A 51200-nucleotide genomic window follows, 5' to 3' on the forward strand; every position below is an offset into this window, starting at 1 on the left:
GTCCCGAACCCCGTCCCGGCCCAGCCCTGCGAGACGCGGATCCAGCAACTCGACTTCTCGTCCCTTTTCCCTTCCCGATCCCAGAAGAATTGCACCTTCACCCGGCCGTAGGCGTCGGGGTGGATCTCCTCGCTGGCCGGGCCGACGACGATGGCGGTCTGGTCCCCGATGATGCGGTTTTTGGGATGATCCGACAAGGGCACGAAACGGGTCGTTTCGGGGATGGCCGTCAGCCATGCCGCGTACGTCATCCCCCGGTCCGGGGCCTCACGTCCCAGCGCCTGCGGTTGTACGCCCCGGCAGTCCGCATCGACGATCCACCATGCCGCGTTGACCTCTTCGCGGTCGTGCCCGTGGAGCAAGAACGTGTGGCCCGGCAAAAAGCGGGAGACGTCCGCCTCCGCCTGGAGGCTGGTCCGCATGGCAAGCTGCCGCAAAAGTTCCAGCCCGGCGTAGTGCGTGCCTTCCGCCTGGGTCTGGTGGAGGTGGGGGAAGCGGTAGACGTCATAGTCGATGCCCGGAGCGGCGGGTGCCGTGGCGGTGTCCGTCCCTTCGGGGATCAGGGAAGGGGTGAGGAAGTTCCAGTCCCGCAGGGTGGCCTTGCCGCTGACGCTTCGGGCACGCAAGGTCAGCCGGGAAACGACGGCGGTATCGGCGGGTTGGCCGGAGCCGGGGAAGTAGCGCAGATCGGACTCCCCGCTGATGCGGGGCCCGCCCGGCATATCCGAAAAGCAGAGACGGTGCCCGTCCTCCGCATGTTCAAAATAAAAATATATGCCTTCCTCCTCGCACAGGCGCGAGAGGAAATGCAGGTCGCTCTCCCCGTACTGGACGCAGTACTCGCGAGCGGGGTAGTCGCGGAAGCACTTGAAGGCGAAGGACTCCGCCGTGAAATTCTGTTCTTCCAGAAGGCATGTGATGATGTCGGGCACGCTCTTGTGCTGGAAGATGCGGTGATTGCGCCGCAGACCGAGGAACCAGAGCCGGGGAACGATGTTGCATTGATAGTGGGTAAGATGGTTGCCCCGGTGCAGACGCCGCATCTCCCGCACCAGTCCATGTACGGGACGATCCGCCCCGGACTTGTCCCGGATGCGGAGCAGGGCGGGCGTGCCGATAAAGGCGGTGACGTCCTCGGAGGGCGAGGGGTGCACCAGCTCTATGGCGAATTCGTAGGGGCGGCAAACGGCTTCGCTGCCCGTGAAGGAATAGACGGCGAAGTCGGTGCGGCCGTTGAGATCCAGGGTGAACCAGGCGGTATCGGCGCGTGTCGGCATAGGCATGGTCGCCTCCAGAAGAGTACGAAAGCTGGGTCATGGCGCGGTCCAAACGCGCTATCCCAACGGGATGTATGTTCATGACGCGCTGTAAAATAGTAAAGGCCGTTGCAGGGAACGTTTCTCCCGGCAGCGGCTTTGGGAGAAGAAAAGCGAGGGGAAGCGCCCCCTTTGGAGCAATTCCACATTGAAAATGTGGAATTGCTCTGGTAGTCGCGAGAGCGACTACCCGCAACCGAACACACGGAAAAATCACGCTTTTTCCGTAGTGTAAGGGCAGCGTCAGCATGGAAATTGGACACGATTTCAATGCGAATCCGCCCTGATCGTCGCGCACCGCCCTCTGAGTGCCCGTCGGGCGTGTTTTCAGGGCGGCGACAGCAGACCAAAGGGGGCTCTTCTCCCGAAAAAACGCAATGCCCCCGCCTCTAGCGGAGCAGCAACTGGCGGAACTGATGGTTTTGCAGCAGTTCTTCCTCAAATCTATGCGCCTTTTGGATATGCTCAGGACTATGAGCATCGAAGGATCCCTGGACAGGGGATATCTCTTCGATGTCGCCCGAGAGTTGACGTCTGAAGCCTTTTATCGTGTCAAGCTCCGCTGATCTTCCATACAGGGAACCTCCGATGACGATCTGCGGCATATCTGTGTATGAAGAGATGTACGCTCGATCAAAAAAGGTCGCATACTTGAAAGGTAATATGGAGGCTCCCAAGGCGATGATGCTTTCAGCGATACGCTTTTTCTCATTGTATTCTTCGATATCTCCCGCCATAAAGCAGAATTCGACGCTTGCTTTATGTGAGCGGGAGATCCCACCGAGATCAGCACTCGTCATGCGGATACTGAGGGAGAATGAATCGATTTTGCTTCCGCTTGACGCTGTCAAAAAATCCGTATTCCCATTCCATAATCCCAGTATATAGAATTCCTCATTGTCCGGGGCTTCGTCAACCGAAGCAAGCATGGACAAAAAATCAGTAAAATTTGATGGTACCTTGTATTGGGTCGCGGATTCGATATGCGCCTCGATGTCCATTTCTTCCATTTCTTCCGGATCGCCGGCTTGCAGATAATAGTGTGAAAAATTTTCTCCCAGTTTGGAAGTTTGCATGAGGAAAGCATGTATCTTTTCCAGGTACGCTGTAAAATCATTCGGGGAATGGACTCGATCCATGACGAGGGACAGTTCTAGTTCCATGATATCCTCTAGGGTTGGTGGATGGTGAGTATCGCCAGACCGGCGCGCCTGAATTCATCTGTCATGCGTAAATAAAAGTATTCTGTTTGGAAATACCAGGCAAGGCTCGTCGGAGGATTTCTCAGGATCGTTGAATATTGGCGTTGTGCCTGCTTCAGGGCTCTATCTACCCCACCAAAAGAAGGAAATCGAAAAATATATGGGTCGTTCAGGAAGAAAAAGCTGTAATTTGCTTTTGTTTCAACAAGTCGGCATATATCTGGAAAAAACCCATCGAAATCCTTTCCATCGAATATCCACTCCACATGGGGAGGGAAGCCCGTGATACGAGATTGATAGGCCGCTGATCTAGAGCTCATGTGGTGGTTGACGGGGCCTGCATATCCTTTCAGCGCGGGGCACTCTTTTCGCCTGGAGCAGTCTTCTTCCTGGGCAAGCTCCATAGCTTTGCTTAATGCATCGGCAAATGGCCCGACTGTGGCGAAATCTCCCGCAGCTTTTTTTCTGGCCGCATCTCTGGCTGCCCGTGCCGCATCTATCTCTTTTTTTGCTCGATAGACTTCGTTAGCTGCGACTCCCGTCAAAATAATAGTGGTAGTGGCAATTGCAGCTTCTTGCAGCGCGGCTACAGCAGCACCAATGCCCGCTACAACGATTGGAATGGCCATTATTATCCCTTTATATTTTTATTTATACATAAGAGTTATTTTTGACGTGTTCATTGACGCTCATGAACAGCAGACGTGTCTTTTCCCTACCTTCCAGAGAAAGATAGTCATGTATTTTAGGTGCTTCATAAAAATGCTCATTTCCAATGATGACGGAAAGGAATGTCCAATATGGAAGTTCAGCATCTTCGATAGGGAATTTTTTCATGTTTCCATAAGCGCGTTCCGTGTAGGAATACGCCTGTTCCCTTGATGTCATCCTCTCGGGAAAGCATTTCAGAAGTGTATCGGCGATCTTCTCCATACCGTCCCTGACGGCCAGATTCTGCATGTTCCGCATGGAGATCTCACTGATTTCCAGCATGATCACCTCCTTTTGCAGGATAGAACGTTATGGCATCAACTGCTGGAGAATCCTTGCCTGACGGCGAAAGCCAGGCCACCCAGCGCGCCGGTCCGCGCACAGTATCCAATAGCGACGTTTCCTCAGCGCGAACGAGGAACTCAAGGACAGCGGGGTCATAGAAGCGAAAAAACATTTCGTTATGGGATGGCGTGAGTACCGTCAGCATATCTGAAAGACGAGCCTTCAATGCCTGAAGGTTTTCAGAACTTATGAATACTATTCCAGAACGTGAAAAACGCGGATCCCCATGGAATGCTCTGAGCAGAGGAGATGCTTTTTCGACATGGACGAGATAGGGGCTTATATCAAGCAATGCTGAAAATTCCGTCTTGAGGTACAGCGGTACACATTCCACTTTTTTTTCAATGCTGTGAAGCGTGCTCCACAGCGTGGGGATGGCCACACCATCCAGCAATAAGAATATATTCTCTGAGATGTCGGCAAAGAAATCTTCCCATGATGCAGTCTCCATCATGCTTCTTCCTCCGCGCACACGGCACAAAATATCTTATGTTCCTTTGCGGCCTCCCGCATCGCATCGCGTTGTTTTGTCGAAAAGCGGAGCAGTTCTCTCTGTGGAGGCTCCGTTACCTCGACTCCTCCCGGCGCATTGGGCAGCAGCGGAGCGGCGGGCGTGCCGCTCCCCGCGCTCCCGCCGCCGGCGATGTCGATCTTGCCGCCCTGGAAGCGTACGCCCGACGCATCCACTTTCAGCCAGGACCCTCCGGCCTTGACCGTCAGTTCGGAACCGGCTTCCAGCAACATGCGCTGGCCCGTCTCCACGTGGACCTCCGTCCCGGTCTTCAGGAGCCAGCGCTGTTCCATACGTTCGTGGCTGTCCGCCTGTATGGTGAGGTGATCATTGGCGAACAGTTCCGTCTTGCGCTGATCCTTGAGGGTGATATGGGTCTCTCCACGCACCTCGCCGTGCGTGTTCCGGTCCACCGTCTGGTGGCGCTCATGCAGGATGTGCTCTTTCCAGTCGTTCTTCACATGGACGTTCACGTCCTTTTCGGCATGGACAAAGATCTCCTCCTCTCCGGCCTTGTCCTCGATGCGCAGTTCGTTGAAGCCGCGCGGGCCGTCGGCCCCCGGTGTGGACAGGCTCCTGAACACGGTGCGCGTCTTGTGTTCCGGCAGCTCGTAGGGCGGCATGTTCCCGCCGTGGTAGAGACGCCCCGTGATGACGGGCCTGTCCGGGTCGCCTTCCAGAAAGCTGATGATGACCTCATGGCCGATGCGGGGCAGGGCAAGCGTCCCGAACCCCGTCCCGGCCCAGCCCTGGGAGACGCGGATCCAGCAGCTCGTGTGCTCGTCCCGCTGCCCTTCGCGGTCCCAGAAGAACTGTACTTTCACGCGGCCGTGGGCATCGGGATGGATCTCCTCCCTGGCCGGGCCGGTGACGATGGCCGTTTGCGTGCCCAGGATCCGCCGCTTGGGATGCTCGAGCGCCGGGACATAGCGGACCTCTTCGGGGATGGCCGTCAGCGTGGCGGCGTACCGCATCCCCCGGTCCGGGGCCTCGTGTTCCAGCACCTGCGGCTGCTCGCCGTGATGCGTCACCTCGGTCACCCACCAGCCGGCATTGAGGCGCTCCATATCGTGCCCGAACAGCGTGAAGGTGAAGCCGGGCAAAAAGCGTGAGACGTCGGATTCGGCTTCCAGCCGGATCTGCGGCGCGAGTTGTCGCCGGAGCTGTATCTCGGCGTAGCGTTCGGCTTCGGACGCGGTCTGATGGATGTGGGGATACGCGTAGACTTCGGTCTCCATCCCCGGGGCCGCGGGCGCTTTGGTGGCGTCCGGCTCCGATGCGGGACCGTCAAGGATGGCGGAAGGGGTGAGGAAGCTCCAGTCCCGCAGGGTGGTCTTGCCGCTGACGCTCCGGGAGCGGAGCGCCGCACGGGCGACGACAGCGGTATCGGCGGGCTGGCCGGAGCCGGGGAAATAGCGCAGATCGGACTCTCCGCTGATGCGGGGACCGCCCGGCGTGTCCGAAAAGCAGAGACGGTGCCCGTCCTCCGCATGTTCAAAATAAAAATAGATGCCTTCCTCCTCGCACAGGCGCGAGAGGAAATGCAGGTCGCTCTCCCCGTACTGGACGCAGTACTCGCGAGCGGGGTAGTCGCGGAAGCACTTGAAGGCGAAGGACTCCGCCGTGAAATTCTGTTCTTCCAGAAGGCATGTGATGATGTCGGGCACGCTCTTGTGCTGGAAGATGCGGTGATTGCGCCGCAAACCGAGGAACCAAAGCCGCGGCGTCAGATGGCAGCGGTAGATCGTGCGCAGGTTGGCGGTATGGATCTGCTCCATCTCGCGGATGACGCCGTGCACGAGGCGCGAGGCCCCGGAACGGTCAGCGATGGACAGGCAGCCCTCCTGCCCGACGCATCCGGCAAGCTGCTCACTGGCGAAGAGGCTGACCAGATTTATGCTGAAACTGTACGGTCGGCTGATGCGTTCCGTGCCGGAAAAGGCGAGCACCGCGAAGTCCGGCCCGCCGGTGAGAGAAAAGTGGAACCATGTGCTGTTGGCGGAGGGGGACGGCATGGAGGACTCCTTCCGGCGACTGTGGATGGCGTGTCCGATGAAAAAGGGAGCCCCCGCGCGGGGAGCTCCCAGAGCGGCTAGGCCTGGGTGGACATGGCGCGCCAGTCGTCGCTTTCCGACGTGCTGGCGATCTCGTGCGTCTTGATGATCTTGCGGTAGGTGAAGGAAACGTCCTCCAGATGCGTGAAGTGCTCCTGCGAGGGATCCTGACAGTTGGGCATGTACGAGGTGATGTCCACGATGATGGCGTCCTCAAGCGCGATGGTGAAGTAGTGTTCCATCGTGCCGGCGGCGGACGTGCGGTAGAATTTCATCTCCACCTCGGGCAGCCGTTCCCCGGCGGTCAGCGCGCGGAACAGCAGCGGAGACGACTTGTCGATGACCTTGGTGATCTTCAGCGCCTTGTGCACGCGCTGGCCGGAAGGCTGGCCCGACTGAGGGTCGCGGGGCAGCATGATGGTATGGCTGAAAGCCTCGACGAGGCATTCGTCCTCATGGCCTTCCTGATAGATGTTGCCTACCGAGGATTCGGTGAAGTTGCCTGCGGTGATGAGCCCCTGATGTTCACCGGTGACGGAAAGGTATGCGGGTACGGGCATGACATATGCTCCTCTGGTAAAAGGTAAAAGAAAGGGTTCCTCTATCCCATAGGAAAAGCAATATGTATTCCAAGATTGAATTCAATTATTTCAGCATGTTAATGGCTTCTAGTTTTTCTGTTCCGGACAGCATTGTCAGGCATTCGAGGATCGCACGCCGAAAATGACCTGTATCAGCTTGAGATGATTGATGTATCCATGCGGACATCTTTGTCGTCCGCTTTCGGGCGGGATGTTGGTCTTTTTGTCTAACTCGTGGAAATGCAAGCATATTTCCCGCATGACAAAATTGTCGATAAAGAAAATCAACAGGTTACACGATCGGCGGACAAAGCTGTCCGGGGCACGGACACGCATGGCCGGCAGTCGTCCAGACGGGAGAGGTGTGGCGTTGGAAGGGCTCGGGTGTGCGGCGCGTTGTGCGTATGGGCCGCACCCGGAAGGTCCGGCGGCGGCAGCGTGGGAGGAGATCCGCGCATGTCGAGGCGGAGAACAAAAAAGGCACTTGCCGGATGTCAGCAAGTGCCTGAAATATGGTCGGAGCGACTGGATTCGAACCAGCGACCCCCTGCTCCCAAAGCAGGTGCGCTACCAAACTGCGCCACGCTCCGTTGCGGTAGCTATAGGCGAAAGCGGCAGGCTTGGCAAGCCGAACGTCAGTGGGCGCAAGGGGCAGCCGGGCCGTGGAAACAGAAAACCCCGCAAGGATGCGGGGTAAATTTCTGGGGCGAAAGAAGGGGCTTGAACCCTCGGCCACCTGGGCCACAACCAGGTGCTCTACCAACTGAGCTACTTCCGCCGTGCGAGAAAGAGGTATAGCTCAGTTGGCCAAACTTGGCAAGAAAAATTTTGCATCGCCCGACATCTGGATTTTTTCTAGAAAAAGCACTAGGGTGAAGAGGACGACGGTCGTGTCGGGATACCGCCCGTCGCCTCAGGGATCGAGGGCGCGCAAAGCGGCCGACGAACAGAAAGAACATGTCTTTTTCAGCGGGACGATATGGATAAACTCATCATCGAGGGCGGCGTCAGGCTGCAGGGTACCATTGCCGTCAACGGCTCCAAGAACGCCGCGCTTCCCATATTGTTTGCGGCCATCTTGCTGGACGGTCCCGCTCGTCTCGAGAACGTGCCGGACCTGCGCGACATCCACACTACGCTGCATCTGCTCGACGTGCTGGGCTGCGCCTGCGACTACGCCGATCACCGGGCGGAGATCCGTCCCGGCGATCTGCATCCCGAAGCCCCCTATGATCTGGTCAAGACCATGCGGGCCTCCGTGCTGTGTCTGGGGCCGCTGCTGGCGCGCATCGGCCAGGCGCGCGTGGCGCTGCCGGGCGGTTGCGCCATCGGGGCTCGCCCCGTGGATCAGCACCTCAAGGGGCTGGAGCTCATGGGCGCGCACTTCGAGTTGGCGGAGGGCTACATCATCGGGAGCTGCCGCCGCCTGAACGGCGCGCATGTCACCTTCGACATGCCTACGGTGGGCGGGACGGAGAACCTGCTCATGGCCGCCGTGCTGGCCGAAGGGGAGACCCTGCTGGAAAATGCCGCCCGCGAGCCGGAAGTGGTGGATTTGGCGCGCTTCCTGCGCGCCTGCGGCGCGCAGATCGAAGGGGAGGGCACCAGCAGCATCCGCATCCGGGGAGTGAGTTCCCTGCACGGAGCTGCCTACAGCATCATGCCCGACCGCATCGAGGCCGGTACCTTCCTTGCCGCCGCGGGGATCACGGGCGGGGATCTTCTGCTGCCCAACTGCCCCTACGAAGAGCTGGAGGCCGTCATCCTCAAGCTCAACAGCATGGGCATGGAGATCAGCCGGACGCCCGAAGGCGTGCGTGCGCGCTGTGCCCAGCCCCTGCGCGGCACCGATGTCAGGACCCAGCCCTATCCGGGCTTCCCCACCGACATGCAGGCGCAGATCATGGCGCTCATGTGTCTGGCGCAAGGGGCCAGCATGGTGGAAGAAAGCATTTTTGAGAATCGCTTCATGCATGTGCAGGAACTGGCCCGCATGGGTGCGGATATCAGGATCTCCGGGCACACGGCCATGGTGCGCGGTGTGGAGCGCCTCACCGGCGCGCCGGTCATGGCCTCCGATCTGCGGGCCAGCGCCTCGCTGGTGCTGGCCGGGCTGGCGGCGCAGGGCACGACGCAGGTCCAGCGCATCTACCATCTTGACCGGGGCTATGAGCGCATCGAGGACAAGCTCGGCGCTGTGGGGGCGCGCATCCGGCGCGCGCCGGAAAACGCCTGAGCGGCGTGAGGCGGCGGCACAGCGTCGTCCGGCCCAAACCAGGCGGGAAGACCGCGGTTTCCCGCGAAACGACAGGCCGTATGGCTTGGAGCGCGAAGCGTTCCAAACGAAAACATTCTTGAGATGAAGGTTCTTCTCTTTTGCACGATCGCAAGGGACTGAAGGAGTGGGACGTGCGTCCGATACTTTGCTTACTGTTGCTGCTGACCGCCGTTTTGCCGCTTTCCGGCTGCGGATACAGCGCCTATGGCCTGTATGACGACAAGCGCCTCATGGACACCATCACCGACGACAAGGGTATCGCCACGGCCATCAAGACCGATCTGCTGGACAATAGTTTCAGTCAGGGCTGGGGCACGGCGGTGTACTGCTACTACGGACATGTGTTCCTTGTGGGCGAAGTGCCCCAGAACATGCAGGACAAGGCCGTGACCATCGCCCGCCGCCATAAGGGCGTCCGCTCGGTCACCACGCACTGGTTCTCCCCGGCCACGAGCGAGACGAGCGATCTCGTGCTGGCGGCCAAGTTGCGCACGGCACTCATCCGCAAGGACAAGCTGAGTTCCACGCGTATCGATACCGAAGTCAACGCCGGTCGCGTCGTGCTGCTGGGTGTGGTGGAGAACGCCGCCGAACGCGGACTGGCGCTGGACGCCGCGCGCCGGGTGGAAGGCGTGACTTCCGTGAAGAGCTACCTCATGACGCCTCCCAGCGCCACGGATGAGGGCTTGAAGCCGGTAGCCGTCGACGGTGCGCCGAAGAAGGCAGCCCCGGCGGCAGGCGGCGCCAGTGCCGCCCCGAAGCAGTCAGGGCTTGAGGAGCGCAGTCTGTAGCGGAAAAAATTTTTCCTTCCTTGTCCGAGCGGCAGCCTTTCCCCGGGGCTGCCGCTGATTTTTTGCCGGGACGGCCAAGGTCTGTCAGTAATATTTTTACAAATAATCCGGCGGTTAAGGAAAGAAAACTGTACACGTTCCGCTTGTCTTTGGGGCGGGGGCGCCGCGCGTCCCTTCCCCCCAAACTGGCAACGAATAGTGTTAGAGCAATTCCACATTGAAAATGTGGATTGCTCTGGTAGTCGCGAGAGCGACTACCCGCAACCGAACACACGGAAAAACCACGCTTTTTCCGTAGTGTGAGGGCAGCGTCAGCATTGAAATTGGACACAATTTCAATGCGAACCCGCTCTAACAAGCCCTAGTTTATACGAAGGGCGGGAGGAAGAGCACGCACCGCGTCCAGAGGTAGCGAGAGGCGCGGGACGGAGATGGGGCGACCGTGAACGGCCGTCATTGCAGCAAGGTGGGAGCCATGTCCTCAGGCAGGGGGAGGCTTCCGACCTCGACCTGCAGCAGGCGGCTTTCCAGCGCCTGGAGCAGCGGCCGCATACCTTCACCGCGCAGGGCCGAGACCGGCAGCGCATCGGGGAAGCTGTCCAGCATTTCCGCGCGTGCCGGTACGGGGAGGGCATCCCACTTGTTGAGCAGCAGCAGGCGCGGGATGTGGTGCAGTTCGAGTTCTTCCAGGATGGTCTCCACGGCTGAAAGCTGTTGCAGCATGTCGGGATGCGAGGCATCCGCCACATGCAGGAGCAGGTCGGCCGACTCCAGCTCTTCCAGCGTGGCGCGGAAGGCGTCCATGAGCTCCTGCGGCAGGTTGCGGATGAAGCCCACCGTATCCGCGAGGATGATCTCCCGTTCGGCGGGGAAGCGCAGACGCCGGGTCGTGGGGTCGAGGGTGGCGAAAAGCTTGTTCTCGGCTAGGACCTCGGAGCGGGTCAGGTTGTTGAGCAGGGTGGACTTGCCCGCGTTGGTGTAGCCCACCAGCGCGGCCAGCGGGATGCCCCGGCGCGAGCGGCGGCCGCGGGTGAAGCTGCGCTGGCGGCGGAGCTGGTCCAGCTCCTTGCGCAGGCGGGCCATGCGTTCGCGGCTGCGGCGGCGGTCGGTCTCCAGCTTGGTCTCGCCGGGGCCTCGTCCGCCGATGCCGCCCATGAGGCGGTCCATGGCCCGGTTTTTCCCGGTGAGCCGGGGCAGGGTATAGCGCAACTGGGCCAGTTCCACCTGCAGCTTGCCCGCACGGGTCACCGCGTGCTGGGCAAAGATGTCGAGGATGAGCTGGGTGCGGTCCATGACCTTGCGCTCGGTGATGTCCGCCAGATTATGGAGCTGGGCCGGTGCCAGTTCGCCGTCAAAGACGAGCGAATCCGCCTGCCCCTGCAGGGCCAGCACTTCCAGTTCGGCCATCTTGCCCTTGCCGAGGATGAACTTGGGATTGACCTGAGCCACTCGCTGCACCATGCGTCCGGCCACTTCCAGCCCGGCAGTGCGGGCCAGCTCGGCCAACTCGTCGAGGTGCTGCTCCTGCAGGAGGCGCGGCTCCGACGAGACGGAGACCAGTATGGCCCTTGGGGAGCCAGCGGCTGTCCGGCCGGCGTCGCTGCGCCGGGCCAGCTCGTCTTCCAGCGCCTCGGCCGTGGCGGCCAGTTCGGCATCGGGCTGATCCCAGGGGCGCAGGGGAGCGAGCCGGTAGGGGACGGGCTTGCCGCCGTCGGGCGAGGGGACAGGCGACGGCAACAGATGCGCCGCCTGCCATTGTACCGGATCGCCGGCCGGATTGACGGTCAGCACAGCCACAGCGTCCAGCCGCAGGAAGAGCATGTCCATGAGGTCTTCCTGACTGAGACCGTCGGGGCTGAGATGGGTATGCAGCAGACGCAGACCGCGCAGGCGGTCCGCGCCGGAGCGGGCGCGCGGTAGTTCCGGGATGAGGATGCTCCCCGGCTCGCCCACGATGACCATGTCCACGCGTCCGCGCCGGTCGATGAGCAGACCGATCTGCCGTCCGATGGCCCGCGACAGCAACGCCAGCTCCCGCGCCTGGTCAAGACCGTAAACAGCCTCCTGCGGAAAACGTCGGTGCAGCAGGCGGTCAAGGGCGCGGGTCTGGCTGGCCTTCAGGCCTTGCAGGTTTCCTTCGACTCTGGCGATGGCTAGGCCCCCGGACGCAGATAGGAACTGATGAGGGAGTCGTAGCGCGATGTGGCCTCAAAGGCGCGCGAGGCCATCATTTGCCGGAACTCCAGTCCCACCTGCATGTTGTTGGCTTCCAGCTCTTCCTGTGCGCGGGCATACCACTGGGTGCCGGGCAGCACGAGGATGCTGTGGAAGTTCTTGGCCGCGGCGCGGATCATGCAGGGACCGCCGATATCGATCTCCTCCACGGCCTGCTCCAGCGAGAGCTTGCGCTCCACCGCTCCGGCAAAGTCGTAGAGGTTCACGCAGACGAGATCAAAGGGGCGTATGCCCTTTTCCGCCAGCGTGGCCAGATGTTCGGGGTCGTCCTTGCTGGCCAGGATGCCGGCATGGATCTTGGGGTGCAGGGTCTTGACGCGGCCGCCGAGGATCTCGGGGAAACCGGTCACGGAACTGACGGCGGTCACCGGCAGCCCGGCGGCTTCCAGCGCTTTCTGCGTGCCGCCCGTGGAGACCAGTTCCACCCCGTGCGAGGAAAGGAAGCGGGCAAAATCCACCAGTCCGGTCTTGTCGGTAACGCTCAGGATGGCGCGACGAATGGGAAGCATATCCATGGACAGACTCCTCTTCTCACAAGAATTCCCGCCTTCCGCACGACAACGGGACGCCGTCCGGCCGCTGCGGGAAAGGCGGCCTCACGTCCCCGGCGGCGGTCCGCCGGAGAGCGACGGGCTTGCCGGCGGCGCGGCATACGGGGCCCGTGAGGCGAGTATGCCCAAAAGCGACGCATGATGCAATGTGATTCGGAAGGGTTAGGCGCGGGCCTCTCCTGCCTGAGGGAAGGCCCCCGCATCGCATGTCGCCCGTCGCTTGTTCGCGTTCTCCTGACCGGCTTTCCGCATCAGCCCCTGCGGGAAACTTCCGGTCGGGCGCAGCATGATGCGGTCCGCTCGGGCGTTTTCCCGTCCGGCAGCAGGCGGACAGGTGGCGGCTGGGGCGGTATGGGGCTGCGGCAAGGTCCCTGCGCATATTTTTGCGGTCTTTGGGGCATGATCGTGGCTGTAGGCGCGGTGTTTTCCCCGAACGACGACAATATGGCTTGAGGCCGGGATCATGTCCGGCGGGGAGCGCTGCCGGAGCCGCCTTGCGCGGAGCCGCTCAGATTCCTATAGTGCGGGAGCACGGGAGAGGCGCGGCGGCGTCCCGGATAGGGAAGAGGACGCTGGCGGCCGGTGATCAAAGGAGGCGCGTATGCGCATCAAGCTTGTTTCATGGAACGTCAACGGACTGCGTGCCGTCTCCGCCAAGGCGGAATGGCGCTGGTTCACGGAAAGCGACGCTCAAGTGGTGGCGTTGCAGGAAACCAAGGCCCAGCCGGAGCAGCTCGCGCCGGAAGTGGCCTCCCCGCAGGGCTGGCAGAGCCATTGGGCCTCCAGTACGGTCAGGAAGGGCTATTCCGGCGTGGCGGTGTTCAGTCGACTGGAGCCGCTTGCCGTGCGGTGCGAGCTGCCGGATCCCCAGTGGCAGGGCGAGGGGCGGCTCCTGCATCTGGAATTCGAGCATTTCCATTTTTTCAATGGCTATTTCCCCAATGGCGGCGCGGAAGAGCTGGACGAGAACGGCAAGCCCACGGGACGATTCAAACGGGTGCCGTACAAGATGGGCTTTTTCGACGCCTTCGTGCGCTACGCCGAGGAGTGCCGCAAGAGCAAGCCCATCGTGGTCTGCGGCGATTTCAACATCGCCCATCGGCCCATAGATCTGGCCCGCCCCCGGCAAAATGAGAAAAATACCGGCTTTTTGCCGGAAGAGCGCGCCTTTTTGGACAGTTTTACCGCTCTGGGCTATGTGGATACCTTCCGCCATGTGCACGGAGACGAGGCCGGACGCTATTCGTGGTGGTCCTACAAGACGCGCGCACGGGAAAAGAACATCGGTTGGCGCATCGACTATTTCTTTGTTTCCGAGGAACTGAGACCGGCCATCGTCGACGCCTGGATCGAGGACGACATCTACGGTTCGGATCATTGCCCTGTGGGGCTTGCGCTGGACATGCGGGACTAGGGCCTGCGAACACTAATTTTACAAATAATTTCAGTAGATAAGTCTATCGACCGTACACGCTCCGCTTGTCATAGAGGCGGGGTTGCCTCGTGTCCCTGACTCTTCCCCCGGTAAAGCGCGCTGGGGAAGGGATGGGGGCTTGGGGGGAAGGGAGCGACCGAAAGGCGGCCCGCAGGGCGTGCCCGTTAGGCGGCAAAGGAGCCTTACGGGCATCGACAGCAGAGCGGCCCGCTCCAGCGCCGACGGAGGGTTTTCCCCTCCCCCCAAACAGGCAACGAATAGTGTTAACAGGCCCTAGTCAGCGCTATGGGCCGCGGCGGCCGTGAAAGAGCGGTCCGCCGCGAGGCTGCGGGGAGCATCCCGAGTCTGAGGGGGGAGCATGAAGACCATTGGCCTGCTTGGCGGTATGCACTGGGAGCGTACGGCGGCCTATTATCACGGCATCAATGCCGTCGTGCGCGAGCAACTCGGCGGGGTGCACTCGGCCCCGTGTCTTATTTGCAGCGTCGACTATCATCCCATACGGCAGAGCCTCCTGGCCGGCCAGTGGGCGGAGGTGGGGCAGGCGCTGGGGGAGGCGGCGCGATCATTGGAGCGTGGCGGGGCCGACTTCCTGGTGATCTGCACCAATATCATGCACAAGGTGGCCGCGCCGGTGCGGGCGGCGGTGGGCATCCCCCTGCTGCATGTGGCGGATGTGGCGGCCTGCCGTCTGCGCGCCGCCGGATTTTCCCGTGTGGGGCTCGTGGGGACCCGTCAGGTCATGGAGCAGGATTTCCACCGCGAACCGCTGGAGCGTCTGGGACTGGAGATCATCACTCCCGAGGCGGAGGAACGGCGCTGGTGTCATGAGCTGATCGCGCGGGAACTCTGGTGCGGCCCCCTGCGCGCGCCGGAGCGGGAGCTCATGCGGCGGATGCTGGCCGACATGGCCGCGCGGGGTGCGCAGGTTATCCTGGTGGGCTGCACGGCGCTGACGCCGCACCTGACCCAGGAGGATTCCCCTGTGCCCTTGTGGGCGAGCGACTCCCTGCACGCGCACGAGGCGGCCCTTGTGGGACTGGAGGAGGTCCCGCTGCCGGAGTAGGCGGACAGGCTGTGTCCCGCCCGGTGGAGGTTTTTTCCGCCTGAATGAAAACGCCCCTGATCCGCTGAGGAAAAGGGGCGTTTCTGCCGAACGGACGCTGTGTGCACCCGCAGGACAGGCAAAAGCTGCATGTTTCTAAAGCATTTTCAGTTTGAAACGCGTTGCGTCTCAAACCATACGGCCTGGCGTTTCGCGGAAAAAACGCGGTTTTTCCGCTCACGTTGGGCCGGGCGGCGCTGTGCTGCCGCCTCGCATTTTGCCTTTTTCAAAGGCAAAATGCTCTAACTGGCGCCGGGGGGATGGTTCCCGGCGAACGGCGCCGCGGTTAGTCCAGCAGGCCCAGCAGACGCGCCACGCGCTGCTCGTTGAGGCCGGAGTGCGCCTGCAGCATCTGTTCGTTCTGCTGGGCGGCTTGCGCTTCGACCTGCTGCAGGGTCTGCTGCAGCTCTTCGTTATTGAGCATATGCGGGGTCTCCACCGGGCGCTGCGTCAGTTCGGGCGCGGCGGAAGAAGCCGTCTGTCCCGCGGACATCATGCTGTTCATACGCTCCTGATGCGTGGGCATATACGGGCCAAGGTCGTTATTGCGGAAACGAATCTGCATATCCATACGGAATCTCCTTCAGATGGGGCTCCAGAAGACGGGGCGGCAAATCACGCCGCATGACAGGATGTGCAAAGAACATGCCGTACAGGGAGGAATTTTCTTCCCGCCGAGGGTATCTCGGAAAATGGGCGGCAGCGACATCTCACCTGGATGAGCGGCAACAGGCGCGGTGCCATGACAAACGAAACGAACACGCGGGAGGATACGGAGCATTTTGCCTTTGAAAAAGGCAAAATGCGGGGCGGCACGACTGCGCCGTCCAGCCAAAACCAAGCGGAAAAGCCGCGTTTTTCCGTGAAACGACAGGCCGTATGCTTGAAGCGCAAGGCGTTTCAAACTGAAAATGCTCCAAGTTCTCGACTCGGGCAGGCTGTTTCCAGCGCTGATGTGACGTGCGCGGCATGAAAGAGGAACAGGGGAGCCATCTCTGCGAAAATCCTTGATTATCACTTTTCTATACTATTCTTTATCATTTTTTTCAGAGGATATGAGTGATAAAAAGAGCATTTCTTGTTGACTTTTTGTCCAACTGTTCCTGATGATGCATGTAGTATGCTGGAAAGATGAGTCCAAATATGCTCATCTATGCAGATCAATTGCTGGAATTTCCACGGGATACAGTGCCATGTGGACACGAACAAGGAGAGCTTGATGCAAAAGACTGTCTTTATCACAGGGGGATCGACCGGTATCGGCAATGCCTGCGTACGCAAGTTCCATGCGTGCGGCTGGGATGTCGCCTTCATGGATGTGAATGCCGATGCGGGGATGAAGACGGCTGAAGAGCTGGGAAATGTCCTTTTTCTTTCCGGCGATACCCGAAGCAAGGCGGATCTGGAAACGGCCGTGGCCAGGACCGTGGAGGCTTTCGGCGGCATCGACGGCATCGTCGCCAATGCGGGCATCCATCGCTGCAATACGTTGCTGGACATCAGCGATGAAGAACTGGACATGATGATCGATGTCAACATCCAGGGAACGGTCAATACGTTGCGGGCCGCCGTCCCCTGCCTCAAACGGGGAGGAAGCGTCGTCATCAACGCCTCGGATCAGTGCTATGTGGGCAAGCCCAACAGTTTCGGGTACGGACTCACCAAGGGGGCCATCGGCCAGATAGCCAGAAGTCTGGCCATCGACCTTGGGCCTCGCGGGATACGGGTCAATGCCGTCTGTGCGGGGACCATCAGAACGCCGCTGACGGAATCCCTTTTCCAAAAATTCGCGGACATCACGCATGGGGGCAGCGTGGATGCTTACTGGCAAGCCGAGGCGGAGCAGTATCCCCTGGGCCGTGTGGGTGAAGCATCGGAAGTGGCGGAGCTCGTATTTTTTCTGGCCAGTGACGCCGCAAGCTTCATGACCGGCGGTCTCTATCTTGCCGATGGGGGACTTGTGGCGAAATAGCGGATCTCACGCGGGACACGGCACGTCATCATGATGCCTCGATCCGACCTGAGAGCCGGGCCCGGCTTTTGCGCAGATCGTATGCGTCGCTTCCGTGAGAATTTTTCAGTTTGGAGCGTTTCGCGGTAAGACGCGATTTTTCCACGCGCATTTGGCCGGGCGGCACGGTGCCGTCGCCCCGCGTTTAGTCTTTTCGATGACACAACGCACGAAAAAAGCCCCCTCGCTGGAGGGGGCTTTGGATATGATGTGGCCGTCTGGAGCATTTTTAGTTTGAAACGCTTCGCGTTTCCAACCATACGGCCTGTCGTTTCGCGGAAAAAGCGCGGTTTTTCCGCTCACTTTGGGCCGGGCGGCGCTGTGCCGCCGCCTCGCATTTTGCCTTTTCCAAAGGCAAAATGCTCTGTACTTTCCGCCTGTCTGCCTGTGGCGGGAAAGGGCTGGAAACGGGGCGACCGGAAAGGCGGACGGACCGACAGGTCCTAGACGCCCTGCAGGGTCAGTTCTTCCAGAAAGCCTTCCGGCACCTCGAAGCCGAGGCGTTGGGCTTCCTTGGCCGATTCCCGCGCGGCGGCGTAATTGCCCTGTTCAAACTGGGCAAGGGCAAGGTTGTTCCAGGCCGGAGCAAAGGCGGGTTCCTTGGCGATGATCTCCTTGCACAGCTTTTCGCAGGTATCCCATTCGGCCTTCATGTAATGGGCTGTGGCCAGGGCGTTGCGGGCCTGCAGGAAATCGGGATCCCACTTGAGGGCCTTGTTCAGGGCCGCGATGGCCTTGTCCGGCTCGCCGCGCTGCAGATGCACGAAGGCGATGTTGCTCCACGGCACGGGGAACTTGGCGCGGCAGTTGGCGGCCTCTTCATTGTAGCGCAGGCAGCCTTCGAGGTCGCCGCGTTCCAGACAGATGCCGCCCAGCTGCACATAGGCTTCCGCCAGATGCGGGGAGTTGCGTACGGCGTCCAGAAAGGCCCCTTCGGCTCCCACGAAGTCGCGCTTGCTCAGCAGGGCAAGCCCCAGATTGTAGTAGTGGGTGGCGCACTGATCGTTGGCTTCGATCTCGGCCTTGAGGTCGGCAATGTATTCGTCGATGTCGTCGTAGCTTTTTTTCATGAAAGGTGGCCCTCTTTTTTCAGGAGATCATGATACCAGAGACAGAAATCCAGGATGCCCAGATACTTCTCGTCCCGGTTGACCACGCCCAGCGCGCATTCCAGCGCGCCGCGTCCGTAGTCGTTGCTGTAGTGGCCCTTCTTGCCCGCTTCCTGGAGGAATTCGCGGACCAGCTGCTGCGTGGTGCGCTTGCTGACGTCCATGCGCAGATCCAGCGGGTCGTTGGGCTTCTGGAAGGGGTCCCAGTTGTCGTAGCCGATCCTGTCCACGAACTTGCGTCGGCGCGGGTTCATCTTTTCATAGATCTCGCGCTTTTGCTGTTCTTCGGCTTCCGTGAGCTTTTGTGGGGTCCCGTCACGGAATACCGTGGCGGGGATGGAACCAAGTACGGATGGCATGGGCTAGTCCTCGCGCCTGGCCGGGCCGATGCCCAGATACGCTTCATCATAACGGGTCAGCAGCGCCATGGACAGCGGCACATACACGTCGTGCAGTTCCTTGAAGCGGCTTTCCACGGCATCAGCGATGGCGCGGCTCAGGTTGGCAAGCTGGCCCTGGATCCTGTCCAGATGGACGGTAGGATACTTCTGCCCCTTCTCGAAGGCGGCAAAGCCGCAGACATGCCCTTCGCCGGCGATGGAGGTGGGCACGCCGTAGATGCGACAGGTGATGGGACGAGCGTCATACATGAGGCAACGGTCGTCGTCGCCCAGCAGAGGGCAGCGCGACTTGACGCGCGCGGCTTCGGCCATGATGTCCCCGGCGCTCTTGCCCGCCTTTTCCTCGCGGAAAAGATCGCGTTTCAGACGGGTGAGCTGCCTGTCCGTCTCGGAGGCGCGCTCCAGGATGGCCGAGCGTTCCGGCCCGTAACCGAAATGCTCCTGAAAGGCCCTGTTGATATACATGGCTTCCACCAGCGAAAGATCAAAAAGCGCATGGCAGCAGTCGCTGCAGCCCTCCTTGCAGGCGACGCACTGGGGGAACTGGTTGCGGACGGTGGCGAACACCGCGTCAGCCTGTGCGCGCAGGGCCTCGTATTGCTGAAAAATGGGGGTGAGATCTGGTATCATGGCGTTTCCCGGAAGGTATGCAAAATGCCGCCAGACGCGGAAGCGCCCGGCGGCACAAAGGAGAGGAGCGCAGCGCGCCCCTTACTGCCTAGTTTTCTTCCACGGTGATGGCGCTATGTTCGCACACTTCCACGCAGGATTCGCAGCCGAGGCATTCTTCGGAGTTGGAAGGCTCGGACTTGCCGTCTTTGATTTCGTACACGTCCACGGGGCAGACGTCAGCGCACTCACCACAGCCCACGCACTTGTCGGCGTCAACAGTCACATTGTAACCCATTTGATTCCTCCAGATTTGAAACGGATGTTCCAGCGGTTTTTGCGGCTCGCGGCCGCTCTGGCATGGATAGCTTCCCCTCCTGTTCCCTGTCAAGGGGCAGGCCCCACTTTTCGCCCCGCCGCCCGGCCGGGCGTTTACGGCAGCAGGCGGGCATAGTACAGGCGGCCGCCCCGTTCCACTTGCAGGAGGATCTGGCCCGCGAGCCGCAGCTGACGGAAGACCTGCAGGAGTTCTTCCTGCGAGCGCAGCGCCTTGCCGCCGATGCCGGCCAGCACGTCGCCCCGGCGCAGGAAGTTGGCGGGGCCGTTCGGTTGCACGGAGGCCACCACCAGCCGCCCGCCGGAGGACTGGAGGGTGAAGCCCCAGCGGGACTCCATGATCCGCCGGGCCGTGACGTCGTCGAACTCCACCGGCGCGAGCTGCAGTTCCTGCCTGCCGCCCGTCCGCTGCAGCACGAGGCGCAGCTGTTCGCCGGGGAGCTGGTTGCGCAGCAGGTTCAAATAGTCGCCGCGATCGTCGAGCACCACGCCATTGATGCTCTCGATGACGTCGCCTGGCTCCAGTCCGGCAGCGGCAGCGGGCGTGCGGTCATAGACCTCGGCCACGAGCAGACCGCGCACCTCGCGCAGGCCCAGCGCCTGCGCCATGCGCTGATCCAGATTTTCCACATGCAGGCCCAGCCAGAGCGGCGCGCGCTTGCCGTGGTCCATCAGATTGTCCATGACGCGCAGGGCCTTGTGGATGGGGATGGCGAAGCCGATACCTTCGCCCTTGGCGTGTACGGCGGTATTGATGCCCACGAGGCGGCCTTCCAGATCCAGCAGGGGACCGCCGCTGTTGCCGGGATTGATGGCCGCGTCCGTCTGGATGAGATCGGTGAACAGCCCGCTCTCGCTGCGGATGGAACGGCCCAGCGCGGAGACGACCCCCGTGGTGACCGTATGGTTGAAGCCGAAGGGGTTCCCGATGGCGATGACGGTCTCGCCGGGCATAAGATCGGCGGCCGTGGCGGGGCGCAGGGAGGGCAGGTCATGCGGCCCCTGTATCTCCAGCACGGCGATGTCGAAGTCTGGGTCGGCCCCCCGGACGATGGCCGGGAACTCGCGGCCGTCCAGCAAGTTGACCGTGACCTCGCCGCCCCCGGAAATGACGTGGGCATTGGTGAGTACATAGCCGCGACTGCCGTCCACGATGACGCCTGAGCCGAGGCTGACCCGCTTTTGCCGCCGGGAGGGCGACATCCCGCCGAAGGGCTGGAACCCCGGCCCGAAGAATTGTTCCAGCGGGCTCATGTAACGCGGTCCGGCGTCGATGACGCTGGTGCTCGTGATGTTGACCACGGCGGGCGCGGCGAGCTGTACGGCCCGCACCACGGGCGTCAGACGCGGGCTGCCCTCAGGGATGGCGGGCAGAGAGGCGGCGGACGCCGGTACGGGACAGCCGAGGAGCAGCAGGCAGAGCGGCAGCAGGCGCGCAGCATCGCGAAAAAAACGTGTCATGTCCATGTGTTCTCCTTGCGGGATGCCGCGCGGCATCCCGGTTTGCCGTCTCTGCATAGCGTCTTGCGGCAGGTCCGTAAAGGGCCGCCCGCGTGAGGACGGCGCTTGCGCCCCTGCCGTCAAAAGGCTAACACAGGCAAATGCACATCGAAACTTCTTCCTGTCCCCGGCTTGAGGAGATCCTTCCCGGCCTGCGGATCGTCCCTGTGGAAGCGGCGGCGCTGGAAGCGGCGCAGCGACATATCGACCAGCTCACCAAACCGCGCGGCAGCCTGGGCCGCCTTGAGGAACTGGCCCGGCGGCTGGCGGCCATGCGGCCTGAGGTCCGTCCCCTGAACGTCAATCCGGCCATGATGCTCACCGTTGCCGGCGATCATGGCGTCACGGCGCAGGGCGTTTCTCCCTGTCCGCAGGTCGTGACCCGGCAGATGGTGGCCAATTTCTGCGCGGGCGGCGCGGGCGTCAACGTCCTGAGCCGCACTTCCGGCATGGATCTGCGCGTGGTGGACGCAGGTTGTGCGGGCGGACCGTATGCGCCGCATCCCCAGCTCATCGACCTGCGCCTCGGTGACGGGACGGCGGACATGAGCCGTGGCCCGGCCATGGCGCGGGAGACCTGCCTCACAGGGCTGCGGCGCGGCGTGGAACTGGTGCGCGATCTGGCCGCGCGGGGCTACGCCTGCTTTGCCACGGGGGAGATGGGCATTGGCAACAGCACGGCCGCGGCGGCCGTCAATTGCGCGTTGCTGGGCTTTGCGCCGGAGCGGGCCGTGGGGCCGGGCGCAGGGGCCGACAGCGCCATGATCGCCCGCAAGGCGGAAGTGGTGCGGACGGCCCTTGCCGTCAACGGTCTTGATTCCGCCGCCCATGCCCACGCCGATCCGCTGGCCGTGCTGGCGGCTGTGGGCGGCTTCGAGATCGTCCTTATGGCAGGCATCATGCTGGGGGCGGCTTCCTGCCGTCTGCCCGTGCTGGTGGACGGCTTCATTTGCAGCGCGGCCTATGCCGCGGCGGAACGCATCTGCCCCACATTGGCCGACTACGCCATCCTGGCCCACGCTTCCGCCGAGCCGGGTCATGTGCCCGCGGTCTCCCGCCTTGCCGCGGGCGGGCCGCTGCTCCATCTGGACATGCGTCTGGGCGAAGGCACGGGCGCGGCCGTGGCCTATCACCTGCTGCGCTGCGCCGCGGCCATCTATAATGATATGGCGACCTTTGCCAGCGCGCAGGTGTCGTCGGAGGGCTCGCTGTCATGAGCGGGGAGCCGCTGCTGCAACTCCGTGATGTCTGGCGGCGCTTTGCCGTACGTCGTGGTCTGTGGGCCGAACGCGCGCTGTTGACGGCGGTGGCCGGTGTGGACATGAGCCTGCGGGCCGGCGAGAGCCTCGGTCTGGTTGGGGAATCCGGCTGCGGCAAGTCCACGCTGGGCCGCATGGTCTGCGGCTTGCTGCCGCCGAGTGAGGGAGAGGTGCTCTTCGACGGGCAGCCGCTGCCCCCGGCCGGACCGCGCAGCACGGCCGCCGGGCGGGTGCAGATGGTCTTTCAGGATCCCTTTTCTTCCCTTAATCCCCGCTGGCGGGTAGGCACGTCGGTGGAGGAGCCGCTGCGCCGCAACAAGGACCTGGGTCGGGCCGAGCGTGCCGAGCGCGTGGCGGACATGTTTTCCCGCGTGGGACTTGCTGGATTGGAGCGCCGCTACCCGCACGAGTTTTCCGGCGGGCAGCGGCAGCGCATCGCCGTGGCGCGTGCCCTGATCACGCGACCGGATGTGGTCGTCTGCGACGAGCCTGTCTCGGCTCTGGATGCCTCGGTGCAGGCTCAGGTGCTCAACCTCCTCCGGGACGTGCAGGAGGATTTCGGCCCGGCATACCTGTTCATTTCGCATGATCTGGCGGTGGTCAGCTTCATGTGTCCGCGCGTGGCGGTCATGTATCTGGGACGGCTGGTGGAGGAAGGGCCTCGTGAGCGCCTGCTGCACACGCCCGCCCATCCGTATACGCAGGCGCTGGTGGCGGCCATGCCCACGGCGGGCGGCCTTTCGCTGAACACATCGTCCGTCGCTGCCGAGCTGCCCAGCCCGCTGGCCCCGCCGCCGGGCTGTACCTTCCATCCGCGCTGCACACGGGCCACGGATGTCTGTTGCAGCGAGATCCCGGATTGGCGGACACTCGATGAGGGCTGGAGGGTTCGTTGCCATCATCCCAGCGTCTGAATCATTTAAATCTGTCAACACGATTTGCTGTTTGGGGGGAAGGGAGCGACCGAAAGGCGGCCGCTCCCCTTCCCCAGCGCGCTTTTATCAGGGGAAAAAGCAGGGACGCGGGGCGCACCGCCCCTCATGGCAGGCGGGGTCTGTATAATTAGATCATTTTTTGAAAGGCGTTGCGTTTCAAACCATACGGCCTGTCGTTTCGCGGAAAAAACGTGGTTTTTCCGTTCACTTTCGGACGGGGGCGCTGTGCCGCCGCCTCGCATGTTACCTTTTTCAAAGGCAAAACGTTCTATCAAAAAAAAAACGGGTTCCAGCATACGCCGGAGCCCGGTTTTTTTCATGGTCTCGTTTTTGGGGGAGAAAAAGGAGTCGTCCTTTTCTGCGTGTGTTGTGCGCGGCTCCGTACCGGTAACGACGATATCACCCGGTAAAAGCGCGCTGGGGGAAGGGTGGGGTTCCCCTTCCCCCAGAGTAAAGCGCCCCTATAATACCGTGCTACACGATGCCGTGTTCGCCCGGCTTTTCGTATTCCGGCTTCTGCTGTTGCCGGACGTAGAGTTCCGTATCGCCCAGGGCCAGCAGGACGGCCGAGGACACATAGATGGACGAGGCCGTGCCGATGAACAAGCCGATGAGCATGGTCAGGGCAAAGTCGTGGATGACGCCGCCGCCCAGCAGATAAAGGGCCAGGGTAGCGATGAAGGTCGTACCGCTGGTGAGGATGGTGCGCGAGAGCGTCTGGTTCACGCTGCGGTTGATGAGCTCTTCCAGCTTTTCCGTGGGGGCGGCCCGCAGGTTTTCGCGCAGGCGGTCATACACGATGATGGTGTCGTTGAGGGAGTAACCGATGAGGGTGAGCAGAGCGGCCATGACGTTGAGGTCGATCTCCACATCGAGCAGGGAGAGCAGCCCCACGGTGATGAACACGTCATGCAGCAGGCCCACCACGGCGCCGAGCGCGAAGTTGAGCTTGAGCACGAAGCAGACGCCCACCGTGACCGCCAGCGCGGCCAGCACCAGCCAGCCCATGCCGAGGCCGGTCATGCCTACCAGATACATGCTGCCCCAGAGCGCGGCGGCCATGATGATGCCCGCCATCCAGCGCTGTTCGAAGCGGCCGGAGATATAGACCGCGATGAGCAGTACCGCGTAGTAGAGCGCGGCCAGGGCCTTGTTGGTCAGGTCGTCGCCCACCTTGGGGCCGACCACCTCGAAGCGCTGGATCTCCACTGCGTTATCGGGAAAGGCCGTGTGCAGGGCGTCCAGTATGCTGGTCCGCAGGGCGGAGGAACTGCCGTCCTCGGCCGTGGCGACGCGCAGCAGGAACTGGCGTCCGTCGTCGCCATAGCGCTGGGTGGACACGCCGGGCAGTTCGGTGGCGGTCAGGCTTTTCTTGAGCGCCTCGTCCTGCACGGGCTGGGCAAATTCCACCTGCGCCACCACGCCGCCGGCGAAGTCGATGCCGAGCCGCAGTCCGTTGCCCCAGAGGGCGGAGCCGAGGCCCACCAGCAGGAGGAGGACGGAAAGGGCATAGGCGATGTGCCGCTTGCCGATGAAGTCGATATGCGTATCATGCTTGATGAATGCAAAAGCCATGTTCGTTCCTCCCGGCCCTAGATGCTGATGCCCTTGGGGCCGCACTTGCGCGCCCAGTATTCAAAGATGGCGCGCGAAACAAAGATCGCCGTGAACATGGAAGCCAGGATGCCCAGCGAGAGCGTCACCGCGAAGCCGCGGATGGGGCCCGTGCCGAACTGGTAGAGGATGATCGTGGCGATGATGGTCGTCAGGTTGGAGTCGGTGATGGAGATGGTGGCGCGTTCAAAACCGGCCCTGACCGCCGCCAGCGGCGTGAGCCCGTGCCGCAACTCCTCGCGTATGCGTTCGTAGATGAGCACGTTGGCGTCCACGGCCATACCGATGGTGAGCACGATGCCCGCGATGCCCGGCAGGGTGAGGGTCGCGCCGAAGGCGGCCATGCCCGCCATGATGATGAGCATGGTGAAGATGAGCATCACGTCGGCGATGACGCCGCTCAGACCGTAGTAGATGGCCATGAAGACCACCACGGCGGCCGCGCCCACCACAGCGGCCCGGACGCCGCTGTCGATGGATTCCTGACCCAGGGAGGGTCCCACGGTGCGCTCTTCTTCCACGGTGACGGGCGCGGGCAGAGAGCCGGAGCGCAGCACCACGGCGAGGTCGGAAGCTTCCTGAGTGGTGAAGCTGCCGCTGATGGAGGCACGACCGCCGCCGATGCGCTGCCGGATGACCGGCGCGGAATAGACCTTGCCGTCCAGCACGATGGCCATGCGGCGTCCCACGTTCTCGCCGGTGACGCGTTCGAAGATGTCGGCGCCGCGGCTGTTGAAAGTCAGGCTGACGGCGGCCTGGCCCTGTTCAAAGGTCGGCTGGGCATCGGCCACGTCCTCGCCGGACAGCATGGCGTCCTTTTCCACGGCGATGAGCTGCCCGGAGATCTCCTCGCCCGACGTGCCGCGCTCCAGCAGGGGCAGCGCCTCGACGCCCGAGGGCAGGACCGGCTTTTTGGGGTCCACGTCGTCGCGCACCAGATGGAAGGAGAGGTGCGCCGTCTGCCCCAGCACCTGCACGGCCCGGCGCGGGTCGAAGAGGCCCGGCAGCTGCACCTGGATGCGATAGCCCGCCTGCTTGCGGATATCCGGCTCGGCCACGCCGAACTGGTCGATACGGTTGCGGATGGTGCGCAGGGCCTGGTCCACGGCCATGTCCTTCAGACGGTCGGCCTCGGCGTCGGTGAAGCGGCCCACGAAGCGGAGCTGGCCCGAATCGCCGGCCACAGGTTCGTTAAAGACCAGCTGCGGATAATATTTGTGCAGCAGCTCCTCCAGCTTCTGGCGGTCGTCGCCGCGGGGCAGGAGGAATTCCAGCCGGTCGCCGCCTACCACGCGCGGCCGGAGCACGACGATCTTCTCGTCCTTGCCCAGCCTGCGGATGTCCTGCCCGGCAAGCGCCAGCGAGTTGCTGACCGCCTGATCCACGCCTACGGCCAGCGTCAGATGGATGCCGCCCTTGAGGTCAAGGCCGAGGTTGATCTTTTTTTCCGGCAGGACAGAGTGCAGAGCCGTCCCGATGCCGGGCATACTGGGCAGGGCATAGGCGAGACTCAGCAGGAAAACCACAAGAGCGACGCCGAAACGTGTACGCAATCCTATCATGGGGTTACCTTTTGCTCAAAAATAAGGAGGCCGGGCAGCGTGGCGCATGTCCGGCAAACAATATCACGGCCCCGCCTCGGCGGGGCCGGATCGGAAAGGGGTCAGACGGCTGACCGTCTGGCGGTCTGCGCCTACTTGGGTTCTTCGGCCTTGCCGTTCTTGTCCAGCACGGCCCCGACAGCGCCACGGTTCAGGCGCAGCTTGGCTTCGCCGCATTCAAGCAGGATCTGCTCGTCGTCGATCTCCAGGATGCGGCCGATGAAGCCGCCGGAGGTCATGATGCGGTCGCCGCGCTTGAGTTCGGAAAGCATCTGCTTGTGCGCCTTGGCGCGTTTCTGCTGCGGACGGATGAGCAGGAACCAGAAAATGGCGAACATGAGGATGAGCGGCAGGAACTGCACCAGCATGTCGGTGCCGCTGGCGGGAGCGCCGCCGGCCTGGGGCGTGCCCATGGCAAAAGCGATGGAATGGAACAAGGCGTACCTCCGAAAGGAATGTGTGGCAGCGCCGTATGCCGGAGCTGCTCATGGTTACGAAACAATGGTTGCGTATCCTACCCTGCTCCCGCAAAACATGCAAGTCCGCATTCCCGGTCACACGACCTCTGCCGGACCGTGCCGCCCAGCCCGGCCAAGGCACTGCCGGGCAAAACGTACGGCCAGTGCGGCCACCCGTTCCCGGCTCTCGCAATGGGTCGTGGGCAGATGCCCGCCGTGCGGGCCGCGGGTGCGCAGCAGGTGCAGTTCCGCTTCTTCGCCGCCCCAGTGGCGCAGCAGGTACAGGCTGTTCCAGGGATGACAGCAGACGTCATGCCGTAACTGCACGATGCAGAGCGGGACGCTCAGTTTGCCCAGTTCGGGGCGCAATCGCCGCTGGGCCGCTTCCAGCTCCACGAAGTGCGGCAGATAATAGACGGTCTCGTGTCCCTGCCAGGGAGCGACGGCCCGCGCCGCCGTCGAGCGTGGCGGCAGCGGCACGCAGGGCCGCAGGCGCGCCCGCCAGCGCAGGAAGTGGAATTGCGGCGCGGCGCAAAAATACGGATGCCACTTGCGGAAGTAGAGCGGCACGGCCAGCGCCAGCAGCCCGGCCGGGGGCGGCACGTCGCCGCGGACGGCGGCCACGCAGATGTCCAGCGCCAGCAGCCCGCCCAGCGAGTAACCGGCCAGCCAGACAGGACCCCGGCGGCAAAGGGCCTCGTAGCGCGCCAGGGCCGCCGTCCGCCACTGGGCATAACCGCTCTTCAGGTAGGCAGACACGTCGCCGCCGTGTCCCGGCAGAGGGCTGTTGTCCACGACATGGCCGTCGGCTTCCAGGACCTCGGCCAGCGGACGCATCTCAAACGGGCTGCCCGCCAGCCCGTGCAGCAGAAGACAGGGCATCCTTGCTCCCGACCCGCAATGGGGCTATATGTTCCTTCCGCCACAGCGGACAGGAACGACACATGAACACATGCGATACGCTCATTCTGGCGGGGCTGCTCATCACACAGGACGATCAGCGCCGCATCCTCGAAAACGCCGCCCTTGCCGTCCGGCAGGGTCTTGTGGTCGATATGGGCCCGCAGGCCGACCTGTCGGCCCGCTGGCAGGCCACCGAAGTGCTGGACTGTTCCAGGATGCTCGTTCTGCCGGGCCTCGTCAATGCCCATACCCATGCGGCCATGACCATGCTGCGCGGTCTGGCCGACGATATGCCCCTCATCGACTGGCTGACGCAGCGCATCTTTCCCGTGGAAGCCGGGCTCACCCCGGAAGAAGTGCGGCTGGGCAGCCTGCTCGGCTTCGCGGAGATGCTCCGTACCGGCACCACGGCCTGTCTGGATATGTACATCCACGAGGCGCAGGTGCTGGAAGCCGCCCACACGGCGGGTATCCGCTGCGTCGGCGGGGAAGGGGCTTTTCAGTTCCCGTCCGCCTGCTGTCCCGATTACCGGGCCGCGCTGGAAGCGACCCTGCGCCTGAGCGAACGCTGGCAGGGCAATGACCGTCTGCGGCTGGCCGTCATGCCGCACAGCGTCTACACCACGACGCCGGAGATCCTGCGAGCCTGCCGGGATCTGGCCGCCGGGCTGGCTCTGCCCCTGCATATCCACCTTGCCGAAAGCCCTGCCGAAACGGCCCAGAGCCTCTCCCTGCACGGCAAGCGCCCTGTGGCCCATGCCGCGGACTGCGGCCTGTTCGAGGTCCCTTGCACGGTGGCCCATCTGGTGGACGTGACGAACGAAGAAGCCGCGTTGCTCGCCCGGTGTGACGTGGTGCCCGTGCATAATCCTTCTTCCAACATGAAGCTGGCCTCCGGCATCATGCCCGTCCCCCGACTGCTCGCCGCCGGTCTGGATGTGGCCCTCGGCACCGACGGGGCCGCCAGCAACAATCAGCTCAACATGTTTGCCGAGATGCGTCAGGCCGCTCTGCTGCACAAGGTCGCCTCCGGCGACCCCACCGCCCTGCGGGCACAGCAAGTGCTGGACATGGCCACCCGTAACGGCGCGCGTGCCCTGCACGACAGCCGTCTCGGCCGGCTTGCCGTGGGGCTGCCCGCCGACCTCGTGGCGCTGGATCTGGACCTGCCCAACCTCCAGCCCCTCTATCACCCCGTTTCGCATCTGGTGTATGCGGCCGGCGGGCACGAAGTGCGCCTGACCATGATCCAGGGCGAGATCGTCTATCAGGACGGCCGCTACCCCCGCTTCGACTACCCGGCCCTGCTGCAAGAATTCCAGGCCGTGCGTCAAGCCGTGCTCCGCCGCTCCCCCGCGTAGCGCGGAGGATAGTTGAGTTGGGGGGAAGGGGCACCCCGCGCCTGGCGCGGGCGGGGTGCCCCTTCCCCCCAAGCCCCCCATCCCCTCCCCAGCGCGCTTTTATCCGGCAAATGGAGCTGTGCGGGGGCACAGCCGCTTTCCCTCGCTGACAGTCCCCCGGCGGCATGACGAAAAGGCGGGGCAGGGTGCTTGCGTAAGCATCCTGAAAACGCGAGGCGGCGGCACTGCGCCCCCGGCCGAAAGTGAGCGGAAAAAACGCTTTTTTTCCGCAAACGACAAGCCGTATGGTTTGGAGCGCAACGCGTTGCAAACGGAAAATATTTTAAAGAGAGAAGAGCCGCAGTCACGCACATGTGGGCGGCAGCAAAAATGATTTCCCCGGGAGGAAGGCCGTCATTTGCCGCATGACGCGGCACGGCCTTCCTCCCGGGGAGGGATATGGGATATCTTGTCTGTAACTAGACCACGATATGCAGGGGCGTTTGAGTTGTCTGACTCTGAGTTTCAGTAGTCTGCTGTTCGGCCATCAGTTCTTCGGCCGTCTTGACCTCAGCGCTGGCCGTCTGCTCTTCGCTTTCGGCGTCCGTGGCTTCCGCATCGCCGTTTTCGGTGGCGGCATCCGTCGAGAGGGCATTCTGCTCCTCTTCGCCGTTCATGGCCGCTTCGGCGCGTTCTTCGATCTCTTCCTTCTGTTCATCGAGATTGCGCTCGGAGACTTCATACGTCGAAGCATCCTTTTCTTCTTCCATGAGGCGCGCGGCCTTGCGCCCTTCCCGTGAGATCTCCGCATAGGTCGCGTCAGAGGGAAGAGCGTCCACCAGCGCCCTGCCAGTCGTCAGGATGCTCATCTGGCGGGTCGCCATGCTGCTGCGTGCCCGCTGTGCGGCCAGCATGGCATCTGTATATTCAGAACCGCCATTGCCGTGATGCACGAAATTGCGAGACATGATGCTTTCCGTCATCGTATCCTCCTCGGATAAACGCTCGTGGAGCCGAATGCCTGACAGTTTTTAGACCACGATATGCAGGGGCGTCTGCACCTTGGGCGTGGCGGCGTCGGCAGTTCCGGCGGCCTTGTCCTGCGCTTCCGCGTTTTCGCTTGTTCCCGCCATCTGGTCCTGCTTTTCCGCGGCGGCCTGCTGTTCGGCCATCAGCTCTTCCGCGGTCTTGACTTCCGCGTCTACGGCCTTCTTGTCGTCGTCCTTCTTGTCCGCTGCGCTGGCCGTCTGCTCTTCGCTTTCGGCGTCCGTGGCTTCCGCATCGCCGTTTTCGGTGGCGGCATCCGTCGAGAGGGCATTCTGCTCCTCTTCGCCGTTCATGGCCGCTTCGGCGCGTTCTTCGATCTCTTCCTTCTGTTCATCGAGATTGCGCTCGGAGACTTCATACGTCGAAGCATCCTTTTCTTCTTCCATGAGGCGCGCGGCCTTGCGCCCTTCCCGTGAGATCTCCGCATAGGTCGCGTCAGAGGGAAGAGCGTCCACCAGCGCCCTGCCAGTCGTCAGGATGCTCATCTGGCGGGTCGCCATGCTGCTGCGTGCCCGCTGTGCGGCCAGCATGGCATCTGTATATTCAGAACCGCCATTGCCGTGATGCACGAAATTGCGAGACATGATGCTTTCGGTCATCGTGTCCCCTCCTTATGGCAAATCGTTCATTTCCGTTAGCGGTAAAAGATGATCATGCTGGGCTTATCGGCATGGAGCTTTCTTACATTAGAGGAGAACTCTTTTTTCTATCATACTGTAGAGAGAGAGAGAGAGAGAGAGAGAGAGAGAGAGAGAGAGAGAGAGAGAGAGAGAGACGGTTCCGAAATGTTGCCGAAAAATGAAAAACAGGAATGTGATACTGTTCATCTACAGAGTAGCATACAAGAGATGCGGAAATGCACTTCTTTGTACAGATATGTAACGGCAAAGCGTTTTTCAGAATATTTTTGTGGAAAAAGATCTTCTTTGAGCGGCGCTTATGAGGGCGGAAGAGGGCGGCGAAGGCACAAGGGAGGTCCTTTGCTGACGCGGCATTTTTTTGCGGCAGGTCACGCTTTTGGGGCGTGGCAGGGTGCCCCGTGTTGAGGCGATAGAGCATTTTGCCTTTGAAAATGGCAAAATGCGAGGCCCGGCACAGCGCCGCCCGGCCCAATTTGAGCGGAAAAACCGCATTTTTTCCGCGAAACGGCAGGCCGTATGGTTTGCAACGCAACGCGTTTCAAACTGAAAATGTCCCAGGGCCTGTTAACACAAATTTTGCAAACAATTTCAATAGATAAGTCAAACAGGCTGTATCACACCGCTTGTTTTGAGACGAGAGTGCCTCGTGTCTTTGACTCTTCCCCCGGTAAAAGCGCGCTGGGGGAAGGGAGCGAATAGTGTTAACAGGCCTAAGGCACACTGGGAGGGTGAGGGGAGCGTGAGGGGAGGGGGCCCTCCCCTCACATCATCCGGAAAAAACTTAGCGGATGAAGTTGGTCTTTTCCCACGGTTCGGGGGTGGGCGGCAGGATGCCGGCGGCCTTGCCGGCGGCGATGCACTTGAGCATCCAGCTCATGTTGTCGGCAAGGGTGCGCATGGTCTGGAGGCCTTCCTTGTCCTGAAGGGCTTCCTCGGCGTTGTTGCCGTGGATGGAGTTCCAGTACTGGGAGCTGACCAGCGGCATACGGCACATAGTGAAATATTTGTTGAGCCGGTCAAAGGATGCGGAGGCGCCGCCACGGCGGCAGCTCACCACCACGGCGGCGGGCTTGAAGGCGTAGGGCGCGGCCTTGCAGTAGAAGACGCGGTCCAGGAAGGCGCAGAGAGTGGCGTTGGGTCCGGCGTAATAGACGGGGGAACCGACGATGATGCCGTCGGCCTCCTTGAGGAGGCGGATGCCCTCATTGACCGGATCATCCTGAAAGATGCACTGGCCGGTCTGCACGCATTTGCCGCAGGCGATACAGCCGCGAACGGCCTTGTGGCCCACATGGAGCAGTGTGGAGTCGATGCCGTTTTCGTGCAGACGGTCGGCTATGGTCTGGAGGGCGGTGGCGGTGGAGCCCTTGGCGTGCGGGCTGCCGTTGACGAGAAGGACGTTCATGGTCTGTCTCCGGTGCTGAGGTTGCGGAACGGGCAGGCGGGCGCTGTGCTGTTCCAATGAAAAAAGTCGGCCTCCTTGCGGCGGCCGACTGTGTTCCTGAGGTCTTACCGACGATCAGTCGATAAGGGCATGTTTGCGCAGTTCACGCTTGAGGTCGTCGAGGTGCGCGTCGGACAGGGGGCAGAGCGGCAGGCGCAGTTCCAGAGCCATTTTGCCCATGAGCGCCAGCGCGGTCTTGACCGGGATGGGGTTGCTCTCCACGAACATGGCCTGATGCAGGTCGTAGAGTTCGTGATGCAGGCGCGCGGCCTCGGCCAGCTTGCCTTCCTTGAAGAGATTGCACATGCGGGACATGGCGCCCGGCATGATGTTGGAGGTAACGGAGATGACCCCGCTGCCGCCGATGCTCATGAGCGGGAGAGCGGTGAAATCGTCGCCGGAGAGCACGCTGAAGCCTTCGGGGCAGGCGGCGATGGTCTGGCTGCCCTGATGCAGGTCGCCGGTAGCCTCCTTCACGCCCACGATGTTGGGGCAGTCATGGGCGAGGCGGCCCAGCGTGGCGGGCAGCATATTGCAGCCCGTGCGGCCCGGCACGTTGTAAGGCACGAGCGGGATGTCCACGGCTTCGGCAATGGCGCGGAAATGGCGGTAAAGCCCTTCCTGCGTGGGTTTGTTGTAATAGGGCGTGATGAGCAGCGCACCGTCCGCACCGGCCTTGCGGGCAAAACGGGTCAGGCGGATGGCTTCCTCGGTGTTGTTGGAGCCGGCTCCCGCCAGCACGGGCACGCGCCCGGCCACCTGTTCGATACAGATGCCGATGACGCGCTCATGCTCGTCATGGGTGAGGGTGGCCGACTCGCCGGTGGTGCCGCAGGGCACGAGGCCGTGGATACCCTCGGTGATCTGCCATTCGATAAGAGCGCGATAGGCATCCTCGTCCACTGCGCCGTTTTTGAACGGCGTCACCAGAGCAGTCATAGCACCGGAAAACAGCATATATCCTCCTTGCCGCAGCCCGGTCCGGCTATTGATTGATGTATTCCTTCAGTTCCTTGCCAGCCCGGAAGAAGGGCAGACGTTTGGGGATGACCGAAACGCTTTCCCCGGTCTTGGGATTGCGCCCGGCGTATCCGCTGTATTCCTTGACTTTGAAACTGCCGAACCCGCGGATCTCGATGCGGTCCCCGGCGATGAGAGCGTCCTTCATGGCATCGACGAAGGTGTTGACCACCATGGTGGCGTCCTCCATCGGCAGATTGGCTTCCTCGGCCAGTGTCTTGATAAGCTCGCTCTTGTTCATCATGCCTCCTAGAAGTTGGGGGGAGTGCGTCAGGAAGCTGACCTCGTTTAGGCAATGACGCAAGTTTGTTCATTACCCTGTTTTGGCTTCAAGGTAAAGGCTTTACAGGCCGGGGGCCTGCAGTACGGAGCGTCTGGCGAGCTGATCGAGCATGTTCAGCCGATATTTTTGCAGGCGAGCGGCGATTTTTTCCATATCCTGAGCGGCGGGACTGCCCGGAGCGTAGCGCATGAGCGGTTGCTGACGGCAGACGGCCTCCGACAGCTTGGCGTCGGACCGGACGTGACCGAGGAAGGTCGGTTCGATATTGAGGAAGTGGGAGCAGGCCCCCTTGAGCTTCTCAAAAGCCGTCAGCGCCTCACGGGCGGAACCGGCCTGATTGACCACCACCATGAAGTCCTTCATGGCGTGGCGGGTGCTCAGGACCTTCATGAAAGCGTAACTGTCCGTCAGCGAAGTGGGTTCGGGCGTGATGACCACCAGACGCATGGCCGCCATGGCGGCAAAGCTCTGCACCGTATCGGAGATGCCCGCGCCGAGATCCATGAAGACGTAGTCATAGCCGGAAAAGACGGGTTCCAGCTTTTGCAGCAGCTCGTGGCGCATGTCCGGGCTGAGCTCCACCAGTTCCGGGACGCCCGAGGCGGCGGGCAGCACGTCGAAACCGCGAGGTTCCACGGGATAGAGCACCTTGTTCAGGGGCATCTCTCCCATGAGGGCGTGCTGCAGATTGCCTTCGGGGATGATGCCCAGCAGGACGTCCAGATTGGCCAGGCCGAGGTCACAGTCCATAAGCAGGGCCGTGTAGCCGGCCTGATAAAGTCCGCAGGCCAGATTCAGGGACAGGTTGGTCTTGCCCACGCCGCCCTTGCCGCTCATGACGGCGATACTCAAGGTTGTGTTGGCCATACTAGGCTCCCCCAAAGAAAAGAAAACGTTTTTCCTGGGACTGCACGAGGGTATCGGGCTGTCCCGTGGTGTTGACAGCTTCAAACTGGACGCTGTCGGTTCGGGCGCGTGCCCGGTCAAGCAGGGGCGGAATGCGCTCCAGCAGCTCCCTTACCGTGATTCGTGCCGGCTGGGCAAGGCTCAGGACGGCAAAGCCGCAGGTGTCCCCGGGCTGGCTCTCGTGCAGATGGCGTTCCCGCAGGCGCATGGCCAGCGCCCTGGCCCGCAGCGGCCCGATGCCCGGCAGCATGAGGGCTATGCCGCGTTCCGGCAGCGCCCCCAGCGTATCGCAGGGCTCCAATGCCTGCGCGACGATGCCGGCAAGCTCCGTCATGATCTGCGTGCAGCGTTCGCCGGCGCGGGCCTCGTCCGTCAGATCCATGCAGATGAACGAGAGCTGTCCGCCGCCGCGTTGCAGGCGTTGCAGGTCGCGTTCCATCTGCGCGAGGAACAGTTCACTGCACAGCATCCGCGCGAGCACATGGTCCGTGGCGCGCAGGGGAGGGCAGGCATCGGGGCAGAGATCCGAGGAGCTTCTGTCCATGATGTCGCTCAACGCCTGGGTCACCGCGGAGTCGTTGAGCGGCAGGGCCCCCCAGCGACTGTTGGGATAACGCCGGCGAAAAGCCTGCCAGCGCTCCGGCGTCATGCCGTGCACGCGGCGCAGGACCAGCAGTTCCGGGCCTTCGTCAGTCGCCTGAGCATCGCGCAGCTCGCGCAGCTCCGTCAGCAGGTCGTCGAAATCAGCGTTGTTGCTCATGGCGGTATAACAGAAAGTCATGCTGGAACTGGTCGATCTGGCCGTTGAGCACGGCTTCCACATCCCCGGCCTCGCTGTTGGTGCGATGATCCTTGACCAGCCGGTAGGGCTGGAGGGTGTAGGTCCGGATCTGACTGCCGAAGGCGATGGCGTCCTTGCCCGCGTACTGTGCCTGCCGCTCGGCCTCCCGCTTTTGCAGTTCCAGGTTGTAGAGACGGGCCTTGAGGATGCGCAGGGCGGAGTCCTTGTTGTGATGCTGGGACTTCTCGTTCTGGCACTGGGCCGAGATCCCTGTGGGGATATGGGTCACACGGACGGCGGAGCTGGTCGTGTTGACGCTCTGCCCGCCCGGCCCGCTGGAGCGGAAGGTATCGAAACGCAGGTCGCTTTCCTTGATGTCCAGTTCGATGTCGTTGCCCGCGTCGGGGATGACGTCCACAGAGGCAAAGGAGGTGTGGCGGCGGCCCGATGCGTCGAAAGGAGAGATGCGGATAAGGCGGTGGATGCCGCGCTCGCTGCGCAGGAAGCCGAAGGCGTGCGGCCCGGCGATGCGCAGGGTGACGCTCTTGATGCCGGCTTCATCGCCGGGGAGGAAGTCCAGTTCTTCCACGTCATAGCCGCGACGCGCGGCCCAGCGGGTGTACATGCGCAGCAGCATTTCCGCCCAGTCCTGCGATTCCGTGCCGCCCGCGCCGGGATGGATCTCCAGGATGGCGTCCTGATTGTCCTCCTCGCTGGACAGCAGCATGACGAGTTCGGTGTCTTCCAGCAGGGCATCCAGCGCGTCCTGCTGCTCGTGCAGGGACTGGAGGGCCTCCTCGCCGCCGTCCTCGGCGGCCAGTTCCAGCCAGGCCAGCATGTCGTCATGGGCGGTCTTCAGGCGGTTCAGGCGTTCGACTTCATCCTCGAGCTGGCGTTTTTCGCGCAGGAGGGGCGTCAGGGCTTCCGGCTTGTCCCAGGCGCCGGGACGGGAAAGCTCCTGTTCGATGGCATCAAGGCGTTTCTGATCGGCGGCGGCGTCAAAGACGCCCCCAAAGATTGTCGAAACGCTGGGCAAGGGTCTGGGAACGGGCCCGGAGATCACTGAGTTGCAGCATGGGAATTCTAGGGGTTAGACGTTGCGGCGCACAGGGCCGAAAAAGATCAGACTCAACAGGAGCAGGGCCGCCCCGGCGGGCAACCAGCGGGCGATGCGATGGTACGGCGTCGTTTCCGTCAGGACACGGGCCCTTCCCCAGTGGGCGGCTTCCTCGAACTGACCGCCGCGCAGGACGATGCGTCCGCGCGCGTCGATGATGGCTGAAATGCCCGTGTTGGTCCCCCGCAGGATCCAGCGGTTCTGCTCCACCGCGCGTACGGCCGTAAGGCGAAGGTGCTGCAGTCCCGCCGGGGACAGGCCGAACCAGCCGTCATTGCTGATGTCCACCAGCACATTGGCCCCGTCACGCACGCGCTGTTGCGCCAGCCACGGAAAAATGCCCTCATAGCAGATGAGCATACCCAGTTCAAGACCGCTGCTGCCCAGGGGGGCCAGGCGCGTGCCGGGCGTATAGACGCCCACCTGCTGCAGCAGCCCTTCCAGGAAGTTCCACTGCAGCCAGTCCGGGACATATTCCCCGAAGGGCACGAGATGTTCCTTGTCGTAATAGCCCGCCAGGCTCCCATCCGGGCCGATGAGGTAGGCCCGGTTATAGACCCGCATGGCCTCCCGGCTGCCTTCAAAGCCGGGCGCGCCGGTCAGCAGGGGGCTTTGCGCCCGCGCGGCCAGCTCCCGGATGCGCGGCGTGTGGGGATTGGCGGCCATGAGGTTGAAGGGCAGGGCGGTCTCCGGCCAGACGATGAGCGGATGCTCACCGGGATGCTCGGCCAGCATCTGTTCGGTCAGACGCAGATAGGTCTGCACGGTGCCGCGCTGGAAGGCCGGCAGCCACTTCTGGTTCTGGTCGATGTTGCCCTCGGCAAAGAGCACGGCAAAGCTGTCGCTGCCCTCCGGCAGGGGATCCAGCGGCTCGCGCCCGAGCCGCCAGTAACCATAGCCGAGACAGGCCAGCATGAGCAACAGGGACAGCAGCGGATAGCGCCTGCCGTGCGGGGCCATGAAAAGCAGCAGGAGGAGAAAGACCCAAAGCCCGCCCAGCAGATAGCCGCCCAGCACGTCCGCCGGCTGGATGAGCAGCGGCCAGGCCGCAAGCGCACCGCTCAACGGCAGCCACGGGAAGCCCGCCGTCACCGCATAGCCCCATTCCAGCAGATACCAGCACAGCCCCAGCGCGAGCGCCAGCACCAGCGGGGTGCGCCGCCGCAGCAGATAGGCGGCCCAGGCAAAGAGCCCCCCGGCGCTGGACAGGCAGGCGGCCACGAAGGCCGCGCAGGGGATCGCCAGCCACCACGGCAGCCCGCCCACCTGATGGATGGGCAGGCACAGCCAGTAGAGAGCGGCCAGATGTCCGCCCCAGGCCGCCAGCCAGCCGCGGCGGAAAGCCTGTCCGGCATGACCGGCCCGCAGGCCCATGAGGGCCAGCATGACCGGAGCCAGCAGGGCCAGCGGCGGCAGGGCGTCCGGCAGGAGGGGGAGCGGGTGCGCGAAGCCCAGCCAGATACAGACGGCGGCGGCCAGCGGCAGGAGTGCCCGCGACAGAAAGCCCTCCCGGGACGGGGCGGAGGTCAGCAGCATCTTATTCTTCATCCTGCGCGGGCGCGGCGTCGGGATCAGGCTCCATGCGCAGTCGCCGGATGAGCTTCTTGTCCGCATCCTGCACCGAGAAGAGCCAGCCGCTCAGGGCGAACCGTTCGCCGGGGCCGGGCACATGGCCGGCCTCCATGCTCAGGTAGCCGCCGATGGTGTCCACTTCGTCGGATTCGATGTCCACGCCCAGCTCCTGCAGATCCTCCAGCAGAGCGCGCCCTGTCAGTTCATAGACGCGGGGCTCGATCTCCCGGATGTCTTCCTGGCGGGGGGCGTCGTGCTCGTCCTCGATATCGCCCACGATCTCCTCGAGCAGGTCCTCGATGGTGATGAGACCGGACGTGCCGCCGTATTCGTCGAGCGCGATGGCGATGTGCTGCTTGCGGGCGCGAAATTCCTGCAGCAGGGCGCGGATGGGCTTGGTCTCCGGCACGAAGAAGGGATCGCGCATGATGGCGGAAAGATCCTGCGCGCCGTTCTCGGGCGAGAGCAGGCTGCTGAGGATATCCTTGGCGTGCAGGATGCCGACGATATTGTCGCGGGTCTCCCGAAAGACGGGGATGCGGGAATGCCCCGATGTGACGATGACGCGCGCCACTTCCGGCAGGGGCATGTCTTCCGGCACGCAGTCGATGTCCGTGCGCGGCGTCATGGTGTCCTGCACCTGCAGGTCGTTGAAGCGCAGGATGCCGAGCAGCATGGACTCTTCGTCCGGCTCCACTTCGCCGTCGGCACGGGCTTCCAGGATGGCCTTTTCGAGGGATTCCTCGTCGTCGCGTCCGAACAGGCGTCCTAGACGCGACCAGATGCTACTGTGACTCTCGGGACCACCGTCCACAATGACCTCCTTTGCTGAAAGGAACCAGGTTGTGTTAGCACAAATCCTACAAATGTTTTCGATCCGCAAGGGGAAGCATCCGGATGCTCCGCTTGTTTGGGGATGCGCCTCCGGCATGTCCCCTTTTCCTTCCCCCGGCAAAAAATCGCTGGGAAGGGAAAAACTCTCCCGCGCGGGTGAGGGATATCCCTTCCTCCCAAACGCCGCCAGGCTCTAGTGATGATGCCTGCTGTTCAGGCTCTCGACCCAGCGCAAGATGGGATCGACGCCCTTGAGCGGGGAGGCATGGAACCATTTGAGCGAACGTTCGCCGGGCTGCAACAGCGCCCAGTTGGTGAATTCCAGCCCCACCAGGAACGCCGGCGGCGTCTCCCGCAGACGGGTATTGTTGACCGAACAGGTGGCCCAGAAGGTTATGGGCTGCCCGTCCATTTCAAATACCAGCAGGCAGAATAACGGGGAACCTTTTTCGAGGTCAACGGGCGGGGCGGCGTCCTTGTTCTCCAGCGGGAAACCGATGGCCATGCCCGAGGCGGAGATGTCCGCCAGGAAGAGCGGCGGCGAGGCCGCGCCGCGCTTGGCCGCCAGGACGGGCGGGCCGACCTGTTCGAGGGTGAGGGGCATGGGCTGCTGCGGCGTGATGGTCCAGAGGCTCAGCAGACGGATGCTGTCCTGAGGCGGCGCCACGCGGGAGAAGGTACGCTTGTGGCCGATCTCCATGCTGACGGGGAAACTCATCTCCACCGCCTGGAAAGGTTCATCGGGGATGACCTTGCGGATCTCACAGCAGAATTTGAAATATTGCTGCCCCGACTGATCTTTCGCGCGGAACAGCAGATAGGCGGGCGCGTTGGTCAGGGAGTGGGCGATGGGATCCAGCATACGGAAGGTCAGCTTGTCCTTTTCCAGATTCTCCAGCTGCCCGCGATAGCTGCGGTAGCCCACCTCCGGCGCGTCCGGCTCTATCTCGAATATCTCACGCGCGAGCAGCGCCTCGTCCAGGATGCTGTGGATGATCTTGTTGAAATGCTTCTTGGAATAGCGGGTATGCGCGTGTTTCTGCCAGAAATAGCCGATGATGAACAGGATCAGCCCCGCAATCAGGCTCAGCGAGATGATCAGCAGCGGTGACATGCGTTTCTCCGAACGTTGATGACATGCAGCGGTGCAGGTCGTGGGTTCAGCGGGGAGCTGCCTGCGGGGGGGTACGCAGCAGGCCCAGCTTGTGCAGGTGGATCTCCAGACAACTGACGGCCGCGGGAGTGACGCCGGAAATACGCCCGGCCTGTCCCAGATTGCGCGGCCGTACGCGTTGCAGCTTTTCTTCCACCTCACGAGAGAGGCCGACGACGGTACTATACTCCATATTTTCCGGCAAGGGAACAGATTCCAGGAGCCTTGCCCTGGCGACCAGCTCACGCTGGCGTTCCAGATAGCCCGCGTACTTGATGTCCACCTGCACGCTGAACGCGGCGTCCGCTCCTTCAGCCAGCAGGGCGGCAAGACCGGGATGCCATGCGCCCAGCTGATCGAGTTCCAGTTCGGGGCGACGCAGGGCCTCGGCCAGCGTGCGTCCGTGCAGGCTCGCGTCCGGCAGGGAGGAGGGCAGGCGTTCCGTCTCCAGCAGGCGGCGCAGCCGTTCGGCCCCTTCCCGCTTGCGCTGGAAAAGCTCCCAGTGGGCATCGTCCACAAGGCCCAGTTCCCGGCCCAGCGGCGTCAGGCGGGCATCAGCATTGTCCTCCCGCAGGAGCAGGCGGTGCTCCGCGCGGGAGGTGAACATGCGGTACGGCTCTTCCGTGCCCAGCGTGACCAGATCGTCCACCAGCACGGCCATGTAGGACGAGGCGCGATCCGGCAGGAAGGGCGGCAGACCGCGCAGGCGGCAGGAGATGTTGAGCGCCGCCCAGAGCCCTTGCGCGGCCGCTTCCTCATAGCCGGAAGTGCCGTTGATCTGGCCTGCCAGCCAGAGACCGGGCACGGGCTTGCTCTCCAGCGTGGGCGTGAGCTGGATGGGATTGGCGTAATCGTACTCGATGGCGTAGCCGGGCCGGACCATGACGGCCTTTTCCAGACCGGGGATGGCCGCCAGCATGGCCTGCTGCACGTCCAGCGGCAGGCTGGTGGAGATGCCGTTGGCATAGACTTCGGCGCTGTCGAGCCCTTCCGGCTCCAGAAAGATCTGATGGCGCTCGCGGTCGGGGAAGCGGGCCACCTTGTCCTCCACCGAAGGACAGTAGCGTGCGCCGGTGCCTTCGATGACGCCCGTGAACAGGGGCGAGCGGTCGAAACCGCTGCGGATGGCCGCATGAGCGGCTTCATTGGTCCAGGTGATATGGCAGCTCACCTGCGGCAGCACCGGGCCAGGCCCGCGAAAGCTGAAACGCGGCGGCGGCGTGTCGCCCCGCTGCTCTTCCAGCCGCGTGTAGTCGATGGACGAACGCAGGAGGCGCGGGCAGGTGCCGGTCTTGAGGCGGCCCAGCCGGAAGCCCAGCCGCCGCAGGGCGTCGGAAAGCCCGTGGGCCGGCGCGTCGCCCAGCCGTCCGCCGGGCAGGTGGGTCAATCCCACATGGATGCGGCCCTCCAGAAAGGTCCCCGTGGTGAGCAGGACGTGCGGCGCGTAAAAGCGCTGGCCCAGCGCGGTGAGCACACCGCGGACGCTGCCGTCGTCCGTGAGGAGGTCCACCACCTCATCCTGCCAGATGCGCAGCTCCGGCAAGGCATACAGACTGGTGCGCACAGCCTTCATGTAGGCCTGCCGGTCCATCTGGGCGCGCGTGGCCCGCACGGCCGGGCCCTTGCTCATGTTGAGCGTGCGGAACTGGATGCCCGCCGCATCGGCCCAGAGGCCCATCATGCCGCCGAGGGCGTCGATCTCGCGCACCATGTGGCCCTTGGCCAGGCCTCCGATGGCCGGATTACAGGACAGATGCCCCAGACGGTCCACGTTGCCGGTCACGAGCAGGGTGGGATGTCCCAGCCGGGCCAGCGCGGCGGCGGCTTCGCAACCGGCATGGCCGCCGCCGACCACGATGGCCGCAAAGGTGTTCCTGGCGGAGGGATCAGCAACGGCAGAGCACATGGGCAAAGACCTTGGCGTCGCTGATGGTGGCGGCGATGGAGGAATGTTCGTCAGGCTGGTGGCAGGTCCCGAGCAGGCGGCTCCAGACCACGGCGGGCAAGCCCCGACGACGCAGCAGCGCCGCCACGGTGGCCCCGCCGATGCCCACGGGCCGGGCCTCCACGCCGTAGACGGCGGCGACGGCATCGGCCAGCGCGCCGACCACGGGGCTGTCCTGCGGGGTGACGCTGGCCGCCTGATGGTGGTGGATGTCCACGGTGATCTCGACCCCGTAGCGGCGGGCCACGTCCGCCGTGCGCTTCCGTGCCGCCTCCAGCACGCTTTCGGGCGTCACGTCGGGCAGCAGGCGGCAGTCCACATAAAAGCAGTCGTCGCCCGGCAGGATGTTGATGCTGTCGGCCCCTCCCTCATGCCGCGTGGGCACAAAGGTGGAGCAAGGCGGCTGGAACAGCGCATCCGTCCGGGGGAAGTCCTCCGCCAGCCCGGCACAGGCCAGCACGGCGGCGGCCCCGGCCACGAAGGCATTGCTTCCGCACTGCGGCTGCGAGGCATGGCACTGGCGGCCGGCGGTACGCACGCGCAGCCAGAGCACATGCTTTTCGGCCACCTCCACCTCCGAGCCGTCCGGCGAGCCCGAATCCGGCACGATGTAGCGATCTTCCGGCTGGAACAGCTCCCCGGCCTGTTCGAGGACGTACTGCAGGCCCTTGACGTTGCCGCACTCCTCGTCGGCCATGAAGACCAGACCGAGGCCCAGCGGGGGACGGTCCGCACCGTCAGTCAGCGCCGCGCGGAGGGCGGCGGCCAGCAGCAGCATACTCACAAGGCCCTGCTGGTTGTCCTCCACGCCGCGCCCGTAGAGCAGGTCGCCTTCCCGGCGCACGGTCCACGGATCGCTCGTCCAGGACTCGCGCGGTCCGGCGGGGACCACGTCGGTATGGGCGAAGAGCCAGAGGGTCCGCTCTTCCCTGCCGGGCAAATAGGCGATGAGATTGGGACGCTCGCCGCAGGACACGCGGGCATCCGGCGCATTGCACCAGCGCAGCGTGAAGGGGGACCCCGGTCCGCCGAGCAGGTCAGCGATCTGGCGGGCCTTGGGCATTTCGCCGTCGCCGCCGTTCTCCGGGCCGAGCGCCCGGAAGGCCGTGAGACGGCGTTGCAGGTTTTCCACGGTATCGCCCTGCGCGCTCAGATGGCGCAGCAGCGCGTCAAGCAGCGGTTGTGCGGACATGGCGGACTCCGAAAGCATCCTGCAGGATGAAAAAAAGGAGGCCCGACGAGCCTCCTTGAGAAATAGGGACGCCCCACGGGAGGGACGACACGGAAAACGTGCGGTCTAGCGGCCCTTGGCGGCACGCTTGGACGCCTTGAGGGGGTTGACCTTGGCGGCGGCGGCCACCTGCACCTTCACGTGCGTGGCAAAATTGCAGCGCCCGCCCGCCCACTTGCGTTCGGGATTGGGGTAGCTGGAGCAGAAGTTCTGGCCTTCGAACTCCCGCACGCGATCGCAGCCTTCGCACTTTTCCACCACGGGGAGAACGGTGATGCCGTTCACAGCCACACCATCAGCCGTTTTGACGGCATTCTGCAGAGCAGTCATACTTTGTACCTCCATAGCGCCGCGGCGCTGGTAATTCTTCGGAATGGGCAACTATAGTAAAAATCCCTGTCCTGTCAAGGAGAATTCCGCGAGGACCTCCGCGCGGTCGACTCAGGCGGCGTGAGGTCCCGCTCCCTTGCGCCGCTGCAGCCGCCGCAGGACGGGGGCGAGCACCTCCGGGGCCAGCCGCCGGGAAAGCGCGGCAAAGAGCAGACAGAACAGGCCGCTGCTCACGGCCAGCAGCAGGAGCGCGTCGATGAGAGGCGGGAGAGGGCCGCCCAGCCGTGCGGCACACCAGGCGCCCCAGGGCAGGGACTGCGCCCAGGCCGCCGCCGCGCCCGCGGGCAGGCTGCAGAGCAGCACCCGCAGGGCGAGGCCCCCCAGTCCGGCAAAGGCGCCGCCGCCCTTGCGCCGCCACCAGATGACCATGAGCCAGAGCACATAGGCGCTGACGCTGCCGCTGGAGACGAGGCTGATGGCCCAGGCCCCGTGCGGCACGGCCCAGAAATAATAGCAGGGCAGGGCCAGCACGGTCATGACGGTGCCCGTGACGGCGGGCGTGATGGTGTCGCCGCCCGCATAGAAGGCCCGCACCAGCACCATGTAGATGATCCACAACGGCGTGGCGGCCAGCATGATCTGCAAAAGCGGCGTGCAGGCCAGCGTCTCCGCCGCGCCGAAGCGTCCGCCCTGAAAGATGACGGTGAGCACCGGCCGGGCCGCCAGCCCCAGCCAGACGGCGGCCGGGATGATCAGGCCGACGCTGGCCCGCAGGGCCGTGGAAAGGGTGCTGTCGAAGCGTTCCCGCTCGCCGCTGGTGACCAGCGCCACCAGGAAGGGATAGGACGCCACGGCGGCGGCCTGTCCCATGAGCCCCACCGGCACTTGCGTGATGCGGCGGGCATAGTTGAGCAGGCTGACGTTGCCGTCGGGGAGCATGGTGCCGAACAGACGCAGGAACTGTTCGTCCATGAGGATGATGGTCTGGCCCAGCATGAGCGGCAGGGCCGTCAGCAGGAAACGCCGGAACAGCGGATGCGACAGCCGCCATTCCAGATGCAGGCCCTGGGCGCGCGCCACCCGCCAGGGCAGCCAGAAAGCTCCCACGGCCGCCCCAACGGTCACGCCCACGCAGTAGCCGCTCATGCCGCCGAGCTCCCACTCCGACGGCAGGGCCAGGGCCTGCGCGCACCACGGCAGGCAGAGGCCGCCGAGGATGATGCTGCCGTTATAGATGAGCGGCGTCAGGGCCGGGACGCGGAACTGTCGCCGCAGGAAGAGCAGGGCCGTCATGCAGGCCCCGCAGAGAAAGAATACCTGCGCGGGCAGGATGATGCGCATGAAGAAGGCCAGCCGGGCGATCTGCGCCGCGTCGAAGCCGGGCGCGGTCAGTCGGGCCAGCGGACCGGCGCACAGTATGCCCGCGCCCGTCGCCAGCAGCGAGGCGAGGAGCATCCAGCAGAAAACGCAGGAAAAGAAGCGCCAGGCGTCCGCCTCGTCCTCGGCAAAGCGCCGGGAAAGCAGGGGGAGCATGGTGATGGACATGATCCCCCCGGCCAGCAGGCTGTTGATGATGTCCGGCACCATGAAGGCGGCAAAGTACATGTCCGCCTCGCTGCCCGCGCCGAACTGCCAGGAGATGATCTTGTCGCGCACAAGCCCCATGAGGCGGGAAAGGATGGTGCTTGCGGCCAGCAGCAGGGCCGCCGCGCCCATGCGCTGACTGCCGGAGAGCAGGCCCATCAGCCTCTCCTCCCGCGTTTTTGCCGTCGTTCCTGTCGTTGGGAAGGCTGGCGTCCGAGCCTGTGCGGGGCGGCAGCCTTCGCGCCCGGGCCGCGTCCCTGTCGGGAAAAAGACCGCCGCGGCGGGCGCTGCCTGTCGGGACGGCCGCGCGCGGCAAGCTTGCCGTCAGCCGGGACGAGGCGGATCTCCAGCCGTCCGGCGTGCACGTCGGCAAGCCGGACCGCCACAGGCTGTCCCAGCGCCCAGATGGCGTCGCTGCGCTGTCCGATCAGGGCGTGGCGGCGTTCATCCAGCGCAAACCAGTCGTTGCCCAGATCCTCGACCCGGATCATGCCCTCCACCGGCATGGCCTCCAGTTCCACGAACACGCCGAACTCGGTCACACCGGAGACCACGCCGTCGAAACGCTGTCCGATGCTGTCGCGCAGGGCGATGCAGGCCAGCCGCCGGGCCATCTCCCGCTCGCACTCCATGGCTTCGCGTTCCCGGCGGTTGAGCTGATCCGCCACCCGCAGCAGTTTTTGTCCGCCGGGCACGCTGCCCGTGCCGCAGCCCAGCTTCTGCCGGAGCGCCCGGTGCACCAGCAGGTCCGCATAACGGCGGATAGGTGAGGTGAAGTGACAGTAGGCCGGAGAGGCCAGACCGAAATGCCCCTCGTTCCACGGCTGATAGCGGGCTTGCGGCATGGCCCGCAGGCAGAGGCGGTTGACGAGGAATTCCTGCTCCGTCTCCCGCACTCCGGCCAGGATGCCCTGCAGGGAGGCCGCATCCGGGCGCGGCGGCAACAACTCCGGCGCGATGGCCTTCAGGGAATCGAAAAGCGCTTCCAGCCGTTCCGCCTCCGGGCGGGGGTGGACCCGGTACAGGAAGGGGACCGCCTCCTGCGCCGTCGAGCCGCCGAGGAAGCGCGCCACGGCCTCATTGGCCGCCAACATGCACTCCTCGATGAGTCTGTGCGCGGTCAGACGTTCGCGCCGTCCGATGCCCGCCAGACGGCCGTCCGGCGTCAGGTCGTAACGCGCCTCGGGGAGGTCGAAATCCAGACTGCCGCGCGAGGTGCGCGCGGTATGCAGGGCCTCATACAGCCGGAAGGCCTCCTCCAGCATGGCGAAGATCTCCCGGCCGCGCGGCAGGGCCGTCAGGCTGGCGCGGGCGTCGGGGTCGCGGCGCACGAGGGCGGCTTCCGTCGCTTCGTAGGTGAGGCGGGCCGCCGAACGCATGACCGCCGGAAAAAAGCGGGCATCCACGGTCAGCCCTCGCTGGTCGATGCGCAGTTCCGCCGTCAGGCAAAGGCGGTCCGTATCGGGATTGAGACTGCACAGACCGTTGCTCAGGGCCGGAGGCAGCATGGGTTCCACCGAGGCCGGGAAGTACCAGGAATTGCCGCGCGCCAGAGCTTCCGTGTCCAGCGCCGTACGCGGACGGACATAATGGCTCACGTCGGCTATGGCCACCCGCAGCAGCCAGCCGTCGGACAGGGCCTCCACGCCGATGGCGTCGTCGAAGTCGCGGGCGTCGGCCCCGTCGATGGTCACCAGCACCAGCTGGCGCAGATCCTCGCGTCCGGCCATATCCTCGGCCGAAGGCTCGGCAGGCAGGGCCCGCGCCTCGGCTTCGGCGCGGGGCGGGAAGGCCAGCGGTACCTGATGATTGAGTTTGACCAGGTTTTCCTGCACGCCCACACTGTCCTCATGACCGATGACCTCCAGCAGGCGCGCCTGCCAGAGATCGGAGGCCAGACGGCGTTCCGGTTCGAGCAGGACAAGGGAGCCGCGCGGGGGCGGAACGTCAAGGGCCGGGGGCATGTCCACGCTGAAGGCGACATCCAGACGGCTGTCCGCCGCCCGGCAGTGCAGGCGGCCGCCCACCCGGTCCAGCACATGGGCGGGCAACTGGCGGCAGCCGCGTTCCAGCACCTCCACGATGCGACCTTCCGGGCTGCGCCCTCGTACCTGCCGTCCTCGCGGGGCCAGCAGCACCCGCACCATGTCCGTATGCCAGGCCTCCCCGGCCTGCAGGGGATGGATGAATACATCCGGCCCCGTCACCTGCCCGCGCGCGTCAAGCGGCGTGACGAAACCGCCCGCCCCGCTGCGCAGGGCCATGTAGCGTCCGCGGATCTCCCGCAGGCTGTCCGCCCGCGACCAGAGACCGCCCCGCTGGCGCACGGCCTTGCCTTCCCGCGCAAGAAGGGCGAGGGCGGCTTCCAGCTCTTTACGGGCCCGACGCGGCAGGCCGAGCACGCGCAGCAGGCCGTCCAGCCGCATGGGACGCTGCTGGCGGGCAAGAGCGGTCATGATCCGTCGGGACAGGGCGTGATCGACGCTGTCGAAGCGGTCGTCGTCCACAGCGGGGTCGGACGGGGTCGTGGTATCGTCGGGGGCAATGTCCTCTGTCTCGCCGTCGCCCTTGTCGGCCAGATCGGCTGCGGAGGGCAGGAAGGCGGAGCCGTCCCCGTCGGGCGGCCAGGACAGACCGGCCTCCCGTTCTTCCGGGGCGGGGGCGGCCAGTCCGGCATCTGTTGCGGACTGGCGATCAGACGAGGCCGAGGCGCGGCGTATGCTCATGGCGGATATCCTGAGCGGTTCACCGCCGGGAGGGCGGCGCGACCGGAGCAAAAAAAGGGAAAAAGACGCATGACGGGGACAAGGTCGTTCCTTGCCCCCGCCAGATGGATACGTTTCGTGCGGCAGTCTGCCGTGCGGACCGTCGCTAGTCGCGGCTACCGCCGAAAAGGCGCAGCAGCATGAGGAAGAGGTTGATGAAGTCCAGGTAGAGCGTCAGCGCGCCGAGGATGGCTCCGCGGCGGATGACGCCGTTCTGGATGGCGGCGGAGTCGTTCAGCGGAGCGGCTTCACCGAACTGGCGCAGCTTCTGGGTGTCATAGGCCGTCAGGCCGGTAAAGACGATGACGCCCGCGCAGCTGATGACGAAGTCCAGCATGGAGCTGGCAAGGAAGATGTTCACGATGGCGGCGATGATGATGCCGATGAGCCCCATGAACATGAAGCTGCCCAGACCGGTCAGGTCCCGCTTGGTGACCGTGCCGTAAACGGACATGGCCAGGAACATGCCCGTGCAGGTCAGGAAGGCATTGGCGATGCTGCCTATGGGATAGACCAGGAAGACGCTGGACAGGGTCAGGCCATTGAGCAGGGCGTACAGCAGGAATACGCCCGTGGCCGTGCCTGCCGAGAATTTGTGGATGGCGGCGCTGAGCGCGATCACAAGGCCGATCTGCGCCACGATGAGCGCGATCATGATCAGGGAATTGCCCAGGATCGCCCAGGCGAGGGTGGGGCTGCTGGCCACGAGGAAGGCCGTGACGGCGGTGACGCCGAGGCCGATGGTCATCCAGCGATAAACATGACTCATGAAGATGCTGGATATGCTGGCACCGCTCCGAGCTTTGGAATACGCATTCACTTCCATTTGTGCCTCCGTTGGAGAAGGGAAACTCGCCTAAGCGAGAGGTTTTCATTCAGGATATAATATAAGAAGGATGGCCGCTTTGGCAAGCACCCTTTGGGGATGGCGCAAAAAAACTTCGGGCAGCGGCGGCACGCTCTTGCCAGTCCCGGATGATTGGGCTAAAAAGAGCGCAGAGATTTTTCACGAGGTGGCTCGATGTCCGTCATCAAACGCATTGTTTCGTCCGTCCTGCTCAGCATGTGCGCCTTCTGCCTGTTCAGCTCGCTGCCGGCTTCGGCGGCTGCCGAGGACCCTGTGGTGAAGCTGGAGACCAATTACGGGGACATCCTGCTGCGGCTGGATGCCCGCAAGGCTCCCATGACGGTTTCCAACTTTGTCCAGTACGTCAAGGCCGGGCACTATGACGGCACCATCTTCCACCGCGTCATCAAGGACTTCATGATCCAGGGCGGCGGCATGACCCCGGATCTCAAGGAAAAGCCCACGCGCGCCCCGGTGAAGAACGAGGCCTCCAACGGACTGCAGAACAAGAAGTATACCGTGGCCATGGCGCGCACCCGTGAACCGCATTCCGCCACGGCGCAGTTTTTCATCAATACCAAGGACAATGCCTTTCTGAACTACCGCAGCGCCACGCCCGAAGGCTGGGGCTACGCCGTGTTCGGCAAGGTCATCAAGGGGCAGAATGTGGTGGACAAGATCGCCGCTGTCCCTACCGGTTCCCGCGGATATCATGATGACGTGCCCAATGAGCCCGTCATCATCAAGCGGGCAACCGTTGTCGAATAGCCGCATACGGGCTTGCAGCCCTCCCCCCATCGGCACTGCCGATGCTGCGACCCGCGGACGAAGCCGGATCAAGGTCCGGCTTCGTTTCGTTTTGGGCCCCGGAAACGGAGGCTCCCACCCTTACCCCTCTGCATCATGCTGGAATTGACGCTCATCCTCAAATATGTCCTCCAGGCCACGGAACTCATGCCCCTCATCCTCCTGCTCACCTATCCGCTGGGCAGACGCGGCAACGGCCGCCTGGCCATCTGGGGCGTGCGACGGCTCACCCAGCTGAGCCTGCGCCTGTGCTGGTGCTCCGTCATCCTGCTGATCCTGCATTTTGTCCTGACGCTGTGGCTGATGGACGACATGTCCACCCTGCCGCGCTGGCAGTGGCAGCAGACCGCCGCCAGCCTGCTGGCCTGCGGCATGGCCGTGGTCTTTCTGGCCCTTGTGCAGAAGGCCAACGGTCGTCTGCCCGATTTCCCCCATCTGCGGCCTGATGCCGACTGCCTCTACGACGGGGCGGTCATCCGGCGTCCCATGCTGTTGACCGTCCTGGCACTGCTTTGCCTGTTCGGTCTCATCCTCATCCAGGGCGGCGTGCTGGCCCCGCCGCCCCAGGGCATGGCCCGCAATGATCTGTTCCGTCTGGTGCTGGGGGCGAGTCTGGGGACGGCCTTCTCCCACCTGACGGCGGCGGGGGGCGTGGCCCTGCTGGTGCTCTACGCCAATGCCCGTATCCCGTTGATGCTGTGCGGGAACTGGGAACGGGCGGTACGCTGGTGCGCTGTCTGGGCCGTGCTGGGCCTGCTGCCTACCTGCATCGACCGCTGGAGCGACATCCTCCTGCAGCCGCTGCTTTTCCTGCTCTCCGGGCGTCCCCTGGGCAGCCTGACGGAAGACCCCACGGCGTTGGCGACACTCAATACCGCTCCGGCCGTCGCCATGCTGACGCTGGCCGCCTGCCTCTGGGCCGTGCCGCTCTTCCGGCCGCGCCTCGCACGCCACCTCTGGCTGCTGCTCCTGCCGTGGCTCTGCCTGCTCCTGCAGCCGCATATACAGCGGGCCTTTGCCCTGTAAACGCCTGCCCACAACCTCAATGACTATTGGGGGGAAGGGGAACCCCTCGCTCTGCTGTCGATGCCCGTAAGGCTCCTTTGTCGCCTAACGGGCACGGCCCTCCGGGCCGCCTTTCGGTCGCCGCCTGCGCGGGAGGTGTTCCCCTTCCCCCCAAGCCCCCATCCCTTCCCCAGCGCGCTTTTACCGGGGGAAGAGTAGGGGCACGAGGCACCCCGCCCCAAAGGCAAGTGGAACATGTACAGCTTGTTTGTTTTATTTGTTGAAATTATTTGTAAAACTTGTGTTGCTACGCGCCTGACAGGCGCGGCCCTGCGGCCGCCATTCGGTCGCTCCCCTTCCCCCAAGCCCCCCATCCCATCCCCAAATGCGCTTCATGTATGAGGCCGTAAGTCCGGCGCAGCACGTAAGCCGTGGCTGCGGCTGCCTACCTGTCGTCGTAGCGTGAAAAAAGAGAGCCTTTTGCCGTGGAAAAAGGCAAAACGCGAGGCGGCGGCGTTCGCCTTTCCGCCTCATCACCGGCGGCCGCCTGCAATTTTTTTTCGTGTCGGTATATTGACGCCCTGCCGGAACGTCTTACCTTCTATCACAGAAACCCACAGTGGGGGATGGTTCTATGGCAGTAGAATACAAGGATTATTATAAGCTGCTCGGCGTGGAGCGCAGCGCCTCCGCCGAA

Annotated in this window: 47 protein-coding genes and 2 tRNA genes; 11 read left to right on the forward strand and 38 right to left on the reverse strand. The window is 63.5% G+C overall.

From position 1 onward, the window contains the following. The 9 genes from tssI (Q0K00_RS02585) to Q0K00_RS02625 all read right to left on the reverse strand — a co-directional run. The coding region (gene tssI / locus Q0K00_RS02585; RefSeq protein WP_297227152.1) for a type VI secretion system Vgr family protein at window positions 1–1283 on the reverse strand (1283 nt) is incomplete at its 3' end. A gap of 422 nt (window positions 1284–1705) precedes the next feature. Next, window positions 1706–2479, reverse strand: a complete 774-nt coding sequence (locus Q0K00_RS02590; RefSeq protein WP_297227154.1) for a hypothetical protein — start codon at window positions 2477–2479, stop codon at window positions 1706–1708. Between the two features lie 8 nt (window positions 2480–2487). Further along, window positions 2488–3147, reverse strand: coding sequence for a Tox-REase-5 domain-containing protein (locus Q0K00_RS02595; protein WP_297227156.1), 660 nt, complete (start codon window positions 3145–3147; stop codon window positions 2488–2490). A gap of 22 nt (window positions 3148–3169) precedes the next feature. Further along, window positions 3170–3511 (reverse strand): hypothetical protein, encoded by a 342-nt coding sequence (locus Q0K00_RS02600; protein ID WP_297227158.1) that lies wholly within the window; start codon window positions 3509–3511, stop codon window positions 3170–3172. Next, the gene (locus Q0K00_RS02605; RefSeq protein ID WP_297227160.1) at window positions 3495–4028 is read right to left on the reverse strand and encodes a DUF4123 domain-containing protein; all 534 of its coding nucleotides are present in this window, start codon (window positions 4026–4028) and stop codon (window positions 3495–3497) included. Before Q0K00_RS02605 ends, Q0K00_RS02600 begins: the two co-directional genes overlap by 17 nt. Then, window positions 4025–6100, reverse strand: a complete 2076-nt coding sequence (gene tssI, locus Q0K00_RS02610) for a type VI secretion system Vgr family protein (RefSeq protein ID WP_297227162.1) — start codon at window positions 6098–6100, stop codon at window positions 4025–4027. Before tssI (Q0K00_RS02610) ends, Q0K00_RS02605 begins: the two co-directional genes overlap by 4 nt. A 77-nt stretch (window positions 6101–6177) precedes the next feature. Next, a complete protein-coding gene (locus tag Q0K00_RS02615; protein ID WP_297227164.1) occupies window positions 6178–6699 on the reverse strand; it encodes an Hcp family type VI secretion system effector in 522 nt (173 codons plus the stop codon). A 534-nt stretch (window positions 6700–7233) separates the two neighbouring features. After that, window positions 7234–7310, reverse strand: a tRNA-Pro gene (locus tag Q0K00_RS02620). 112 nt (window positions 7311–7422) lie between these two features. Continuing rightward, window positions 7423–7498: transfer RNA gene (locus Q0K00_RS02625), tRNA-His, on the reverse strand. A gap of 201 nt (window positions 7499–7699) precedes the next feature. Here Q0K00_RS02625 and murA point away from each other — a divergent pair. Next, on the forward strand, window positions 7700–8956 hold the full coding sequence (gene murA, locus Q0K00_RS02630) for a UDP-N-acetylglucosamine 1-carboxyvinyltransferase (protein ID WP_297227166.1): 1257 nt from the start codon (window positions 7700–7702) through the stop codon (window positions 8954–8956). Window positions 8957–9129: 173 nt separating this feature from the next. Continuing rightward, window positions 9130–9789, forward strand: coding sequence for a BON domain-containing protein (locus Q0K00_RS02635; RefSeq protein ID WP_297227167.1), 660 nt, complete (start codon window positions 9130–9132; stop codon window positions 9787–9789). Window positions 9790–10242: 453 nt separating this feature from the next. On the opposite strand, the gene hflX is transcribed toward Q0K00_RS02635, so the two are convergent. Both hflX and Q0K00_RS02645 read right to left on the reverse strand, forming a co-directional pair. Then, entirely contained in the window at window positions 10243–11799 is a 1557-nt protein-coding gene (gene hflX / locus Q0K00_RS02640; protein ID WP_297227210.1) for a GTPase HflX, read from the reverse strand. Between the two features lie 143 nt (window positions 11800–11942). Continuing rightward, a complete protein-coding gene (locus tag Q0K00_RS02645) occupies window positions 11943–12539 on the reverse strand; it encodes an IMP cyclohydrolase (protein WP_297227168.1) in 597 nt (198 codons plus the stop codon). 637 nt (window positions 12540–13176) lie between these two features. Here Q0K00_RS02645 and Q0K00_RS02650 point away from each other — a divergent pair. Both Q0K00_RS02650 and Q0K00_RS02655 read left to right on the forward strand, forming a co-directional pair. After that, a complete protein-coding gene (locus tag Q0K00_RS02650) occupies window positions 13177–13989 on the forward strand; it encodes an exodeoxyribonuclease III (RefSeq protein WP_297227169.1) in 813 nt (270 codons plus the stop codon). A 379-nt stretch (window positions 13990–14368) separates the two neighbouring features. Beyond that, window positions 14369–15076 carry an amino acid racemase gene (locus Q0K00_RS02655; RefSeq protein WP_297227170.1) on the forward strand — a complete coding sequence of 236 codons (708 nt, stop codon included), beginning with the start codon at window positions 14369–14371 and terminating at the stop codon, window positions 15074–15076. Window positions 15077–15401: 325 nt separating this feature from the next. Here Q0K00_RS02655 and Q0K00_RS02660 read toward each other — a convergent pair whose 3' ends face one another. Beyond that, window positions 15402–15686, reverse strand: coding sequence for a pseudouridine synthase (locus tag Q0K00_RS02660; RefSeq protein ID WP_297227171.1), 285 nt, complete (start codon window positions 15684–15686; stop codon window positions 15402–15404). A gap of 171 nt (window positions 15687–15857) precedes the next feature. On the opposite strand from Q0K00_RS02660, the gene Q0K00_RS02665 reads away from it, so the two are divergent. Both Q0K00_RS02665 and Q0K00_RS02670 read left to right on the forward strand, forming a co-directional pair. After that, the gene (locus tag Q0K00_RS02665) at window positions 15858–16088 is read left to right on the forward strand and encodes a hypothetical protein (RefSeq protein ID WP_297227173.1); all 231 of its coding nucleotides are present in this window, start codon (window positions 15858–15860) and stop codon (window positions 16086–16088) included. Between the two features lie 246 nt (window positions 16089–16334). After that, window positions 16335–17087, forward strand: a complete 753-nt coding sequence (locus Q0K00_RS02670) for an SDR family NAD(P)-dependent oxidoreductase (RefSeq protein WP_297227174.1) — start codon at window positions 16335–16337, stop codon at window positions 17085–17087. 482 nt (window positions 17088–17569) lie between these two features. Here the strand turns inward: Q0K00_RS02670 and Q0K00_RS02675 are convergent, their stop codons facing one another. The 5 genes from Q0K00_RS02675 to Q0K00_RS02695 form a co-directional block, all read right to left on the reverse strand. Beyond that, a complete protein-coding gene (locus Q0K00_RS02675) occupies window positions 17570–18196 on the reverse strand; it encodes a tetratricopeptide repeat protein (protein ID WP_297227176.1) in 627 nt (208 codons plus the stop codon). Continuing rightward, on the reverse strand, window positions 18193–18594 hold the full coding sequence (locus Q0K00_RS02680; RefSeq protein WP_297227177.1) for a hypothetical protein: 402 nt from the start codon (window positions 18592–18594) through the stop codon (window positions 18193–18195). Before Q0K00_RS02680 ends, Q0K00_RS02675 begins: the two co-directional genes overlap by 4 nt. 3 nt (window positions 18595–18597) lie before the next feature. Continuing rightward, window positions 18598–19266 (reverse strand): YkgJ family cysteine cluster protein, encoded by a 669-nt coding sequence (locus Q0K00_RS02685; protein WP_297227178.1) that lies wholly within the window; start codon window positions 19264–19266, stop codon window positions 18598–18600. Window positions 19267–19354: 88 nt separating this feature from the next. Then, on the reverse strand, window positions 19355–19543 hold the full coding sequence (locus Q0K00_RS02690; protein WP_297227179.1) for a ferredoxin: 189 nt from the start codon (window positions 19541–19543) through the stop codon (window positions 19355–19357). A 134-nt stretch (window positions 19544–19677) separates the two neighbouring features. After that, entirely contained in the window at window positions 19678–21048 is a 1371-nt protein-coding gene (locus Q0K00_RS02695; protein ID WP_297227180.1) for a trypsin-like peptidase domain-containing protein, read from the reverse strand. A gap of 134 nt (window positions 21049–21182) precedes the next feature. Here Q0K00_RS02695 and cobT point away from each other — a divergent pair, with 134 nt between their 5' ends. Together cobT and Q0K00_RS02705 are read left to right on the forward strand one after the other, a co-directional pair. Beyond that, window positions 21183–22298, forward strand: a complete 1116-nt coding sequence (cobT, locus tag Q0K00_RS02700) for a nicotinate-nucleotide--dimethylbenzimidazole phosphoribosyltransferase (RefSeq protein ID WP_297227181.1) — start codon at window positions 21183–21185, stop codon at window positions 22296–22298. Further along, window positions 22295–23254 (forward strand): oligopeptide/dipeptide ABC transporter ATP-binding protein, encoded by a 960-nt coding sequence (locus Q0K00_RS02705; protein ID WP_297227182.1) that lies wholly within the window; start codon window positions 22295–22297, stop codon window positions 23252–23254. The genes cobT and Q0K00_RS02705 overlap by 4 nt, the downstream gene beginning before the upstream one ends. Window positions 23255–23749: 495 nt before the next feature. Here Q0K00_RS02705 and secF read toward each other — a convergent pair whose 3' ends face one another. From secF to Q0K00_RS02725, 4 genes are all read right to left on the reverse strand, one after another. Next, window positions 23750–24850 carry a protein translocase subunit SecF gene (secF, locus tag Q0K00_RS02710; RefSeq protein ID WP_297227183.1) on the reverse strand — a complete coding sequence of 367 codons (1101 nt, stop codon included), beginning with the start codon at window positions 24848–24850 and terminating at the stop codon, window positions 23750–23752. Between the two features lie 17 nt (window positions 24851–24867). After that, the gene (gene secD, locus Q0K00_RS02715; protein ID WP_297227184.1) at window positions 24868–26451 is read right to left on the reverse strand and encodes a protein translocase subunit SecD; all 1584 of its coding nucleotides are present in this window, start codon (window positions 26449–26451) and stop codon (window positions 24868–24870) included. Between the two features lie 131 nt (window positions 26452–26582). Beyond that, the gene (gene yajC, locus Q0K00_RS02720) at window positions 26583–26927 is read right to left on the reverse strand and encodes a preprotein translocase subunit YajC (protein ID WP_297227185.1); all 345 of its coding nucleotides are present in this window, start codon (window positions 26925–26927) and stop codon (window positions 26583–26585) included. A 117-nt stretch (window positions 26928–27044) separates the two neighbouring features. Continuing rightward, entirely contained in the window at window positions 27045–27830 is a 786-nt protein-coding gene (locus Q0K00_RS02725) for an alpha/beta fold hydrolase (RefSeq protein WP_297227186.1), read from the reverse strand. A 62-nt stretch (window positions 27831–27892) separates the two neighbouring features. On the opposite strand from Q0K00_RS02725, the gene Q0K00_RS02730 reads away from it, so the two are divergent. Beyond that, window positions 27893–29212, forward strand: coding sequence for an amidohydrolase (locus tag Q0K00_RS02730; protein ID WP_297227187.1), 1320 nt, complete (start codon window positions 27893–27895; stop codon window positions 29210–29212). 458 nt (window positions 29213–29670) lie between these two features. On the opposite strand, the gene Q0K00_RS02735 is transcribed toward Q0K00_RS02730, so the two are convergent. From Q0K00_RS02735 to Q0K00_RS02815, 17 genes are all read right to left on the reverse strand, one after another. Continuing rightward, a complete protein-coding gene (locus tag Q0K00_RS02735; protein ID WP_297227189.1) occupies window positions 29671–30174 on the reverse strand; it encodes a hypothetical protein in 504 nt (167 codons plus the stop codon). Window positions 30175–30222: 48 nt separating this feature from the next. Then, window positions 30223–30837 carry a hypothetical protein gene (locus Q0K00_RS02740; RefSeq protein ID WP_297227190.1) on the reverse strand — a complete coding sequence of 205 codons (615 nt, stop codon included), beginning with the start codon at window positions 30835–30837 and terminating at the stop codon, window positions 30223–30225. A gap of 823 nt (window positions 30838–31660) precedes the next feature. Then, a complete protein-coding gene (locus tag Q0K00_RS02745; protein WP_297227191.1) occupies window positions 31661–32284 on the reverse strand; it encodes a flavodoxin family protein in 624 nt (207 codons plus the stop codon). A 114-nt stretch (window positions 32285–32398) separates the two neighbouring features. Next, entirely contained in the window at window positions 32399–33280 is an 882-nt protein-coding gene (gene dapA / locus Q0K00_RS02750; protein ID WP_297227193.1) for a 4-hydroxy-tetrahydrodipicolinate synthase, read from the reverse strand. A gap of 28 nt (window positions 33281–33308) precedes the next feature. Further along, on the reverse strand, window positions 33309–33584 hold the full coding sequence (locus Q0K00_RS02755; protein WP_297227212.1) for an HU family DNA-binding protein: 276 nt from the start codon (window positions 33582–33584) through the stop codon (window positions 33309–33311). A 102-nt stretch (window positions 33585–33686) separates the two neighbouring features. Next, entirely contained in the window at window positions 33687–34493 is an 807-nt protein-coding gene (locus Q0K00_RS02760) for a MinD/ParA family protein (protein WP_297227194.1), read from the reverse strand. Window position 34494: 1 nt separating this feature from the next. Beyond that, window positions 34495–35313 (reverse strand): hypothetical protein, encoded by an 819-nt coding sequence (locus Q0K00_RS02765; protein WP_297227195.1) that lies wholly within the window; start codon window positions 35311–35313, stop codon window positions 34495–34497. Beyond that, a protein-coding gene (prfB, locus tag Q0K00_RS02770) for a peptide chain release factor 2 (RefSeq protein WP_297227196.1) occupies window positions 35276–36389 on the reverse strand; the annotation gives its coding sequence in 2 pieces (ribosomal slippage) (window positions 35276–36313 and window positions 36315–36389; 1113 coding nt in all). The genes Q0K00_RS02765 and prfB overlap by 38 nt, the downstream gene beginning before the upstream one ends. A gap of 14 nt (window positions 36390–36403) precedes the next feature. Further along, entirely contained in the window at window positions 36404–37966 is a 1563-nt protein-coding gene (gene lnt / locus Q0K00_RS02775) for an apolipoprotein N-acyltransferase (protein WP_297227197.1), read from the reverse strand. Between the two features lies 1 nt (window position 37967). Next, on the reverse strand, window positions 37968–38816 hold the full coding sequence (locus tag Q0K00_RS02780) for a hemolysin family protein (RefSeq protein WP_297227198.1): 849 nt from the start codon (window positions 38814–38816) through the stop codon (window positions 37968–37970). Window positions 38817–39029: 213 nt separating this feature from the next. Next, window positions 39030–39950, reverse strand: a complete 921-nt coding sequence (locus tag Q0K00_RS02785) for a PilZ domain-containing protein (RefSeq protein ID WP_297227200.1) — start codon at window positions 39948–39950, stop codon at window positions 39030–39032. A gap of 46 nt (window positions 39951–39996) precedes the next feature. Further along, complete coding sequence (gene mnmG, locus Q0K00_RS02790; RefSeq protein WP_297227201.1) at window positions 39997–41895, reverse strand: tRNA uridine-5-carboxymethylaminomethyl(34) synthesis enzyme MnmG; 1899 nt, start codon at window positions 41893–41895, stop codon at window positions 39997–39999. Beyond that, window positions 41876–43126, reverse strand: coding sequence for a M20 family metallo-hydrolase (locus tag Q0K00_RS02795; protein WP_297227203.1), 1251 nt, complete (start codon window positions 43124–43126; stop codon window positions 41876–41878). The genes mnmG and Q0K00_RS02795 overlap by 20 nt, the downstream gene beginning before the upstream one ends. Before the next feature lie 105 nt (window positions 43127–43231). Next, entirely contained in the window at window positions 43232–43495 is a 264-nt protein-coding gene (locus Q0K00_RS02800; protein WP_296304742.1) for a PxxKW family cysteine-rich protein, read from the reverse strand. Window positions 43496–43606: 111 nt separating this feature from the next. Next, window positions 43607–45238 (reverse strand): murein biosynthesis integral membrane protein MurJ, encoded by a 1632-nt coding sequence (gene murJ, locus Q0K00_RS02805; protein ID WP_297227205.1) that lies wholly within the window; start codon window positions 45236–45238, stop codon window positions 43607–43609. Then, window positions 45238–47805, reverse strand: a complete 2568-nt coding sequence (gene rnr, locus Q0K00_RS02810; protein ID WP_297227206.1) for a ribonuclease R — start codon at window positions 47803–47805, stop codon at window positions 45238–45240. The genes murJ and rnr overlap by 1 nt, the downstream gene beginning before the upstream one ends. Before the next feature lie 145 nt (window positions 47806–47950). Continuing rightward, window positions 47951–48613 (reverse strand): Bax inhibitor-1/YccA family protein, encoded by a 663-nt coding sequence (locus Q0K00_RS02815; protein WP_297227207.1) that lies wholly within the window; start codon window positions 48611–48613, stop codon window positions 47951–47953. A 294-nt stretch (window positions 48614–48907) separates the two neighbouring features. Here Q0K00_RS02815 and Q0K00_RS02820 point away from each other — a divergent pair, with 294 nt between their 5' ends. Both Q0K00_RS02820 and Q0K00_RS02825 read left to right on the forward strand, forming a co-directional pair. Next, complete coding sequence (locus Q0K00_RS02820) at window positions 48908–49459, forward strand: peptidylprolyl isomerase (RefSeq protein ID WP_297227214.1); 552 nt, start codon at window positions 48908–48910, stop codon at window positions 49457–49459. A gap of 135 nt (window positions 49460–49594) precedes the next feature. Beyond that, entirely contained in the window at window positions 49595–50524 is a 930-nt protein-coding gene (locus Q0K00_RS02825; protein WP_297227208.1) for a hypothetical protein, read from the forward strand. Window positions 50525–51200 lie beyond the last annotated feature (676 nt).

It is taken from the genome of uncultured Desulfovibrio sp., from assembly GCF_944327235.1.
Classification (GTDB): Bacteria; Desulfobacterota; Desulfovibrionia; order Desulfovibrionales; family Desulfovibrionaceae; genus Desulfovibrio.

Coding starts and splice junctions, on each gene's coding strand:
- mnmG (WP_297227201.1), bottom strand. CDS start 41,895: ATGTGCTCTGCCGTTGCTGATCCCTCCGCCAGGAACACCTTTGCGGCC.
- Q0K00_RS02755 (WP_297227212.1), bottom strand. CDS start 33,584: ATGAACAAGAGCGAGCTTATCAAGACACTGGCCGAGGAAGCCAATCTG.
- lnt (WP_297227197.1), bottom strand. CDS start 37,966: ATGCTGCTGACCTCCGCCCCGTCCCGGGAGGGCTTTCTGTCGCGGGCA.
- Q0K00_RS02785 (WP_297227200.1), bottom strand. CDS start 39,950: ATGTCACCGCTGCTGATCATCTCGCTGAGCCTGATTGCGGGGCTGATC.
- Q0K00_RS02735 (WP_297227189.1), bottom strand. CDS start 30,174: ATGACGGAAAGCATCATGTCTCGCAATTTCGTGCATCACGGCAATGGC.
- Q0K00_RS02650 (WP_297227169.1), top strand. CDS start 13,177: ATGCGCATCAAGCTTGTTTCATGGAACGTCAACGGACTGCGTGCCGTC.
- Q0K00_RS02690 (WP_297227179.1), bottom strand. CDS start 19,543: ATGGGTTACAATGTGACTGTTGACGCCGACAAGTGCGTGGGCTGTGGT.
- Q0K00_RS02600 (WP_297227158.1), bottom strand. CDS start 3,511: ATGCTGGAAATCAGTGAGATCTCCATGCGGAACATGCAGAATCTGGCC.
- Q0K00_RS02665 (WP_297227173.1), top strand. CDS start 15,858: ATGACAAACGAAACGAACACGCGGGAGGATACGGAGCATTTTGCCTTT.
- Q0K00_RS02675 (WP_297227176.1), bottom strand. CDS start 18,196: ATGAAAAAAAGCTACGACGACATCGACGAATACATTGCCGACCTCAAG.
- Q0K00_RS02685 (WP_297227178.1), bottom strand. CDS start 19,266: ATGATACCAGATCTCACCCCCATTTTTCAGCAATACGAGGCCCTGCGC.
- Q0K00_RS02645 (WP_297227168.1), bottom strand. CDS start 12,539: ATGGATATGCTTCCCATTCGTCGCGCCATCCTGAGCGTTACCGACAAG.
- cobT (WP_297227181.1), top strand. CDS start 21,183: ATGCACATCGAAACTTCTTCCTGTCCCCGGCTTGAGGAGATCCTTCCC.
- Q0K00_RS02815 (WP_297227207.1), bottom strand. CDS start 48,613: ATGAGTCATGTTTATCGCTGGATGACCATCGGCCTCGGCGTCACCGCC.
- Q0K00_RS02605 (WP_297227160.1), bottom strand. CDS start 4,028: ATGATGGAGACTGCATCATGGGAAGATTTCTTTGCCGACATCTCAGAG.
- Q0K00_RS02655 (WP_297227170.1), top strand. CDS start 14,369: ATGAAGACCATTGGCCTGCTTGGCGGTATGCACTGGGAGCGTACGGCG.
- Q0K00_RS02820 (WP_297227214.1), top strand. CDS start 48,908: ATGTGCGCCTTCTGCCTGTTCAGCTCGCTGCCGGCTTCGGCGGCTGCC.
- Q0K00_RS02730 (WP_297227187.1), top strand. CDS start 27,893: ATGAACACATGCGATACGCTCATTCTGGCGGGGCTGCTCATCACACAG.
- Q0K00_RS02745 (WP_297227191.1), bottom strand. CDS start 32,284: ATGAACGTCCTTCTCGTCAACGGCAGCCCGCACGCCAAGGGCTCCACC.
- Q0K00_RS02670 (WP_297227174.1), top strand. CDS start 16,335: ATGCAAAAGACTGTCTTTATCACAGGGGGATCGACCGGTATCGGCAAT.
- tssI (WP_297227162.1), bottom strand. CDS start 6,100: ATGCCGTCCCCCTCCGCCAACAGCACATGGTTCCACTTTTCTCTCACC.
- dapA (WP_297227193.1), bottom strand. CDS start 33,280: ATGCTGTTTTCCGGTGCTATGACTGCTCTGGTGACGCCGTTCAAAAAC.
- Q0K00_RS02795 (WP_297227203.1), bottom strand. CDS start 43,126: ATGTCCGCACAACCGCTGCTTGACGCGCTGCTGCGCCATCTGAGCGCG.
- Q0K00_RS02680 (WP_297227177.1), bottom strand. CDS start 18,594: ATGCCATCCGTACTTGGTTCCATCCCCGCCACGGTATTCCGTGACGGG.
- Q0K00_RS02590 (WP_297227154.1), bottom strand. CDS start 2,479: ATGGAACTAGAACTGTCCCTCGTCATGGATCGAGTCCATTCCCCGAAT.
- Q0K00_RS02595 (WP_297227156.1), bottom strand. CDS start 3,147: ATGGCCATTCCAATCGTTGTAGCGGGCATTGGTGCTGCTGTAGCCGCG.
- Q0K00_RS02725 (WP_297227186.1), bottom strand. CDS start 27,830: ATGCCCTGTCTTCTGCTGCACGGGCTGGCGGGCAGCCCGTTTGAGATG.
- secF (WP_297227183.1), bottom strand. CDS start 24,850: ATGGCTTTTGCATTCATCAAGCATGATACGCATATCGACTTCATCGGC.
- Q0K00_RS02660 (WP_297227171.1), bottom strand. CDS start 15,686: ATGGATATGCAGATTCGTTTCCGCAATAACGACCTTGGCCCGTATATG.
- rnr (WP_297227206.1), bottom strand. CDS start 47,805: ATGAGCATACGCCGCGCCTCGGCCTCGTCTGATCGCCAGTCCGCAACA.
- Q0K00_RS02705 (WP_297227182.1), top strand. CDS start 22,295: ATGAGCGGGGAGCCGCTGCTGCAACTCCGTGATGTCTGGCGGCGCTTT.
- Q0K00_RS02825 (WP_297227208.1), top strand. CDS start 49,595: ATGCTGGAATTGACGCTCATCCTCAAATATGTCCTCCAGGCCACGGAA.
- Q0K00_RS02695 (WP_297227180.1), bottom strand. CDS start 21,048: ATGGACATGACACGTTTTTTTCGCGATGCTGCGCGCCTGCTGCCGCTC.
- murJ (WP_297227205.1), bottom strand. CDS start 45,238: ATGGGCCTGCTCTCCGGCAGTCAGCGCATGGGCGCGGCGGCCCTGCTG.
- Q0K00_RS02800 (WP_296304742.1), bottom strand. CDS start 43,495: ATGACTGCTCTGCAGAATGCCGTCAAAACGGCTGATGGTGTGGCTGTG.
- murA (WP_297227166.1), top strand. CDS start 7,700: ATGGATAAACTCATCATCGAGGGCGGCGTCAGGCTGCAGGGTACCATT.
- Q0K00_RS02760 (WP_297227194.1), bottom strand. CDS start 34,493: ATGGCCAACACAACCTTGAGTATCGCCGTCATGAGCGGCAAGGGCGGC.
- Q0K00_RS02740 (WP_297227190.1), bottom strand. CDS start 30,837: ATGACCGAAAGCATCATGTCTCGCAATTTCGTGCATCACGGCAATGGC.
- Q0K00_RS02615 (WP_297227164.1), bottom strand. CDS start 6,699: ATGCCCGTACCCGCATACCTTTCCGTCACCGGTGAACATCAGGGGCTC.
- Q0K00_RS02765 (WP_297227195.1), bottom strand. CDS start 35,313: ATGACTTTCTGTTATACCGCCATGAGCAACAACGCTGATTTCGACGAC.
- secD (WP_297227184.1), bottom strand. CDS start 26,451: ATGATAGGATTGCGTACACGTTTCGGCGTCGCTCTTGTGGTTTTCCTG.